A 57,671-nucleotide genomic window follows, 5' to 3' on the forward strand; every position below is an offset into this window, starting at 1 on the left:
AGTCTCATTCGCTAATGAAAACGGAGACATAAGCACAATAGATAAACACAACAGCAGTCTATGTAATTTAGATTTGTGCATTATGAGTCCCCTATCGAAAAACGGTAAATAACTAGTCACCTATAATATTACTGGCGTACTTAGTATGTAAAAGCGTACTTAACTTAGTAACAACATCAGCATAATCGGCTTCATCAACAACATTAATATTTTCATCAACATCGGTTCGATGATCATAAAGCATGCGTGCGAAGGTCTTATTTTTATCGTTAATAAATTCAGTGTAACTATATTGATGGGTTTGAATGGTATAGCCTTTACCATTTTTTAAGAACACATGGTCTTTACCTTTTAAGGTAGGATCATTAAGTACCGGTACTAAGCTTTTGCCAGCTAATTCATGCTTTGGTAGTTCAAGATCTAATAATTCAACAAGGGTTGGATAAACATCAACTAAATCAACTAAAGCATCTGTTGTGCTACCTTTTCCCATTGTTGGTACATGAAGCATCAAAGGTACTCTAGTTGATGTTCTATAAGTTGTATATTTAGCCCATTGAGTGTGCTCTTGCAGGTTATAACCGTGGTCAGATACAAAAATAACGATAGTATTTTTATCTAATTCTAAGTCAGTTAATGTAGTCATTATTTGACCAATTAAAGCATCAACATAACTTACCGTTGCGTAATATCCATGTATTAATGAAATTGCCGTTTCATCACTAACAGGGCCTTGCTTAGGAATGTCGGTATAAGCACGAAGCTCTCCCCAATTGCTTATTGATACTTTAGGGGCATTTTTAGGCACGTAATTATTATTTGGTAGTTTTATATCTTTACGATCATACATGTCCCAATATTTGCTTGGTGCATTAAATGGTAAATGTGGCGCAATAAATCCAGCAGTAAGCAAGAAAGGTTTATCACTATTTTTTAAACGCTTTAAATCACTAACCACTTTATCGGTAAGTATGCCGTCAATGTATGTATTATCACTAACATCGGCTCTTTCGAACGATGGACCGAGATCGGTAGCTTTATATAATTCGATATTTTCAGGTAATTGATAATCTTTCCATAAAGATTGCCAGTAATCTAATGGTGACAACCCTTGCTCATTTTTATCAAACGCGTATGGGCGCCACACTTCATCCCAGTCAGAGGTTCTATCGTCTAAGTGATGATAAACCTTACCATTAGAGATCGTGGTATAGCCGTTATCTTTTAATAATCTTGGTAGGGTAACTTGCGCAGGCGTTTCTAAATCTACTCGAGTATTGTAGTCAATAAAGCGAGTCTTAGTAGGTAGTAAGCCAGTTAGCATACTCGCTCGCGATGCACCGCAAACAGAAACATTACTATAAGCTTGAGTAAACTGCACCGAACGGTTAGCTAGTTTATCAATATTAGGAGAGATAATTTGCTCAGAACCATAAGAGTTTAATTCTGGCCTTAAATCGTCCATGTACAGCAATAAAACATTTGGTTTTTTACTGCTATTTTCATCGGTAGATGCAACACTATCGGTTGATACTGAAGATTCGGAGCAGGCAAATAATACTAAGATTAGAGTAGATAATATTAATTTTTTCATTAGCTTAGGTTCGAATTATTATTGTTTTATAATTCAAGTTTATAACAGCAATACTTAGTTTACTACTGTTATTGACAACCTTATCAATAGTGAATTAAAAAGCTCATGGTGAGCCGTTTATTAGTTAATATTTTTAATAAAATTGATTGAGTGGAAGTTAAATTCGTCTGACTTTTCAATATTACAAACATGACCGCAGTCAACAATCTCAGTCAATTGGCTCATCTCTTGTTTTGCGACAATTTCTTTAACCGGACGAAGAAATAAATAATCATTACCTCCCATTAAGTACAAGGTTGGCGTATGAGTTTTAATACTCTTGTAGTATTTCATTAAAGGATTCACATCAGCAGCTAACTTATACCAACGCTTAAACTCTTTTTGACAAAGTTTTTTGGCGTCATTTATAAATAAACTTCTCGACTCACCTTGACCTTTTTGTGGCATCAATACATAAGCAAATAAACGATATAACCACATATAAGGCATAATATGTTTGAACATATCGCCGAGTTTCACCAAGAAATTAGAGCGAAAATCAAAACGAGTTACAGCTCCACCAAGTACCATAGACTGAACTCTTTTAGGGGATAGTTCAGCTAGCTTTTGAATAATAATAGTACCTAAAGAAATACCAACAAAATGAGCTGATTTAATTTTTAAGTGATCAAGCACTTGCACTATATCTAAAGTGACATCGTTAAAAGTATAACCTTTTTTCAGCTTTTCTTTGAATGAAACAGCTTTCGATTTGCCATGGCCGCGTAAATCAATAAATAACAAGTTGAAATGTTTTTTGTATTCTTTTATTTGTTTAAACCAAACATTAGAACTGCCGCCGGCACCATGAATAAAAACCACCCATTGTGAGCTTTGAGGATGCAAAATTGATTTGTGATACAACATAGGAATGATTAAGAATACTAACTTTAAACAATGTCCCTACAATAACATGAAATTTTGATAACGAATACAAAACCGCCATTAATTAATTCATCCAATTAATTATTTAACGCTTAAGTTTTATCTTTTTACCTAGACTTGTTTTATCATAAGCACACGAGTAATAAACTATATAAGGCTGGCTTTAAGTGCAAACATTAGCACAACTTACCTCAGGTAAATTAAAACATAGTAAGCGATTACAGTTAGTTGAGAATTTAACTGTGTTTCCGCAGGAAATATTTAGCTTAGCCGATTCTTTAGAAATACTGGATTTATCAAACAATCAACTGTCAGCATTACCTGATGAATTTTCTTGCTTAAAAAACTTAAAAATATTGTTTTTATCGCAAAATAACTTCACTGAACTCCCCTCTATTTTAAAGCAATGCGAAAGTTTAGAAATGATCGGCTTTAAAAGTAACCAAATATCTAAGATTGATGAAGATTCATTGCCTGAGAAAACTCGTTGGTTAATTTTAACCGATAATGAAATTACTTCATTGCCGGATTCAATGGGCTCTTTAGCAAATTTACAAAAGCTTATGTTAGCGGGTAACAAACTATCAAAATTACCTAGCAGTATGAATAACTGTAAAAAATTAGAGTTAATCCGTTTGTCCGAAAACCGATTAACCGAATTGCCAAATTGGTTATTACAACTTCCTAAGCTGGCTTGGTTAGCGTTTTCAGGTAACCCGGTTAGTACATATGCTAAAAGTGATATTGTGCAGATACCACAGGTTACTAGTGACGATTTAGCAATAGGCGAATGTATCGGTGAAGGTGCATCGGGCATTATTTACCATGCAAATTGGCTAAATAAACCAGAGTCTTTGAGTAATAATTTAGCACCGATAGCTGTAAAGATATTTAAAGGTAACATTACCAGTGACGGCTCACCAGATGATGAGTTAAATGCTTGCTTAAAAGTTGGTTTTCACTCTAACTTAGTTTCTGTAAGTGCATTACTCAAAACTCAAGATAAGTTAGGTTTGGTCATGAACCTTATACCTAGAAATTACTTTAATTTAGGCCTCCCTCCCTCTTTTAGCAGCTGTACTCGTGATACATTCGATTTAGATAAACAATACTATTATCAGGAAATACAAAAAATGTGCTTGGCTATGCTTAATGCAATTGAACATATGCATAGTAAAGATATTTGCCATGGCGACATTTACGCCCACAATATTTTAATTAATCAAGATTGTCAGCTGTTGTTTGGTGATTTTGGTGCAGCATCAAACTATGGCTTACTGCCTACAGAGCAGCAGCGTTATATTGAAATCATTGAACTAAGAGCTTTTGCTTGTTTAATAGATGACTTAATTGGCTTAGCTAAAGATATCGATGTAAGACCTAAATATTATCTACAACTAAAAGAGTTACGCGATAATCTTATCAACAATTCAATAGATAATTTCACTTCAGTTAACGATGCCATCGAATTGCTCAAATAATAAAAAGCCGCTTTAATCTTGAGAAGATTAAAGCGGCTTAAGATTTAAATTTAAAAGCTAATTACTGCTAAAAGGTGAAGCCGGTAAACCTTCTTTGTTGTACAAATTAATAGTACTTGGGTTATCAGCCCATCCATATTTTACTGCAACAGGCTTGCTAATTTCAGGATGACTTACTTCAACAAACTGCTGTTTACCTTTAATGCCAGGTAAAATTTTAGCCTCAGCCCATACGTAATTACCATCACTACCCGCAATTGCAAAGCCAGTTAAAGGTTTACCATCATCGGTTGTTAATCCAGAGCCAACATCACTAAATTTAAGCTTTATTTTACTATCCATAACCTCTGCTGATTGATAACTTGGACCGGATGAAACAACATCTTGATTATATTCATTTTTGAGCGCAAGCAGTGATAAACGACGACCTAATTCCATTTTATTTTTTGGATGAATATCATTAGCATCACCAATATCAATTGCCACAGCAATATCTGCATTATTTAATGCTTTGGTGGCACGGCGCATCGATTCTCTAGTGTTTGGCCAGTATTGCTCGGTTTCCACCGGGTTAACCTGTGGCTTTTTAAAGTTAGCTAACTGCACCGCATAAAATGGCAAATCGCTCTTGTTCCAGTCAAAGCGATAGCCATTAATTAAACTCGTTAATTGCGTCTGATAAAAGTTACCTTTTGCAACTGATTTAGAGTTAGCTTCACCTTGATACCAAAGTACACCTTTTATTGCGTAAGGCTTTAATGGGTTGATCATACCGTTATATAGATTACTTGGATAACGTTGAGTTGTATGTGGGTGCTGTGGTTGCTTGGGTCTTCTTTGTTTAAATTTTTGACCTGCGGTTTTAGCTGCATTGCGGTCATTTTTCCACTTTGCTAGTTTTTGCTGGTATTTGTCTTGTTGTTTTTTCTCATTATAATTCGCTGCCCACTTATCTTGCTGTGCTATAAGCTTTTGAGTTGCTTCATGTTCAGATTGCGCACTAGCAGACAACCAAGATTCAATTGGCGTTCCGCCCCAGCTTGAATTAACAATCCCAACTGGAACACCTAATTTATGGTGTATTTCTCTAGCAAAAAAATAAGCCGTCGCGGAAAAGTTTGCTACGCTTGTTTCATTTGCCACTGTCCAATTACCTGTAACATCTTGAGCAAGTGACTTAGAAGCATTTTTCTGAACAGTAAACTCTCTTATATGAGGAAAATTAGTTTCACCAATTTGCTGTTTCGACAGTTTAAGTGCTTTTATCGTAAAAGCCATGTTTGATTGGCCTGAAGCTAACCATACCTCTCCTACTAATACATTATTAATCGTTACCGTATTACTTGCTTTGAATTCAATAGAGTATGGCGTTGCTTTATTGTTGTTTGCTACAGGGGTTGTTAATGTTGTTTGCCACTTACCGGTTTTATCGGCAGATACCGTTACACTATCTCCCCAACTAGCTGAAATGGTCACTTTCTCACTTGGCTCTGCCCAACCCCATATTGCCGCATCGGTTTGCTGCTGAATAACCATATTATCAGTGAATAAGTTAGCCGGTTTAACTTTGGCAAATGCACTAAAACTTGTTAATGCTGCACAGGTTAATGTTGTTATTATTGTTTTATTCATTACTTACCTATTTTTCAAGCTTATATTTCAGGGTATATTTTTAATGTACATATAAAAAAGAAGTAAATAATTTACTTCTCTTTCTTTATAACAGCAATTTTATTAATTAACTTGGTATAAATACTAGCTAATTGATATTTTTTAAAGTTTTAAGATATTACGTCTTAAAATCAATAAACCACTAGCAAGTAGCCAAACTAACGAGCCTCCACCTGAGCTAGAATCTGATTCAGGCTCTTCAACTTCTGGTGTTGGATTTGTCGTAGGATCAGGTGTCGTTGGTGTCGGAACTATCTCACCTGTCATATCAACCACATCTGAGTCTTGTGATATATTGAACGATCTATCTGTGGCAGTAACATAATATTCGTAACTATTACCCTCAGATATATCTAAATCAATATATTCTTTTGTGTATACTTTCATATCAACAGGCTCAAATGCAGAGCCATTGACCGAACGATAAACAATATAATGTTCGATAGGATCATCAATAGAATCATATTGCCACGTCAAAACTAATTTATCCGATGTAATATCTAAAGCTAAATCAGTTGGCGCTTCAGGCGGGGTCATATCTATTTCAGTACGAAAGTATTCGTTACCTAAAGTAGACTCTCCTGTATAAACCTCATAACCAGCACGTACCGATTTAATCCACAACTCATCATCCATTTTTTCATTTGCTAAAGATAACTCTTCTGCAGGTAAATCAGTAAACTGCAAATAATCTTTAGCCGAGTCGACGAACGTTTTTAAAGGATGATCTAAATATGGAGCAACATTAGCATTATCTATAGGGATGTATTTAACATGAACTTTATTATTTTTATGAACATTATTATGTCCTTCAGGATAGTTAAAAAATTTATACCTAACTCCCCAATGATATTCTTTGCCGTCGATAGTCAATACAAACGGTTTTATACTATTATCTGAATTTCTTGCGAACCACCAATATGAATTATTACCTTTTGATTTATCTGTTAATTTGTCTTGCTCATAACGCTCTAACTGAATGACAACATCAAAATCTCTATCGTCTTCGTTAGGTTGTAGATGTGCACCTAATGAATCTAAGATTACATTAATAGTAGCCCACCACTGATCATCTTCATCATAAGCATTTTGCTGGAAAGTTTTCCATTGTAATCTAAAGCTATTATCTAACTCTTTGATTTGAATTGGCATGCCTGTCAAAGTAATATCGCCAGGATGCCATTTTCCACCATATTTGACACCACCAACAGCTCCTTGAACATAGCCGTCAAAGCCGGTAGTTCCTGGAATATTTTTATACTCCATAGAAAATGCAGCCCCTAACTCATCAACTTTTGAGGAGTCATAAGTCATGGTACTTATTATCTGGCCTTCAGAATTTTTATCATTGTGTAAAGGATTTGATAAGGAATAGCGATCATCTTCAATACTAATAGTAGCTGACAACACTTCTCTTTCTTCAGCATTTAGTAATGTTGAAAAACTCGCACTCATAGTCAACAAAGTTGATGTTGCTAACAACTTAAAATTGTTATTCATTTAAATAATCTCTTTATATTTATATCAAAGTCACAATAGTGCATCTAAAAATACTCGTTTTAGACCAATACAATGTTTTATTTGAATTGAACTTGGCTACAGATTATTACAAAACCAACACACAAGTCAACAACCTAGAAAACGTTTTCTTTAAACGAAAAACCTATAGAAAAACACAATCAACAATATCAATCCAACAATTACACTACACATAAAAACAAAACTCAAATATAACGTTTACTTAACAGCAATATAACCAACGAAAAGTATTTGAGTTAGATTTCTGCTGCAATCACTGATATTTCAACGAGTAATTCATCTCTAGCCATATTAGCTGTAACGCAGGCTCGAGCAGGAGCAAAACCATCTGGGACCCATTTATCCCAAACAGCATTCATCTGTGCAAAGTCATCCATGCTTTTTATATAAATAGTCGCAGATAGCATATGTTCTCGAGAGCTACCAGCTTGTATCAATAACTGATCAACCTTAGCCAACATTGTCTCAGTTTGTTCAACAATACCTTTAGTAGCATCGGCACAAACTTGCCCACATAAGTACACTGTACCGTTATGTTTTACTATGCGACTCATTCTTGCCTTTGTTTCTAATCTTTCAATTGTCATTGTTTTTCTCCATTTTATTCAAGACATAAAAAAACCCCGCTATTGCTAGCGAGGTTTATTTAAGTTGGTAGCGCTGGTCGGAGTCGAACCGACACTCCCGAAGGAACCAGATTTTGAATCTAGCGTGTATACCAATTTCACCACAACGCCAAAGTACTTTTTTGTTTCGCTTATTTAACTAAGCAAAACAAATGTATTTGATGCTAGGCATTATACGAAACTACAATGGGCAAGCAAGCCTTTTCTAATGCTTTGCTTGCGGATGAACAAGATTTGGGCAGTTGTAAAGAAGTTAAACTCTACTAATCGCACAACAATGTCAAAAAATTATAATTTTTGTCTTTTATTTGAGTAATGATAGACTAGCGAAAATTTTAATTGTGAGTGTATTATTTTGTCTACTATTGAACCTAATTTCCCCAGAGCTGGATTTCGACGACGCTTGGGCTCTTATATCTATGATGCATTAATTGCTTTGGCTGTTTTCATGATAGTTGGCTATATAGGTATAGGTATCATGATTTATTTAGATCACTTAGGCTTAATCAGCATAGTACGAAATAGCTTTGAGATTGATTGGCAAAAAACGCCAACTTTTTACAATGCTTTATTCCATACTTGGAATATCTTTTGGGTTAGTTATTTCTTTATCTATTTTTGGTCTAAAAAAGGTCAAACAATTGGTATGCGTGCATGGCGCTTAAAAGTACAAAACCTTGATGGTAGCCTAATTTCAGCGAAAACGGCTGTTATACGTTTACTTTTTACTTTACTCGGCTTAGGGAATTTATTGGTCATCGTTGACCGTAAAAATAAATTAGCATTACAAGATAGGATATCAAATAGTGAAGTTGTTGTGTTTTCTTTAGAGGCTAATAAAGCAAACCTCGAGTAATACCAATTCCATTAAGTTTCAACTCATTAAGCAGCATTTATAAAAGCAAAAGGTCCGATTAAACCACCCTTTTGCTTTCTAATACTTTTAAGCTGTAATGCTTATATTTTTATTAAACTTTGCGCTGTAATAAATAAACCGCAACGACAACAAATAACACACTCGGTAAAGTTGCTCCAAAAAATGGAGGTAGATCGAAAGTTAAGGTGATCGAACCAAACATTCGATTAGCAAAATCATAAACGATACCTGTGCCTATGCCCATCATAATTCTTGCCCCCATAGAGGTAGAACGCAATGGACCAAATATATAAGATAAAGCCACAAGCAGCATAACAGCAACAGTAATGGGCTGCATAACTTTTCGCCAAAAAGCCAACATGTAGCGGCTATTGTCTTGCTGATTTTTATCAAGATAATCGAGGTAGCTAACCAAACCTCGAATAGATAATGATTCAGGCTTTACTGTAACCACGCCTAATTTATCTGGGGTAAGCGAAGACTTCCACTGACGACTATCTTCATTAATAGTATTAATTCTATCATCACTAAAATGCGCAGTGCTAATACCATGTAAAAGCCAATGGTCACCAACAAAATTAGCTTTTTCTGCAGTCAGCCAAGTTTGCATTTTTAAGTTATCATTAAATTTATAGATAGCAATACCTTTTAAGGTGCCAGTATCGAGTACCTCAGCAATATTAACAATAAACTCCCCATCTTTTGCCCATACTCCACTACTTGAGGAGATCAAACTGCCACTAGAAATAGCTTTCGCCTTTACCTCCCTAGCAGTTGCTTCGCCTTTAGGAGCAAGAAACTCACCAACCAACATACTCATCACAATTAAGATTGCCGCGGTTTTCATCACTGACTTAATGATTTGAACTTTAGACAAACCTGCTGCTTGCATAACGACAAGTTCACTATTACTTGCCATCATACCTAAGCCTATTAAGCCGCCAACAAGAGCTGCCATAGGGAAAAATATTTCTATATCCCTTGGTACTGAGTATAACGAAAATAGACCCGCATGAATTAACTCATAATTACCTCTGCCGATATAACGCATTTGCTCGACAAATTTGATGATGGTGCTAACGCTTACCAAAACGGCAAGGGTTAAAAATGTGGTGGTTGCAATAATACGACCGATATAAAAGTCTAGAATACGCATTAGCTTTTACTCCGGCTAAATTTAGCTTTCATTTTCTTACCACTTTTTCTACTTTTAAGTAGTAAGCTCCAGCCTAAAAATAATGCTACAAGGTGAACTGGCCACAAACCGACTGCAGGAGAAATAACACCATCTTCAAGAGCTGACTTTGCGCTAGTTAAAAAGATGAAATAGCCCAAAAACAGCATTAATGCCGGAAACATTTTGGCAAACTTACCTTGTCTTGGATTGACCACACTGAGTGGCACGGCAATTAACGTTAAAATGATTACCGCCAACGGGAAAGATAAACGCCATTGTACTTCAGCTAGAGCTTCTATTGAATCGTCTTGCCATAAATCAACGGTTGGTATCGCTTCTAATTTACGGCGTTTCTCTTTGGCTTTTTTATCCTGGATTTCCATTTCATAATTAGCAAACGTTATGGTTTGATACTCATTTTTTGCTGCATTTTTTTCATAACGATTACCCATTTCAAGCTGAAGACGTTGCGTGCCGTTATCGGCTTCATAAACTTTACCTTTAGCCGCATAAATCAAATTAACTCGACTCGCATCTTGCTCTTTGTCATCAGGTACTTGCGCAACAAACACCTGATCTAATTCATTGTTTTCATCTATATTTTGAATAAATACCACGGCTTCGTTATTACTTGTTTTTTGAAAACGCCCTGCAACTAAAGCTGACAAACCAACGTCTTTCGATAACTCTTCTTTAACCACATATTCCTGCTCAGCCGAAAGTGGTGAGAGATAAATTGTAAAAGCGCCGGTGATTAATGCATTTAATAGTGCCGCAACTAAGGTAACCCGCACAACATACCACTCACTCACACCACAAGCATGCAGTACGCTCATTTCGTTTTCGGCATAAATTCGCCCATAAGCAAGCAAAATACCAAGAAACAAACTTAGCGGCAGCATAACGCCAATGAGATGTGGAATAGTTAAACCAATAAAGGTTAAGACCATTTGCGCGGGGATCCCACCTTCTGAGGCATCTCCAAGAATACGAACAAATTTTTGACTGATAAAGATTGTCATCAGCACGAGGAAAACTCCTAGCTGAGTACGAATAACTTCACCGAACAAATATCGAAAAATAATCACTGATTTAATCCAAAAAACTTAGTTTTTTTCTGACAACGGATGCTTTTTTAAGTAAACTTACCGTTTTTATATATAATTTAATTTTGGCGCCTAAAGCGAATCAATCGTAAAGTAAATAGAACTGGCTATAATAATAGCCTAAAGCACGATTAAAAGTATAAGTAAGTCTATCTTCTTAAACTGGATTTTAGCAAGCTAATCTAACTATACCAAGCCAAAAACAACTATTTAAACATATTATTAGGAGTGTTCATGGAGTTCAGTGTAAAAAGTGGCAGCCCAGAAAAACAACGCAGTGCCTGCATCGTAGTAGGTGTATACGAGCCACGTCGTTTATCTGCTGTAGCTGAGCAACTTGATGAAATTAGCGGTGGCTATATTTCAAACCTTCTTCGCCGCGGCGATTTAGAAGGAAAATCTGGACAAATGTTGTTACTACATCAAGTACCAAACATTTTAAGTGAGCGCGTTTTGCTTGTTGGTTGTGGTAAAGAACGTGAACTAGACGAACGTCAATATCGTCAAATAATTAGTAAAACCATTAATACTCTTAACGAAACCGGTTCTATGGAAGCTGTATGTTTCTTATCAGAGTTACACGTTAAAGGCAGAGATACTTACTGGAAAGTCCGTCAAGCAGTTGAAGCGACCCAAGACTGTTTATACACATTTAATAGCTTAAAGACTCGCAAAGAAGAAGCTCGTAGACCGCTTCGTAAAATCGTTTTTAACGTACCTACTCGCCGAGAGCTACCTTTAGGTGAGCGCGCTGTTGCTCATGGTTTAGGAATCGCTGCGGGGGTAAAAGCTTGTAAAGATGTGGCCAATTTACCACCAAACATTTGTAACCCGGCTTATTTAGCCGAGCAAGCTCATCAACTTGCAGCCCAAAATGACAAAATCAGTACTCATGTTGTTAATGAAGCTGAAATGGAAAGCTTAGGAATGGGCTCCTACCTTGCCGTTGGCCGTGGTAGTGTCAATGAGTCATTAATGAGTGTTATTTCTTATAACGGCGCTGAAAGTGACGTTAAACCGATTGTCTTAGTTGGCAAAGGCTTAACTTTTGATTCAGGTGGGATTTCATTAAAACCAGGCGAAGCTATGGATGAAATGAAATATGATATGGGTGGTGCTGCAGGTGTTTTAGGTACGATGAATGCTTTAGCAGAACTTGATTTACCTATTAACGTAGTTGCCATTTTAGCAGGCTGTGAAAACATGCCTGATGCTAATGCTTACCGCCCAGGTGATATTTTAACTACTATGTCAGGACAAACCGTTGAAGTATTAAACACTGACGCTGAAGGTCGCTTAGTATTATGTGATGCCCTTACCTACGTAGAACGCTTCGACCCAGACGTAGTTATCGATGTAGCAACGCTAACGGGTGCTTGTGTTATCGCTTTAGGCGCGCACGCAACAGGCTTATTAAGTAGCCATAATCCTCTTGCCCATGAGTTATTAAATGCTTCAGAGCAAAGTGGTGACAGAGCATGGCGCTTACCTTTATGGGATGACTACGCAGACCAACTAGAAAGTCCATTTGCTGACTTTACTAACTTAGGTGGCCGAGCAGCAGGTACTATAACGGCAGCAGTATTCTTATCTAAGTTCACCAAAAAATATAACTGGGCACATTTAGATATTGCGGGTACGGCATGGCGCGGCGGAGCAAATAAAGGCTCAACGGGTCGTCCAGTAAGTATGTTAACGCAATACTTAATTAACCGCAGTGGCCAAGAACAAGGCGAGTAATAATGGCGCAGGTAACCTTTCATTTAATGGCTGAAAAAACGTCACAAGAATCTGTGAGTGTTGAGGAATACCTGCAAATTGCTTGTCAGCAAGCAGCCCACAATTACCGTTTAAATAAACGAGTGTTTATTTATGTGTCTGATCAAAAATCAGCACATCAAGTGGATGAGTTACTTTGGGCATTTGATGCCGATAGTTTTGTTCCACATAACCTTCCCGGTGAAGGGTTAAAAAGCGGTTCGCCAGTAGAGATAAGCTGGCAAGCACCGACAAACAATAGAAACATTTTAATTAATTTGACCAGTGAAGTTCCAGACTTCGCCCGTCAGTTTTCTCAAATCATAGACTTTGTGCCTGGTGATGAAGAGTTAAAACAACTTGCTCGTTTACGATATCGACAATATCAACAACAAGGCTTTAAAGTTGACACTCAAAAAACCACACAAGCAGCGTAAGACAAAAGTAAGAAATCATGGAAAAAACATTTAATCCGTCACAAATAGAGCAAACTTTATATTCTTCATGGGAAGAAAAAGGTTACTTCAGTCCAACCGGCGAAGGCGATGGCTACTGTATCGCTATTCCACCACCGAATGTGACCGGTAGTTTGCACATGGGTCATGCTTTTCAGCAAACCATTATGGATACTTTGATCCGCTACCAACGCATGCAAGGTAAAAATACCTTGTGGCAAACAGGTACGGACCATGCGGGTATCGCTACGCAAATGGTGGTTGAGCGTAAGATTGCCGCTGAAGAAGATAAAACTCGCCATGATTACGGCCGTGATGCTTTTATCGATAAAATTTGGGAATGGAAAGAAGAGTCTGGTGGAAATATCGGCGAGCAAATGCGTCGCTTAGGTAATTCTATCGACTGGTCACGTGAACGCTTTACCATGGATGATGGCATGAGTAATGCTGTACAAGAAGTTTTTGTACGCCTATTCGAAGATGATTTAATTTACCGTGGCAAACGTCTTGTTAACTGGGATCCTAAATTGCACACAGCGATTTCAGACTTAGAAGTTGAGAACAAAGATAAAAAAGGCCATATGTGGCACTTCCGCTACCCGCTTGCCGATGGTGTAAAAACTCAAGATGGCAAAGATTATATTGTTGTAGCGACTACTCGTCCAGAAACCATGCTTGGTGACACTGGCGTAGCGGTAAACCCGGAAGATCCTCGTTATAAAGACTTAATTGGTAAAAATATTTTATTGCCATTAGTTAATCGTTTGATCCCTATCGTTGGCGACGAGCATGCTGATATAGAGAAAGGCACTGGTTGTGTAAAAATAACTCCAGCTCACGATTTCAATGATAACGAAGTAGGTAAACGTCACTCTTTACCTATGATTAATATTCTTGATAAAAATGGCGCTATCTTAGCAAATTCAGAAGTTCATAATAGCAATGGCGAAATTTGTGATGCTTACAGCACAGATTTACCAACTGCCTACGCAGGTCTTGACCGTTTTGCTGCGCGTAAAGCAATAGTCAACGATTTTGAATCTCTTGGTTTACTTGATGAAATTAAAGATCATGATTTAACCGTACCTTATGGCGATCGCTCAGGTGTTGTTATTGAGCCATTACTTACAGACCAATGGTATGTAAGAGTTGAAAAACTAGCTCAACCTGCAATTGCAGCCGTTGAAGATGGTGAAATTGAGTTTGTACCAAAACAATACGAAAACATGTATTTTGCTTGGATGCGTGACATTCAAGACTGGTGTATCTCTCGCCAACTTTGGTGGGGCCACAGAATCCCTGCTTGGTATGACGAGTCTGGCAAAGTATTTGTTGGTCGAACTGAAGAAGAAGTTCGTACTAACAATAACTTAGATTCATCAGTTGTTTTATCACAAGATAACGATGTATTAGATACTTGGTTCTCTTCTGCACTGTGGACTTTCTCAACGTTAGGCTGGCCTGAAGAAACCGAAGATCTGAAAAACTTCCACCCTACCGATGTACTTGTTACTGGCTTTGATATTATTTTCTTCTGGGTTGCACGTATGATCATGATGACCATGCACTTTAACAAAGACGAAAATGGCAAAGCGCAAGTACCATTTAAGAAAGTTTATGTTACCGGCCTTATCCGTGATGAGAACGGCGATAAAATGTCTAAATCAAAAGGTAACGTGGTTGATCCTTTAGATATGATTGACGGTATTTCTTTAGAAGACTTACTAGAAAAGCGTACTGGCAATATGATGCAACCTAAGCTTGCAGAAAAAATTGCTAAATTAACCCGTAAAGAGTACCCAAATGGCATTGAAGCTCATGGTACTGATGCCCTGCGCTTTACCTTAAGTGCTGTAGCGTCAACTGGTCGTGATATCAGCTGGGATATGAAACGCTTAGAAGGTTACCGTAATTTTACCAATAAATTATGGAATGCCAGCCGCTACGTATTAATGAATACCGAAGAACATGACTGCGGTAAGGATGGCGGCGAGATGCAGCTATCTCTTGCAGATAGATGGATCATAGGCCAGTTCCAACAAACAGTTAAAACTGTACATACCGCATTTGAAACATTCCGCTTCGACTTAGCCGCACAAGCACTTTACGAGTTTACCTGGAATCAGTTCTGTGATTGGTACTTAGAGTTAACAAAACCAGTATTGTTTAAAGGTAATGAAGCCGAGCAACGAGCTACTCGTCATACACTAGTTAATATACTAGAAGCATTACTGCGTTTGATGCACCCGATCATGCCTTATATCACTGAAACTATCTGGCAACGTGTTGTGCCACTTACCTCACAGCAAGTAAGTATTGATAGCATTATGATGCAAACTTACCCACAATTTGATGAGAGCCAATTAGATGAATTAGCAATTAGCGATTTAGAATGGGTTAAGAGCTTTATTGTTGCTATCCGTAATATTCGTGGTGAAATGGATATTGCGCCAAGTAAGCCTCTACCAGTATTTTTAAAAGGTGCATCTGTTGATGACATTCGCCGTCTTGAAAATAACAAAACCTTCTTAAGTTCGCTTGCAAAACTAGAGAGTATTGAAGTATTACATGCCGATGAAGAAGGACCTGCGTCAGCTACAGCGGTTATAGGTGAAATGAGCGTACTTATCCCTATGGCAGGTCTTATTGATGTTGATGCAGAGCTTGCTCGTTTAACTAAAGCAATGGATAAGCTTGAAAAAGACGTGCAACGTACTCGCGGTAAACTTAGCAATGAAAACTTTGTTAGCAAAGCGCCTGATGCAGTTATCGCTAAGGAAAAAGAAAAATTAGCCGATGCTGAATCTATGCTAGCAACATTAGCCCAGCAAAAGCTCACTATTGCTAATTTATAGAAGTTTATTTAAAGTAATTTAAAATTTTGCCAGCTATTAAAGGTTTAGTAGTTGGCATTTTTCAAGGAACTTAGAACCCTCTAATAATAATTAGGTTATCTAAAGCAGTATAGAATATATGTTTAAATTGATAAAAAACTTAACACTATTGTGCTTATTTACAATGAGTGCATTTATGGTAAATGCTCAAACTGATGAAATAGATGCTAACAATTTTAGCGAAAACCCAAATAAAGTTTCAAAAGAAGTCAGCGCCCAAGTAAAAACTACGGCAAAGCCAACAATGCAAAAATGGCAAGTAGATGTCTTAAACTTACCTGAAGGCTATGATTGGGTACTCCTTAAAAATGGTGAATTATTTAAGGGTGAAGTGGTTTCAATGTATCAAAACAGTATTGAGTTTGACTCAGATGAAGTTGGACTGATCAATCTAGATTTTGATGATATCGATCAGCTTCGCGGCACTCAAATTATGAGTATTCGCTTTGATAATGATGAAGTTGTTGAAGGCAAAATTTATATCCATGAAGGTATTATCACTTTCTTAGATAAGCCAGAACTGCAATTTCCACAAGATACTGTACTAGCCGTTGCGCGCTCAAAAGAAAGTGGGGAAAGTTTATGGGACGGTAGCGCGAGTTTTGGTGTTAATTACCGCAGTGGTAATACTGAAAAATTTGACTACAGTGGTCAAATTAAATTAAGACGTTTAACTTCAACCTCCCGCGTTCTTATTAACACCGCCTCGAATTACTCTGAAGTAAAAGATGCAGAAACAGATGAAAACGTTAGAACCGTTAAAAATACTCGAGTAACAGCATCCTATGATTGGTTTTATTCTAGAAAGGTGTTTTTCAGAGTTCCTGGTTTTAGCTATTACACTGATGAGTTTAAAAATATAAAACATCAAGTCGGCTTAGGGGTTGCCGCAGGTTATGTTATTTATGATGAAGCTCACCTTAATTGGGACTTCCATGTTGGTCCTAGTGTTTTATACACCGAATATGAACAAGTTGAAGTAGATCAAGACGACACCCAATCATCTCCAGTAATTGAAGTTGGTACCCGCTATAATTACGATTTAACTAAAGACATTGAGTTTTTCTTAGAATACACAGTTAAATTCGTAAATGAAGAGTCAGGATCGCAATTACATCACCTTGAGGGCGGATTTGATATCGAGCTTATCAGTGACTTTGATTTAAACTTAAAAAGTATTATTGACCGAGTTGAAAAACCAATTCCTGATACTGAAGGTATTTATCCAGAAAAAGATGATGTGTTATTTATCGTTAGTATAAAGTACTCGTTCTAATTAATATAAGTCTATTTTAGACGAAATACAGACATTAAAAAGGCTTACATGGTAAGCCTTTTTAATGTCTAATAATAAGCGCTATTAGTACCTCTATTACTCTTCGAAGTAAGTTCCCCAACCATCGTATTCAACATTATGTTTTTTAGCGAATTCAAACATTTCTTTAGTTTCTGCTTTAATATCTTCTTCATCTAAATATTGCTCTGTGGCGATATCAAATGCAAATATACGAGCACCGTTTTCTAATTGCGCCTCTTCTGGCTCTTCAACTTCTAAACCTAGTTTAAAAGCAGCTATGGCAGCAGTTTCTAATAGATCAAAATTACTACTAGCAAAGTGATGCTCTATCGTGTGAAGCGCATCATCATTAGAACCATCTTCGAGTAATTCGTTAACTAATTCATCGGTATGGTCAAACCATTGTTGTAATTCAGGATCATCGGTAGTGATCGGCTCTTGGTTCTCTGTTGTAGGTTGCTCGCTCATTTTATCATCCTGCTTTCTTGCTATCTGAAACAGTAAATGGGTTGCCTGCTTCATCACTAATTTCATTAATTTTTGCTAACATCAACTCGTGAGTACTATTAGCAATGTGTCTGATTGAGGTATTTGAGTCATCCTCTATTTCAATTGGATCTAAAAACTCAACAATCATTTTACCATTATTCCAGCGGTTTAATTTAACCATATCATGTGAATTACTTACACAAATTGGAACAATCGGTACACCAGCTTGTTTAGCCGTATGAAATGCACCAGTTTTAAAAGGTAATAAGCCTCGGCCATAACTGCGCGTACCTTCTGGAAATAACCATACCGATAAATTTTTATCGCGCATTTTTTGTGCCGCAGTTGAAATTGTATTATGTGCCTTAGAGCGGTTGGCGCGATCAATTAGTATGTTACCGGTAAACCAATACATCTGGCCAAAAAATGGGATCCAACGTAAGCTTTTTTTACCTATGGTTACCGTTCTTTTAGGTAAACAGGCACTAATAGTGAAGATATCGTAGCTATTTTGATGGTTGGCTACATAAACCACGGGACACTCTTCTTTGTACCCTTTAGGTTTTCTGATCTCAACCTCAATACCAAAAATTTTACCAAGCTTGCCCATAAAAATAGCCGTTACATGAGCATTATTTTTATTTTTAGGTCTAACCATGCAAAGTGTAATCGAGAATAGACTAATCACAAAAATTAAAATCGTCACCAAAATGATACGAACAACAGCTAACACTACAATCTCCAAAAATTAAGCAGAGTAACCAATATTAAGTTATCAATCTGCCTTGGCAATATGAATAAAGGCGCAATTATACACAAACTTAGTTGATTTAGCATATAGAAAAAAGCCAGTAATAAAATTACTGGCTTTGGGTATCAACGATATAGATTAGCAATAGTAAAGAAGATACTAATCGTCTGTACCTACTTTTATTGACTCAACCCGCTGTAATCCACGTGGTAGCTTATTACCTCTTCTACCACGTTCGCCTCGATAATGTTCAAGATCCGATGGTTTCAAGGTTAACTTGCGTTTACCTGCAAATAAGGTAACCGCTTGCTCTTCACCAATAATAGATAAGATAGTGACATATTCCTCGCGAGTCTTGGCCCGAGCTGAAGGTATATTAATTATCTTATTACCTTTACCTTTACTCAGCTGTGGCAGATCTTTTAATGGGAATATCAGCATGCGACCTTCTGTGGTAATAGATAAACATAGTTGCTCATCTACGCTGTCCACCTGTGATGGTGGTAATACTTTTGCCGCAGGAGGCAGACTAAGCAATGCTTTACCGTTTTTATTTTTACTGACCATATCAGCAAACTTACCGATAAAACCATAACCAGAATCACTAGCAAGTAAGAATTTTTGCTCATCGTCAGCCATAACAACATTGGTGAACGTTTCACCTGGTGCTAAATTAAAGCGCCCAGTAAGTGGCTCACCTTGGCTTCTTGCCGATGGTAATGTATGTGCATCTGTAGCAAAGGCTCGACCTGATGAGTCAATAAATACAGCAGGGCTATTACTGCGCCCTTTTGCTGAACATAAGTATTCATCACCAGACTTATAACTTAATGCATTAGCATCAATGTCATGGCCTTTGGCGGCTCTTGCCCAACCTTTATCAGATACAACAACTGTAACCGGCTCTGATGGCATAAGATCTTTTTCATTTAACGCTTTTGACTCAGCTCGTTCAACAATTTTAGAGCGACGCTCATCACCGAAATCTTTCGCTGCTGCTAGGATTTCTTTTTTCATTAGCGTATTCATACGAGCTTTCGAGCCAAGAATTAATTCGATTTGATCTCTTTCTTTCGCTAGTTCATCTTGCTCTGCACGTATTTTAATTTCTTCTAGCTTAGCTAACTGACGAAGTTTAATCTCTAAAATGGCTTCCGCTTGCGTTTTACTCAAGTCAAAACGCGACATTAACTCGGCTTTTGGATCGTCGTATTCACGAATTATCGCGATCACTTCATCAATGTTTAAATAAGCAATTAATAAACCATCAAGAATATGTAATCGAGCAAGCACTTTATCTAAACGATATTGCAAGCGGCGACGAATAGTTTCACGGCGATACTCTAACCACTCAGATAAAATAGTTTTAAGATTTTTAACCGCTGGACGGTTATCCAAGCCTATCATGTTGATATTTACACGATAACTTTTTTCTAGATCAGTGGTTGCAAATAGATGCTGCATTAATTGCTCAATATCAACACGGTTTGAACGTGGAACAATGACTAATCGAGTTGGATTTTCATGGTCTGATTCATCACGTAAATCAACAACCATAGGCAGTTTTTTGGCAACCATTTGAGCAGCGATTTGTTCTAAAATTTTGCCGCCAGCGGCTTGATGTGGCAGTGAAGTAATAACAATATCACCTTGTACTACATCGTAAACCGCACGCATTTTAATGCTGCCACGTCCGGTTTCATAAATTTTATTAATTTCAGCTTTTGGGGTAATTATTTCTGCATCAGTTGGGTAATCTGGACCTTGGACATGTTCAAGCAGGTCGGTAACTTCAGCTTTAGGTTGCTCAATCAGGTGCACACAGGCATCAGCAATTTCACGAACGTTGTGTGGCGGAATATCTGTTGCCATACCAACAGCAATACCAGTGATACCGTTTAATAAGATATGAGGAAGACGAGCAGGTAAGGTCTTAGGCTCTTTCATCGTACCATCAAAGTTTGGTGCCCAATCAACCGTGCCTTGTCCTAGCTCTGATAATAAAACTTCACTAAATTTTGATAATTTTGCTTCGGTATATCGCATCGCAGCAAATGATTTAGGATCATCTGGAGCACCCCAGTTACCTTGACCGTCAACGAGTGGATAACGATAAGAAAATGGTTGCGCCATTAACACCATAGCTTCATAACAAGCTGAGTCGCCATGCGGATGAAACTTACCAAGTACATCACCAACGGTACGAGCGGATTTCTTATACTTAGCGGCTGCATTTAAACCAAGTTCAGACATTGCGTAAATAATACGACGTTGTACAGGCTTTAAACCATCACCAATGTGCGGCAATGCCCTATCCATGATTACATACATGGAGTAGTTTAAATAAGCATCTTCAGTAAAACGTCGAAGCGGTAGCTGTTCAACGCCATCAAGATTAAGATCGATTGCATCAGACATAAATGGTGATTTCCCTAATGTGAAGCATATTGTTCAATATTATTATAATTTTATTACTTCTACTTTAGCCCAAAACAGCCTTGCACTGAATAGACTTTTAACGATTTATTTAACTTTTAGCGATTTAACTATGAAAATATGTTAATTCTTAGCGTAAATCTTCTCTGCCAGCTCCATATCCCAGAAGCTTGCTTCTATTTTATGACCTTCCGGATCAATAACAAAACAACCGTAATATGGCTCACCGTACTCAGCTCGAGGACCCGGCTTACCGTTACAGCTTGCCCCAGCAGCTATAGCTACTCGATAAAAGTCGTTTACCTGTTCTTTATTTGTCGCCATAAAACCTATATGAGAACCATTAGCAATGGTGGCAGGTTGTTGATCAAAAGGAATTTGTAGCCAAAATGTTGGATAGCCTTTGCCATAGGCTACTGCTTGCTCGTGGTTTGTTACTCGCTCAATGTTCAAGGTTGCCAGTACTTTGTCATAAAACTTAATCGCTTGCGGTAAATTATTAGTGCCAATAGAAAGGTGGCAAATAGTTTTATCTTCTTGTTTTAACATCCATCGAGGCCTTAATTTGTGTAACGCTGTAATACTAAGTTGATTAAATTAGCATTTATTATGGATTTATTTTAGGTTTTTAACGAGGGGGACGCAATGATGATACTGCAGAAACAAAAAAGGCAATGAAGTCCTTGCCTTAAAGATATTGAGATAAGCTTACTTACTCGTTTAACTCATCATTCATACTAAACTTCATACCTTTGAGCATGGCTTGCATACTTAAACCCGTTTTATTAAATTGATAAACGGTAATATCACCAATAACTAGGCCATCAATCATAGAGTTTACTGCAGTTGCTTCAACCCGTTCATCAAAGCTCCAGCCTTCGTTAATAAAGGATTGCATTCTTTCTTCAGTTTTAAAGACAAATACGATTCTAAAATCACGACCACCGACACCAACACCAACGCCGCCGCCAACAACTTCCATATAAGTTTTTTCACCAGTGAGATTGTTATACACAGCGCCATGGCCATTACCCGCAGAAATCAAACCTAAATTAACTTCTGCAGCACTGAAAATAGCAAAACCAGGTGAGTCATTAATTTCGTGAAGTGTGCCGGGGCTAATTTGTTCAATATCACCTAAAATCTTAGAATGCTGACTCGCAATTTGCATGCGGTTATCTGCTGTAGTTGAACAAGCTGATAAAAATATTGTTAGCAGCATTATGCTAATTCTTTTCATGGGAAGATCCTAAAATTGAATATGGTAATCAAATAATGTATTTGTTTTGTTAAATCTTAGTATAGAGAATAAGTAACCTTTGTTTGAGGTTAAACTGTTAGTAAATTGTAGTAATTATGTAACCGAAGACATAAAAAACTCTCTTAATATAATTAAGAGAGTTTTATTCTATTAAACGCTGATATCTAACAAGTTTTAATCAAAATCAACCAAGTTACCTTTTTCTTGTAGCCATTCTTTACGATCACCTGCACGCTTTTTCGAGAGTAACATATCCATTACTTCCATCGTCGTATCGAATTCATCAACCGTGAGTTGTACCAAGCGACGGGTATTTGGATCCATAGTTGTTTCACGCAGTTGTAATGGGTTCATTTCGCCCAAACCTTTAAAGCGTTGTACATTAACTTTACCGCGTTTCTTCTCAGCTTCAATTCTATCTAATATGCCATCTTTTTCTTGCTCATCTAAAGCGTAGAAAACTTCTTTACCAATATCGATGCGGTACAGAGGAGGCATTGCAACAAACACATGTCCTGCTTGTACAAGAGGCAAAAAGTGTTGAGTAAATAAAGCACAAAGTAAGGTTGCGATGTGCAATCCATCCGAATCGGCATCCGCTAAAATGCAAATTTTGCCATAGCGCAGTGTTGATAAGTCTTCACTATCAGGGTCGATTCCTAGCGCAACAGATATATCATGAATTTCTTGAGAAGCTAGAATTTGTCCCGATTCAACCTCCCAAGAGTTAAGAATTTTGCCTCGAAGTGGCATTATCGCTTGAATGTCTCTATCTCTTGCTTGTTTTGCACTACCGCCGGCTGAGTCACCCTCTACTAAAAATAGCTCAGTACGCTCTGGCTCTTGCGAGCCACAATCTGTTAACTTTCCTGGTAGTGCCGGACCTTGCGTAACTTTTTTACGAACAACCTTTTTACTTGCTCGCATACGGCGTTGAGCATTTGAAATACAAAACTCAGCTAGCGCTTCTGCAATTTCAGTGTGCTCGTTTAGCCACAAACTAAATGAATCTTTAACTACCCCAGAAACAAAAGCAGAACATTGTCGAGAAGATAATCGCTCTTTAGTTTGTCCTGCAAATTGTGGGTCTTGAATTTTAACCGACAAAATATAAGAACATTTATCCCAAATATCATCAGGGGTTAATTTAACACCTCTTGGGATCAAATTGCGAAACTCACAAAACTCACGCATAGAATCCAGTAAGCCTTGGCGTAAGCCATTTACATGAGTACCACCTTGAATGGTTGGAATAAGGTTAACATAACTCTCGCCAATACTTTCACCACCTTCGGGTAACCAACTTACGGCCCAGTCAACGGCTTCATTTTTAGCCGAAAATGCGCCAACAAATGGTTGTTCTGGTAGGTTAACGTAACCTTTAATCGCTTCTTTAAGATAATCTTCTAAGCCGTTTTGATAACACCATACTTCTTTATTGCCTGTGTTTTTATCATGGAACTTAATCGTTAAGCCAGGACATAAAACTGCTTTAGCTTTTAAAATATGCATCATCTTAGAAACTGAGAACTTAGCCGTATCAAAATAACTCGCATCAGGCCAAAATCGCACTTGCGTACCGGAGTTGCGTTTACCAACGGTACCTACTTCGGTTAATTCAGTTACTTTTTCACCATTCTCAAACGCCATTTCAAATATTTTTTGATTACGTTTAACTGTTACTTCTACTCGCGTAGATAAAGCATTTACGACGGAAATACCAACACCGTGTAAACCGCCAGAGAATTGATAGTTCTTGTTAGAAAACTTACCACCGGCGTGTAATCGACAAAATATTAATTCAACGCCAGGAACACCTTCTTCAGGGTGAATGTCTGTTGGCATACCGCGGCCATCATCGGTAACTTCTAATGATTGGTCTTCATGGAGTACAACTGAAATATTTTGCGCGTGCCCTGCCAATGCCTCATCGACGGAGTTATCGATTACCTCTTGCCCTAAATGATTAGGTCGCATGGTATCGGTATACATACCTGGACGTCGGCGCACAGGATCAAGGCCACTAAGGACCTCAATGGATTCGGAGTTATATTGATCAGTCATGAATTATTCTGGCCATTAAATTTGTGATTTACTTTATTGTTATAAATTTTTGTTATGCAATGATGTCGTTAAAACTGAAAGAATTCCGCAATTTTAGGAAGCATTTGCTCAAAATGAATAAAGCTATGATCGCCGCCTTTTTGCACTTCCAGTTTACAATTACCATACTTTGCAACTGCCTGTTGATAATCTAACACTTCATCCCCTGTTTGTACCATAACAAAAAACATTTTTTGTTGGCAAATTTCACTTTCTATTAACTTTAATTGTTGCATATGCTCAGGGGTAACTTGATAAACCTCTCCTGTATGAGGATTTACTTGTTCACCAATATAGTCCGCCAATAATAAGTAAGGTGTTACCGCAGGATTTATCAGTACCGCAGGTCTTTTATATTTATCCACTAAATAAGTGGCAAAATAGCCACCTAAAGATGAACCGGTAAAATACCAATCAGTATTAGGTTGCGCTTCTATAATATCGCAAAGCTGCTTAATTGCGGCCTCTGGTGTTGATAATATTTGCGGAACAACAACCTCTATTTCAGGGTAGTGTTGTTGCATATATTGTACTGTTAATTGTGCTTTTAATGACTGTGGCGAGCTATTAAAACCGTGAATAACTAATATTTTTTTGTTTTTCATATTGGGTATTAACTAATGGTAAAAAGACGATTGTTTATTGCTCAAGGTAAACCAACTCAGTACTGAAAGTATTATTCGCATTTAAATTAATTAAACGAAAGCCTGGCCCCTGTGCTAAAGCTGAAACAGTTTCGCAGTTAGGATCAAACTGAATAGACGTCGCCGGACAAGCATAAACAGGCACTTTAAACTCGATGCTTTTATCAATTGTTATACCTCTATGGACATGGCCATGAAAAATGGCTCTAACATTTTTACAGCGATTAACTTTTTGCCAAAACTCCATTTTGTTTATTAATCCATGTTTATCGATAAAGTAATTTACATCGATAGGATGGTGATGCATAAAAACTAAACTGGTTTTACTAGCACTTAACTGTTCCATGCGGATAAGTTCTTGTGCTGAGACAACGCCAGCAGGTGTCTCACTTTTCGAATTAACTAATATCAGTTGCCAAGACTCAAGTTCAATTTGTTTCGCGATTTTTATCTGCGGATGAGTAAGTTCAGATGCAAGTAAATCAATCTCGTCATGGTTACCAGCTAACCAGTACAGCTCGCAGCCTAGGTCAAACTCTAAAACAGCATAATTAAATGCTTGCAGGAATAATTGATACGAAGCAGTTGAATGATCTTGGGTTAGATCACCTGTAAAAACAATACAGTCTAAATAATCTACTGTAGATAAAGCTTTAAATACCCTCAATAGATTTTCATAAACGACTTGCCCATGATGCTTAGCGTCAATTTGCGCGAATAAATGACAATCGCTTATTTGAGCAATAACAACTGGCTTGGATTTAGAGTTAATAATAAAGTACCGAATTAAGATGCTAAGTTAATTAAGCTTAACAGGTGTTTGCCCCTGACTTAAGCACAGCTGCAACCATTGCGTTAAAAAGTAATGATTTTGCTGCTTTTCATCAGGTTGGTGCATTTTAGGGTTAGGGTAATCATAACGAGGTTTAATCTGCCGAATATGCTGACTTTCTATAACTTCAGCTAAACGAGCATCATGGTATATGCGAATTAACATGCATGGGAATGTTAATAGTTTCGCTTTTGATGCTTGGCTAGTATTTATTTCTACCTGACGAAATTCAATCACGTGGGTATATTTAGATTTTTCTTTAACGGTGAGCTGATAAGATAAATGTTCATTGATAAAAAATTCACGGCGTTGGTTTACTTCATCCAGATCAGCTAATAATCGGGTAAGCAACATATAGTTAATTTCAAAACTGTTAATCAAGCCTTTTAGGCTAGGTTTGTAATTTGCCATAAAATTTTAATCTAGTTAATTTGCCCTTTTGCGATTTTTTTATAGTTCATCGCCAGCCATTGTAAACCTATAATGGTTGAGGCATTTTCAATTTTACTTTGCTCAAGCCAAGTAAGAGCTTGCTTCCTTGAAACTACATGACTCAAAATATCTTCATTCTCACATTCTAATCCTGCAACCTCACCTGATGAAAGTTCACTGGCATCAATAATAGCTAAATACATATACAATTTTTCACTACAACCACCAGGTGTAGATAAAAAATTCATCACATGATGGACTTTGTCTTTATCTATAAATAAATTGGCTTCTTCTTCTGCCTCTCTAATTGCAACATCCACCGGGCTTTCATTGTCACCAAACATACCGGCAATAAATTCTAACATCCATGGCGATTCACTACTGCGCAGTGCGCCGGCTCTAAACTGTTCAATTAGCACCACTTTGTCTGTTATAGGGTCGTACGGTATTAAGACAACCGCATCACCTCGTTCAAATATTTCTCTGGAAAACGTATTACTGCTACCACCATTAAACAATTTGTGTTGTATTTGATACTGATCAATACGAAAAAATCCTTGATATTTAATATCTCGCGACTTGACCAATACATCATTCGCGGTAAACTGTTGTATATTGTGTGATTTAGTCATAATTTGTAATTCTTTTAAGCTATTACAATGTGTTAGAAAAAAATTCTGTTACACTTTATTTAAGCTAATACTAAAATATAGTTTCAGCATAGCATTAATTATCGTTACACTTTAAGAGCTTTCATAAGTTAAGTGTGATTAAGGGAACCAATACTCATGGCAAAAAGATTAAACTCACTATTTGTGGGGATTGTTTTAGCAACCACTAGCCAAGTGGCTACAGCTCAAGATTTACAGCAAATTTATCAGTTGGCATTGCAAAATGATCCAACAGCATTAAAAGCTGAAGCTCAGTTCAAAGCAACCCAAGAAAAAATCGAACAGGCACGCTCAGTATTGCTTCCACAAATTGCAGCTAATGCTTCTTATACAGACCAATCATCTGAAACTGATGATTTAACTACCGATACAACAACAACTCGCGTAAGTATCGATTTAAACATGCAGTTGTACCATCACAACAGTTGGTTAGCTTTAGAAACATCTAAGAAAACAGCTCACCAAAGTGACATCAATTATCAGTTTGTTAAACAACAACTGGTTACGCGTGTAACAGAAGCTTACTTTAATGTGTTAGCCGCTTACGATGGCCTTGAATTTGCACAAGCAGAGAAAAAGTCGATCGAGCGTCAGTTAGAGCAAACCAAACAACGTTTTTCTGTTGGTCTAACCGCAATTACCGATGTACATGAAGCACAAGCACAATATGACAACTCGGTAGCAGAAGAAATTCGTGCTCAAAATACGGTTTTCCAAGCAGAAGAAGCACTTCGCGAAATTACCGGCTCTTACCCGCGTGATTTAAATGTGTTAAACACAGAGCGCTTTACTCCAGTAATGCCTTCTCCATCAAGTCCTGGTGAATGGCAAAAATTGGCTGAAGCGAAAAACTTACGTTTAATATCGCAAAAAATTAGCATGGATATTGCCAAAGAGAATATTGATATTGCTAGCTCAGGTCATCTACCAACATTAAGTTTAACTGGTAGTATTGGTACAAGTGAACAAGATCAAGAACGAGACCCAGCAACCGCTTTGGACTTTGAAGGTAGAGAAACTGATACAACTTCAATCGGAATTCAATTGAGCGTACCAATCTACTCTGGTGGTAATACAAGCTCACAAGTACGTGCAGCACAGCAAAACTATGTAGCAGCAAGTCAAGATATGCAACTTAGCTACCGAGGCATTATTCGTGAGTCTCGTAACTCATACAACTCAGTGGTAGCCACAATTTCAGGTGTTAAAGCATTTGAGCAATCAGTTATCTCTGCTGAAAGTGCACTAAAAGCAACTGAAGCAGGTTTTGAAGTTGGTACTCGTACTATTGTCGATGTACTAGAAAGCACTCGTAACTTATATAATGCTAAACGTAACTTATCATCAACTCGTTACCAGTACGTTATTAACATGCTGCGCTTAAAAGAAGCGGCAGGTACTATTACTGATGAAGATATTTTATCAATAAACCAAGGCTTAATACCTAAGTAAGCTAAATACTAATAGTTAATTTAACAAGGCCCTGATTATCTTTATAATCAGGGCCTTTTATTTTATCAATGATGGGCGCAATGATAGCGTTTATGCATTAATCTCCTAACCTAACCGTATTAATAATCTCACTGGTAGGCTCTTCCTCAAAGTCGATAACCTGTACTTCGCCACCATTGGCAATTACACTTTCTGCGCCGACAACATCTTCAAGATTAATATCTTGGTGCTCAACAAGTAAATCAGGTAGTACATTAGCAATGAGATCTTGTAAGTTATCTTCGTTATAACTAATCACCCAATCAACACAGTCAAGTTTAGCTATTAAAGCCATTCTTCTATATAAATGGTTTATCGGACGGCCAGCTCCTCGTATGCGTTTAACACTCTCATCATCACTTACAGCTACAACTAAACGCTGTCCTAATTTAGCAATTTTCGCTAAATAAGACGCATCAGCTGATTCTAAAATATCGAAACTTCCCTTGGTAAATATAACTTTTTGATCAAGCTGCTTTGCTTGCCTAATAAGTGTTTTTAATTGCTCTGTAGTTACAATTCCACTACCACAGTCTTTCCCAGATTGTAATGCTTGCGCTATCTCCACTTCACTTAGTGTTGCAGCCCCCTTCTTAGCAAGTACGATATCCATAGCAATATTGGCTAACGCACTTGCTTGGACTAAGGATGCACCGGCAGCAATTGAGCAAGCAAGAGTCGCGAGTAAAGCATCATCGACACCATTATCATCAAAGATTTCTGGCGTTATTGTAGGTATGTGTAGCTCTTCTTCATTGGTACGTATTAAAGTAACTCCCTGCCCTGTACGATATATTAGTAAAGCGTTAAGCTCATACTGAGTTAATAATTCTTTTGCCCGTATAACTAACTCATTTTCATTACAGGTTTCAGTAAATATATTTCTAAGCTGGTCTATAGTAAGAACGATGACCGATGCACCACGAAAGTTACTCAGTTTATTAGATTTGGTATGCACAATAACCGGTATATCATTATCATGTGCTAATGCTATAACCGGCTGAGCATCAGATAAGGTTCCCAAGTCGTAATCACTTAATAAAACTAAGTGATGCTGACCAATGTTAGCCTCAATCATAGCCAGCATTTTAGCTTTATCGATTTCAGTAAATGGCCTATGCTTTTCCTCTGTTCCCCCTAAAGGGTTAGAGTTAAGATTAAATGAGTTGCTGAGAGTAGAAACTAATTTATTATGGATAAAGTGGCAAATAACATCAGTTGAAGAAAGCTTATCATCGAGGCCTTGAGCGAATTCATCATCTCCTGTAATGCCGAAAAGACTTACTTGCCCACCAAGGCAAGCAAGATTAAGAGCAACATTAGCAGCCGCCTCAAGAACTGGTTCAGCATCATAACTATTAACCATAATATCCCCTGCAACTAATATGCGGGTCTCATTAAAGTTGGGAATATTCACTTGCATAGCAATTCCAAAGTAATTAAAAAGCTAGATTAACGTTTATTTTTGTATCTTTAGCTTACAATAAGAACAGATGTTTATTAAAATAAGCGTTCGTTCGCTTGTTAACTATCATCATACGCTAGCAAGTATAGTATAAACTTTTCATGAGTTGATTAATCTTTGAGCAAAAACAAATCAATACAAACTGATTTTAAAATAAGCTTTTTTCTTCCAAAATATTGGCTTACTTGGTTAGGAGTTATTGTTCTATGGACAATTTCGTGGCTGCCATTTAAATTACAATTAGCCATGGGAAGAGTTGTAGGTCGCATAATGATGAAGATTGGCGGCACACGTTTAACTGTAGCTCAAAAAAATATAGACGTTTGTTTCCCTGAGCTTAGCGAGAAACAACGACATACTATGCTAGTTAAAAACTTTGAAAACACTGGTATTGCCTTGTTTGAAACCGGTATGGGTTGGTGGTGGCCTGATTGGCGCATAAAACGTATTACTAAAGTATCGGGACTTGAAAAGTTAAATGCAGCTAAAGCCGATGGCAATGGTATATTACTATTAGCTATGCACAATTTATCGCTCGAATTTTGTGGACGAGCAACTGGTTGTGCCAATCCTGTTGTGGCATTTTACCGACCAAACCATAACCCATTAATGGAGTACTTTCAGCATAGAGGTCGTGCCCGCTCGAATAAATACATGATTGAAAAGACCAATGTTAAAGGCATGATTAAAGCTTTACGTGATGGTGAAACAAGCGTGTATCTTCCCGATCAAGACTATGGTCGCAGTCGCTCTATTTTTGTGCCATTTTTTAATGTTCCAGAGACTGCTTCAACCATAGGGACAATGATTTTTGCAAAAGTAAAAAACGTAAAAACTATGATGCTTACCCCAAGTCGATTACCTGATGATAGTGGCTATCACATTGAGATTAGTGAAGTATTTGATAATTTTCCAAGTGGTGATGACGAAGCTGATATCACCCGTATTAATCAAGAGCTTGAAGCTGCAATTCGTAAACAACCAGAGCAATATATGTGGTTACATCGCCGCTTTAAAACTAGACCAAATAAAACTGACCCTAAGTTTTATCGATAAACTCGATAAATATCAAGGGAGAACAAAATCTCCCTTGGCCAACAAGTTATTTACTCTATCTAATTGCCTAAATATTCATTCCAGATAGTAGATACATTTTCTCGCTCCTTTAGCATATTTTCATTATCTACAGTGGCCGCTTTATTCTGCAGTACCAATGAATGGCCTAAATCTCTTAATGAGCAATAACTGCTAATAAGTTCATCTCCCTGTTCTTGGCTAAGTAGATTATCAGTAATTAAGCCTTCAAAAATACGAACATTGTCAGTGAATTCTGTCAAATTCGGTACCGCATGAGAATTCGCTAAGACTAAGTATTGCGCTAAGAATTCAATATCGGCTAAGCCACCTTTACATTGCTTTATATCAAAGGTTTGCTCTGTTGATTTATCAAGGTGTTCACGCATACGTTCGCGCATTTTCACCACTTCATCGGCTAATACATTTTGCTCACGTTGTTGCTGCAAAATACTTTTACGAATACGATTAAACTCGTGATGTAATTGCTCATCACCACAAATAAACCTAGCCCGCACTAAGGCTTGATGCTCCCAAGTCCATGCTTCTTGTTGTAGGTATTTTTGGTAACTATCAATATGAACCACCATAGGACCTGAATCTCCTGATGGTCTTAAACGCATGTCAGCTTCGTAAAGAATTCCGCTGGCAGTACGGGTATTAAATAAATGCTGTATTCGCTGTGCTAGCTTTAAATAAAACTGCATGCTCGAAATGCACTTTTGTCCATCGGTTTCGTCATTAGGGCAGTTATGCACAAAAACTAAATCTAAATCTGAGCCATAACCAAGTTCAATACCGCCAAGCTTGCCGTAACCTAACACAGCAAATTTTTTATCCGTGCTACCGATAGTCGATTTAGGTTGACCATAACGATGAACCATTTGCTGCCAAGCCATATTAACCACTTCATCTGTAGTAGCTTGTGCAAGGGCCGTCAAATGATCGCTTACCTGCATCACCGGCAATATGCCGGTAATATCTGCTGCCGCTATTTTTAACTGCTTAACTTGCTTAAACTGCCTTAAGCCCTCCATTTGCGCTTCTAAATCATCTTCAGGGATGCGCATTAATGCTTCTTTTATTTGCCAAGAGTAGTTATTTAACTCAGGCAATGCGTAAAGCAACTTAGGATCGATTAGTTCATCTAATAAAATAGGGAATTTTGCTAAATATTCGGCTATCCACTCACTGGCCCGGCACAGTTTAAGTAAGTGCTTAAATGCTGGGGCATTTTCATAAAGTAACTCTAAATAAGCCGTTCGTGTAGTTATTCTAGATAATACTAATAAAGTTCGCTCTAACGTTATTTCAGGATCGTTTTCATCAACCAATAAGCCGAGTAACACAGGCACAAGTTTATCTAAAATAATTCGGCCTCGTTGACCGATACTGCGCTTTTTGGCATCAAGCTTGAAATGCTTAATCAGATGATGAATTCGTTCACAAGGCCAATTAGCTTGAGATTGCTCGATCCAGTTTATTGCTTCTTCATCTTGCCAATCTGCATGCCAATAAGTCACCCAGTGTTCATCGGCATCATTACTTTGTTCACTTTCTTCGCCGATCAACAAGTTAAATTCACTGTTAACTAATTCCATATGGCCATGGCACTTACTAAGGTAGTCTTGCCAGTTATCACATGCCATATAGTGAGATAATCTTGCCTGATTTAATTCTTCATCCGGTAATTGCTGAGTTTGTTGATCGTTAAATGCTTGAATTGCATTTTCACTGTGACGAAGAAAATCATAAGCTTGACGCAATACCTGTTCACTTTCGCTAGATATACAGTCGTACTTAGTAAGTAATGGTAGAGCTTTTAAAAGGCTACGCTGTTGCAGCTGTGCTTCACGGCCACCTCGGATCAATTGAAAAACCTGTACAATAAATTCTATTTCACGAATCCCGCCAGCACCTAATTTTATATTGTTTTGCAACTGTCTGCGTCGTGCTTCTTGTGAAATCATCAACTTCATTCGCCTGAAGCTCTCAATCACACTAAAATCAATGTAACGACGATAAACAAAAGGCCGAAGCATGGTACTCAACTGGTTGTGATAAATACTATTGCCAATTAAGCGAGCCTTAAGCATGGCATAACGCTCCCAATCACGGCCTTGATCTTGATAATAATTTTCGATGGCTGAAAAACTCATCACTAAAGGGCCACTATCGCCAAAAGGACGCAAGCGCATATCAACACGAAAAACAAAGCCATCGGCGGTTACTTGGTTGAGTGCATTAATCAATTTTTGCCCTAAGCGAGTAAAATACTGCTGATTATCAAGTGCGCGACGATGCCCCACGGTTTCACCTGTATCAGGATAAGCAAAAATCAAATCAATATCTGATGAAAAGTTTAATTCTTTACCGCCAAGTTTACCCATTGCATAAACAAGTAAAGATTGCTCCTCACCTAAACTATTTTGCGGGGTTCCCCATAAAGACTTACAATAAATTGATAACCAATTTAGTGCCCCTTCAATTAAACAATCAGCTAAAGATGACAAATTACTTAATGATGTTTCTAGTGGCGTTTTATGACATAAATCGGCAATAGCAATTGCGGTTAAATACTTCCTACGAAACAAACGTAAACACCGCATTAACTCATCTTCTGTTTTACACTCTTCAATGCTTGCCGACAAGAGTCCTTTAAAATCAACAGGTTCAGTTAAATCAGTCGATAACAAATCCAACGCCCACTCAGGGTAAGTAGATATTTGCGTGAAAACAAAATCACTTAAGGTAAACGCATATTTATAAAGGTTAATTTGCTCGTTTGATAGTTGCTCAACAGTTTCAGGGGAGGATTCACTAAAACGTTGCCAATAGCTCTGTTGACAGTTTTGTAAAACAGGCGCTAGCTCTGATGTTAATGCAATGGAGTCAAAATTTTTCACAATAGTTAAATTTCCATTTATTGATATAATTTTTATCTATTAATAAACTAGTTATTAGACATATTATGTCAAAGGTGTTATTAATATCGCCTTCACTTTAGCATTTTTGAAGGAAATTAAGCAGGAATGCAAATAATAAAACTAGTATTACTTTTTAGCCTACTGTGTTTAAGTGCCTGTGGCGATCCTTATCTACAAAAGATAGAAGATCAAACCCCAGTTACTGAGCAACGTATCCAGCAATTAAGCCAAGCTTTAGATAATGGTCAAATACGCAACGCTAATTTAATTAACCAGTATGCCAAGCAAGTTTTAACTTTAAAACCTGAATTATCAAGCCTAATTGACGAATTTAAAAAAGATGCGACCTCACAAGGTCCTATGTATCTTTCCTTGCTGGATCGCATCAACACAGTTAAATCCCAACCACAGATATTTGAAAGTAGCCAAGCAATTTATCAAGAGTTATTAAATATTTATCAGGCTGCAGATCCCGTACTGTACTCGGATGCATTAAGTGACCCACTTAATGTACTAGCTGATATGTCTGATGGCGCGCTACCAAGAGTAAACTCTTTAAGTAAAGAGCAGAGTCTAGCAGCTAATAATGCTCAAGACTTTGGTGTAGGATCGCAACTTGTCGGTAACCCGTCATACGGAAGTTGGCAAACTAATAGCTCAGGTACTTCGTTTTGGGCTTGGTATGGTATGTATTCAATGATGGGCAACATCTTTGGTAACAACCGTATATCTTATGATAATTGGGGGCGTAATAGAGGCTACAGTTATTATAATGATTATGGTCGTAGCCGTTATACATCCCCAACTGATTTTCGTAAGCAAAGCCAAGTTGAAAACCGTACTAAAAAATCTTTTGCCAGCAGAGGGCAAAAATTTACCAGTGCCTATAGTAAAAATAGAACAGGCTCTGCAGGTTTATCGAAGCAAAGTCAGTATGCACAAAAATCGGCAAGCAAATTTCGCAGTAATTCCCCAAGTAAGTCGAAGTTTAGTAGCAAATCTAAATATGCTCAAAAACAAACTAAGCCACGCTTTCGCCAAAAAAGAAAATCATTTATATCACGCAGTTTTAGACGTCGTAGATAACAGGAAAAATTCATGGAAAACTTATTACAATTTGCTGCAATCGATCAGCACATACTCACCATTTTAGTTATTGATATAGCTATTGCTATATTGCTTTTATCAGCAATGCGTTTTATTGCTGGGCTAACAGCTAAGGTCAACACTACCGATGAATTGGCAGTTAAAGATAATTTTGCTTTTGGCATCAGTGTCGCGGGAAGCGTTGCTGCGCTAGGTATTGTCTTAACAGGTGCTATAACCGGTGAACACTCTGTAAGTTACGAAGTAGAAGCTATTGGTATGTTTGCTTACGGTTTATTTGGATTAATGTTAATTAAGCTAGGTCGATTAATACATGACAAATTTGCCCTACAGCACTTAGATAAAATCGCTGAAATTAAAAATCGTAACATCTCTGTTGGTATTATTGATGCGGCGAGTGTAATTGCAACAGCAATAGTGATCCGCGCAGTATTGATCTGGGTTGACGGTCTTGATGTCTACACATTTGTTGCTATCGCAAGTGGCTTTATTGTGTCACAAGTTATCTTAGTTTTAGTTACTCGTATTCGAGAATCTCATTTTGCAAAAAACAATCAAAAAGATTGTATGCAAGAAGCATTGACCGATGGCCAAGTCGCAATTGCTATCCGCTATAGTGGTCATATCATATCAACTTCATTAGCAGTAACTGCCGCTAGCTTTTTCCTAGTTTATACCCCAGAAACCATAGTAGAAAATTTATTAGGCTGGTTAATATTTGGCTTGATAATGACGGTTGTTGTTTCAGTGTTAACAGGTATAGCTAAACGTATCGTACTTTGGGGCATTAATATGGCTGAAGAAGTAGATCAACAACATAATGTTGGAGTTGCATGTGTAGAGATGGCTGTAAGCATTTCTATTGCACTAATTTTAACGGCATTAATGCTTTAAACAAAAGCGTTAATAAATAACTTAACTAATATTTATCAAATTAATTATTTGACATATTATGTCAGCATGCTAAATTAAACATCAATTGACATAATATGTCTTAGATAAAGAATACATATTATTTTGATAAACATAAGGAAGACAATGAATATCCATAAAATCGCCGACCATTTAAATGAGTTAGCAGATTCATCTGCAACCGGTTTAATTTTTGATTGCCAACCAATTTCAGGTGAAATTGATGTATTACAAATAACAATCGCAAATAGAGAAGAGTTGCCTATTTTTGTTTCTGTTACTGACGATCAAGTATTATGTATTACTTACCTTTGGGGCGAACAAGAAGTCAAAGCTGAAAAACGAGTATCTATGCTTGAAGCTATGCTTGAAATGAGCATTCCAATGCCACTTTCGTCTTTTTCAAAAATTGGCGATAAGTATGTAATTTTCGGTGCACTATCTGTCAATTCCTCTTTTGCCGATATTGAACATGAATTAGCGGTTTTAAGTAACAACGCCATTGAAGTCATTGCTGACATGGATGAGTTTTTAATTTAAATCTAGATTGTTATAAAACAATTTAATGGAGTAAATATGAGTATTTTTAAAAAAATCATGACCGCAATTAGAGGCGGAGCAACTGAAATAGGTGAAGGCATTGTTGATGCAAATTCAACCCGTATTTTTGAGCAAGAAATTCGTGATGCCGAGCATCATTTAACTAAAGCTAAACGTGATTTAACTGCCGTTATGGCACAGCAAATGTCAGCTAATAGAGAAGTAGACAGATTAAAGCGTGATATTGCCGAGCACGAAGGTTATGTTGCCCAAGCTTTAGAAAAAAATAATGAAGCACTTGCTCTACAAGTCGCTGAAAAAGTTGCAAGTTTAGAAAGTGAATTGTCTACACAACAACAAGCCCTTGATAGTTTCAGTGCCAATGCTGATAGACTAAAAGAGTTAGTTAAAAAAGGTGAACGCCAAGTAGCAGAATTCAAACGCCAGCTATCTATGGTTAAGACTACCGATAGTGTACAAAAAGCTACATCAGCGATTACCGATAATTTTTCATCAAGTAGCTCAAAGCTATTAAGTGCAAAAGACTCTCTTGAGCGCATTAAAGCTAAACAACAAAAATTTGATGACCAACTAAAAGCTGCGGAAGTACTCGAATCAGAAAGCTCTGACAGCTCACTCGAAGCGCAACTTAAAGCCGCTGGTATTGGTCAACAAGACAACAGCGCAAATTCAGTTTTAGAGCGTATAAAAGCTAAGCAAAACTAAATTGATAAAGGCATCTCTATGATGCCTTTTTGTTTAGAGAGATAGTAAAGATCAAGGTTATTAATGAGTTTCTTTAAAAAATTATTTAATAAAAATCAAAACCAAACAAGACAGTTAAGCCAAGTATCAGAGCTTATCGCTAAAGATATTATTGTTTTTAGTGACAGTTTTGCCCTGCCACACAACTTACGAGAGCAGCAATTTCAAGTAGCTAATATAAATACTCATGAGTTTGAGAAGAAATCATTAACTGAGTGGCAGCTAAATGGCGCAACAAATGAGCCTATCTACTTAACTTTAGAGCAAGGCCAACAAACTTATCTAAAGCTGTCGATGAAACTCAGCGACGAAGATGTTGAACAATTATTTAGCCTTGATGATTTTGCTGAAATTTTTACCGAACCAGGTAATGCATTACTTAACCGTATAGCAGACACAAAAGCTAGCGAAGGTTGGAGTTGTGAACAATATCAACAATATATTTATGCACAAGTTGGCTACTTTCATCGTCAAGACCATCGCCTAAATAGTACAATTGAAGATGAGGGTGAAGCGTTCGAATTATATAGTTTACGCGGCTTTGATGATCAATACTCAATTGACATTCAAGTATGGGAAGATGGTGAAACCGATGTATTTTTAAATTTATATCGACCAACTAGCGATATTAAAGACTTTTACCCGGGGAGCTAAAATGACAAATCGAAAAGTACCGGAAAAATGGCAATCAAATGTCAAAGCAATTAAAGCTGTGCAGGTAGCATTTGATATGGATGAAAAAGTCCAAATGGAAATAAGGAAATCTGCAGTTGAAGCAAACTTAAGTCCTTCCGACAAAATAAGATTAATTTTAGGCTTGCCTGTTAATAAAAAACCTAAGCGTCCAAGACTGACGGTGTCTTTAAGTGCTGATGATTACCAATTACTTGCAAAAAAGTATCAACTTGAAGCTAGCCAACAACTTGAAATAAAAAGAAAACTCATGGATGAATTAGTTCGCTTTGCCAGTGATAAATAATACCATTTTCATTAATTTGCTATAAAACCTGTTTACAACTCGTTACCTTGTAATAAACATTAATCTGCTATCATCTTGACGTTAATAAATGCCATTAACAGGTATATGTAAAAGGTCGAGTAATGATATTAATTATACGCAAATTAAGAATTTATAATGTTGATGAGTTTGGTGTTAAAAATTATCACAATACGTTTTTAATCTTTCTTGCCCTACTCCTGCTAATCTCTAGTATGACTCTTTTCTCAGGCGCCCTATTACACTTTGAATCAGCAAGTAGCCATGCCAATATCAACAACTTTTCAGATGCGCTATGGACCATGTTTATGACCTCAAGCACGATTGGATTTGGCGATCATTATCCTGTGACTGATGGTGGCAGATTAGTAACTGGCATAATGTTTTTTGTTGGTTTTGGCTTAGTCGGTTTTATTGTCACAAAAATACTCGGCTCAGTTATAGGCTTTACCAATACCGATGTACGTAATCGAGAATTAAGAAAACAAAATGCAGAAATACTCGAGCGCAATAAATTACTAGAAAGGAAAGTAGATAGCTTGCTTTCTATCCTAGACAAAGTGAAACAATCTAACTAACCCAAGTTTATCTATCGCACCTTCTATAACCAATAAGGAGGTAAAACAAGAGCAGCTTGTTTACAGTGCTCTAACGTGTCAACTAAGTGCTCTATTTTATTATCTAGCCAGGCAATGAGCTTTTGCGGGACATCTTGATGAATGTTCTGTAGGTGTTCTTTTAATAGCAACAATATTTTCAGCTCTTCAATACCATGATGAAGATCCAGCCAAGGGCCCCTATACTCGTTACGACCGGTATGATCATATAATTTTGCAAACCAACAACCGGTAAGTAAGCTTCGAGTTAATAAAGCATGTTTGTCGATATAATCTTGCGCACCTAAGGCTTGTTGGCAAGTAAAAGATTGACGTAATTCATCCAAATTGATGGTTAACCAGCTCGGGGCTAAATCAGTTAGCAGAGTTCTATTTTCGCTTTCATTTAAATCGGATATCACCAGTTGTAATAAAGACAGCTGCAATAAATTAAAGTCAGCTCGATAAAATAACTGCACGGCATTTTCTAAATCTTGCTGATCATGCTTTGCTTCTTTTAATTCAAGTAACAGACTTTCGCTATTTTCAATTCTTTTGCGGTATTTACCTGAGCGAGCCACTAACTCTTTTACTTGAATTGCAGCATCAACCCAAGATAAATTTTTAAGTATGGTTTTAATGTGCTCCCTTAATGAAATATTTATTTTTTCATCTAAGTAGTCTTCATATAACCATAAACCATGACGGGTCATAGCAAGCACATCACTAATGTCTTTTAAGGTATATAAATTAGGCTCAACAATAAATTGTTCAGTCAACTTTTGTATATACGCTAAACATTCTTCAAAGCCTTTTTGCAGTGACGTCATTAGCGACATATTTGCAGATAATTTAAGGACAATATTATTTGCATCAACCTTTTCGGGCTCATGCGCAAAAGCTAAACCATAACCACGTGCGGCTTTACTAGCTAATCCTGGCCTTAACGAGAGCTGGCTAAATAAGAGTTTAGCTAAATCAAATAAAGACACCTTATTGCCGCTAACAAGCTCTAACTCAATCTCACTAATATCTTCACTCTTGCTCGAAGTGCATACAACTCCAGAGTCATAAGCCAATTCAATAATGCTGTCATCTGCACAGGTGATTAACCAAGTACTGCGTTTAAAGTTTGTGGCAAACAAGCTAGTAAGATTGGCTGAAATTTTTTCGATATTGAAATCTGCAGGCCAGATATTAGCATCAAATAAACTGAGTTTAGGTACTTCACCATCGATAGTTGTGTTGTACTCCGGTCTTTGGTGTAAACCGCCGATAACTTGCCCTGCAGTTTTAACTGTTTGCTCGCTCGCCTTTACTGAACTATGGCGAATTCGTAAACCTATATCAGCTTTTCTCAGTTGTAAATCGGGGGTGTCAAAATAGTTATTTCCAAGTTCTTGCTCTTGGTATTGAAAAGGCAACTTATGCAGGGTTAATAGGTTGGTTATTACTTGGGCGACATCATTACCTAAAACTAAATATTTAAGTTCTATCTCAGTTTCCATGCGACTTTGTTTGCTTACTTTTAATAGCGATTTAATTTACCCACTTTACAAAAGCTCACAATAGCTTTCAATCGATAAATACCTTAAAACATAAAAACTTAACTTTACCCTACAAATGCAAGATAAAAATAACAATATAAAACAGTCATTAACCTTGATATCAAGGCAACAAACACCTAATATCTTTGCTATGTATTAATAAAAAATCAATTCAGTCAAATTCATGAAAAACTTACTTAAAATTTTCTGCATCGCCATGGTTTCTTTCACTTTTTCTGCTAATGCGCAGCAAACACCAGAAACTAAAATAGGTTTTATAAGCGACGATCTATTCATTTATTTTCATGCAGGTCCTGGTACACAATACCGTATCTTAGGTAGCATTAACGCAGGTGAAGAAGTTCAAGTTTTATCTGCAGTAGAGGATGATTACATTCAAATTCAAGACGCAAAAAACCGAAAAGGCTGGATCGATGCATCATATTTATCAGATAAACAAGGCCTACGTGTGGTTCTTGCAGAATTGAATGAAGAATTAGCTGACAAAAGTAAGAAAATATCGGATTTAACCAATAAATTAAGTGACACATCTTCAGAATTGGTCAGTACTAAACAACAATTAAACGCAGTACAAAAAGAGAAAGAGCAAATAGCAGACAAATTTGCCGAAGCATCTTCTGTGTTAGATGAGCAAGATTTTGAAATCAAAAAAACATGGTTTATCTACGGTGCATCAGTGTTAGTAATAGGTTTATTACTAGGTTTAATTATGCCTAAACTAATTCCTAAAAAAAGCTACTCTTCTTCATCTTGGGGATAAATAATCCTATTATTTTTTGCCAAGCGCCTTTCTTGGTTGCTTGGCAAAAATGTAATGTATTGTTTTGCTACCAGACTTAACTGCATATATCTATTGCCCTGTAGTAATTCATTACAAAACCATCCTTAGTTAATTACCTTGTTGAATACTATATAGTTTATATCCTATCGATATAATTCCTTTTGCCAAAAAAAGCATTTTAAGTAACTATACTTAAGTAATTTAGGTGTAAACTAAAAGTAAAATAATGACGATATCGCTTATGCAAAAACTATCCGATGATCTACAATAAGCTTAAACTTAATAGAATTCTCTAATATGAAAAAAATAAAAATAAAACCTTTTTTTATCACCTGCATACTGTTCATAAGTTTTTTCTCAAAAGCTGAACCTTACATTGCCCCTGACAGCCTGGCCCTGAGGGCAAATATTCAGATATTAACTGAACAAGGTATTTTAAAAACTATGACCACTACTTATCCGATGATGTGGCCAGAGGTCAAAAGAGCGCTGGATGAGGTAGATGAAACATCACTAGCTGGCATTAATTTAAGTGCCTACTTGTTTATTAAGAATGAGTATAAAAATGCCACTAAAAAGCGAGCAACATTAAGCGTTAATGGAGCGACAAAAGATAATAGATTCCACTCTTTTGGTGATAACTCTCGTAATAAAAACACTATTCAGTACTCTGTCAGTGGCGTCTGGGACTATGTCGCAGTAAAGTTTGCACCTTCGGTAACCACTTCAAATTTTGATGATGACCAATACACTTTTGATGAGAGCTATTTAGCATTTAGAGCAGGTAACTGGAATTTAAGTATTGGTATGCAAGATAAATGGTGGGGTGGTGGCTGGGATAGTAACTTAGGTTTAACCAATAATGCTCGCCCAATGCCAGCTATTACTTTAAGTAGAACACAAGCTCTACCATTTAACGTACCATTTACTGACTACCAATTGCCATGGACAGTAACTACCTACATGGCGCAAATGGAAGAAGAAAGGCACGTTCCCAACACGCTTTTATGGGGCTTTAGAGCAACTGTAATGCCATTTGATAATTTTGAATTTTCAGTGTCTCGATTAGCACAATGGGCTGGTGATGGACGTCCAAGTGATTTTGATACCTTTGTCGATCTATTTTTAGGTAGAGATAACTGTGGCAAGAGTGGTTTTGAATGTGGCGATGAAGCTCAAGCCGTAGAGCCAGGAAATCAGCAAGCTGGTTTTGATGTGCGATATTCATTCAATGCTTTTAGCAAACCTATTACCTTATACGCTAACCATTTTGGTGAAGATGGCGGCGGTGATAAATTTATATCGAGAGCTGTTAACCAAGTTGGTATGGATATGAGTTTTAATTGGTTTAATCAATATCAAAAAGTATATATTGAATACGCTGACACTTTTAAAGTTTGTGCTAATACCAACGGCTGGCAAGGTCCAGATAGGCCCGGTGATTGTTTTTATGAACACCATATTTATCAAACCGGTATGCGTTATAAGGCTAGAAACATAGGTCATTTATATGATAATGACACGACTTCGATTGTAGCTGGCATAGTCAACCAAGACTTTAACGAAACTGTTTGGACTGCAAAAGTCCGCTATTTAGAGATAAATAATGATAATAGTGCAAGATACCCTGATGACCCAAACAAAGGTCATACTCTAAGCAAAATATCTGAAGACGTTATTATGCTATCAGGAGATTATCAAAAGCGTTTAGCCGAATTTACTTATAAAATTGGTGCTAGCGTAAGTCAATCAAGCTTCATAGATTTACCATCTGAAACTGACTATAATTTGTTTTTCCAAATTAAACGAGACCTTTAAATAATCAGGCTTTAACTAATATTAGCAAGTGCTTCACTTTTTTTAATTTTAGGTTGACACCAAAGGGTAAAACAAATTAATGTAGAGCAATAGCTTTAAAAAAATAAATATTAAATTAAAATGAATAACTATTTTAAACAACGCATTTTACTAAACCTCCTGCTAGATTCATTTAGCGGGCGTTTTTCAATTGTTTAAAATAACTTAACGATTTACACAAACCCGCAACGATATTGCGGGTTTTTTTATTCTTGTAGTCGTTGCAAACCAGAAAGGCAAAGTCATGGATAATACAGTTAAAATTTTTGATACCACATTACGTGATGGTGAACAGGCATTAATGTCGAGTTTATCGGTTCATGAAAAATTACAAATAGCTTTAGCTCTTGAACGCCTTGGCGTTGATATTATGGAAGTTGGTTTTCCGGTTTCTTCCCCTGGTGATTTCGAGTCAGTTCAAACCATAGCTAAAACGGTTAAAAACTCAATTGTGTGTGGTTTATCAAGAGCGGTTGAAGGAGATATTCAAGCTTGTGCTGATGCATTAGGTGTTGCAGAGCAATTTCGTATTCACACGTTTATTTCAACTTCAGACGTTCATGTTCAACAAAAGCTAAAACGTGAGTTTAGTGACGTTGAAGCTATGGCGGTAAGCGCGGTTAAATTTGCACGAAAATTTACTGATGATGTTGAGTTCTCTTGTGAAGATGCTGGACGTACGCCAATCGATAACTTATGTCGCATGGTTGAGTCAGCGATTAAAGCTGGGGCCAATACAATCAATATTCCAGATACTGTTGGCTACACCCTTCCTCATGAATTTGGCGGCATCATCACCAACTTATTTGAGCGCGTACCAAATATAGATCAAGCCACTATCTCTGTACATTGTCATAATGATTTAGGCTTAAGCGTTGCTAACTCAATTGCTGCAGTAAATGCAGGAGCAAGACAAATTGAATGTACTATCAATGGTATTGGTGAGCGTGCGGGTAATTGCTCTCTTGAAGAAGTTGCCATGATCATGAAACTGCGTAATGATATTTTAGGTTTAAATACCAATATAAACCATACCGAAATAGCTCGTACTTCTCGCCTTGTCAGCCAAATTTGTAATATGCCAGTGCAATCTAATAAAGCTATTGTTGGTGCAAATGCGTTTAGTCATTCATCAGGTATACACCAAGATGGTATGCTTAAAAGTGCAAATACTTATGAGATTATGACTCCAGAAAGTGTCGGTATCAGTAAGACCAAATTAAACCTAACGTCACGCAGTGGCCGCCATGTAATTAAACACCGTATGGCAGAATTAGGCTACAAAGAAACTGATTTCGATTTAGAAGATTTATATCAAGACTTCTTGGCATTAGCAGATAAAAAGGGCCAAGTATTTGATGATGATTTAGAAGCTTTATTGTTTAAAAATCAACAACAAGATGATGCTGATAGTTATAAAATTGAGTATATGAATGTTATTGCAGGTAGTGGTGACTTTGCGACAGCAAGTATTAAACTTGCTTGTGGTGATGAAGTTAAGATTGAATCAGCCACCGGTAATGGCCCTGTTGATGCATTATATTGTGCAATTAAAAAAGCCGTAGATATTGATTTTGAAGTAGCTGATTACAAAATATCAAATAAAGGTTCAGGTGAAGATGGTTTAGGTCAAGCGGCACTTGTTGTTAGTTGGCAAGGACGAAATTTCCATGGCTACGGATTGGAGACCGATGTAATTGATGCATCTGGCCAAGCTCTAATTCACGCAATAAACAGTATTATGCGCGCTCAACAAGTTGCTCGTCTTAAAGAGCAAGCGGGCATTGAAACACAAAAAGAAAAAGTTCAAGGGATTTAAAAGATAATGGCAAACATAGCAGTATTAGCCGGTGACGGCATCGGCCCAGAAGTAATGGTAGAAGCAGTTAAAGTTTTAGATGCCGTTGCAGACAAGTTTAATTTTACAATTAACACTAAATCATACGATGTTGGTGGCTTAGCAATTGATAATCATGGTGAAGCTCTACCAAAAGCAACTTTACAAGGTTGTGAACAAGCAGACGCGATATTATTTGGCTCTGTTGGCGGTCCTAAGTGGACAAAATTACCACCAAGCGAGCAACCTGAGCGTGCATCATTGTTAGGTTTACGTGGTCATTTCGGCCTATTTTGTAATATGCGCCCTGCTTCATTAATGCCATCGCTTTCACACCTATCAACTCTGCGTAGCGATATTTCAGGAAAAGGTTTTGACGTATTAGTAATACGTGAATTAACCGGTGATATTTATTTTGCCGAGCCAAAGGGCCGACGCGGAGAAGGAGAGGAAGAAACCGGATTTGATTCTATGTTTTATTCTCGCCGTGAAGTAAAACGCATTGCCCATTTAGCATTTAAAGCGGCGCAAAAGCGCAATAACAAGGTTACCTCTGTAGATAAAGCCAACGTATTAGCAACCAGTATTTTATGGCGTGAAGTAGTTGAAGAGGTAGCGGTACAATACCCTGAAGTTGAGCTTGAGCATTTATATGTTGATAACGCGGCAATGCAGTTAGTTAAAGACCCTGCACAATTTGACGTAATGCTTTGCCCAAATCTATTTGGTGATATTTTATCTGATATATGTGCAATGGTTACCGGTTCAATGGGCTTATTACCATCAGCAAGTTTAAATGAAACAGGTTTTGGTTTATACGAGCCAGCTGGTGGCTCGGCACCTGATATAGCAGGTCAAGGCATAGCAAATCCTATAGCGCAAATATTATCAGCTGCACTAATGTTAAGATTCAGTCTTAATCAAACCCAAGCAGCAACAGCAATTGAAGAAGCTGTAGCAAAAGCTCTCGATGATGGCATGCTAACAGGTGATTTATTGCCAAGTGATCAAAGAAGTAACGCAAAAACCACCAAAGAAATGGGTGATTATATTTGCGATTTAATTAAAAAAAGTGACATCAAGGGATAACATCATGGCGACTACTTTATACGAAAAATTATGGCAACGACATTTAATACAGGACAAGGCTGGCGAAACGCCACTTATCTTTGTTGATCGCCATTTAGTGCATGAAGTTACTTCACCGCAAGCTTTTGCAAATTTGAAGTTTCATAACCGCCCGGTGCATAGTCCAAAGCGTACTATTGCTACTATGGATCATAATATTTCTACCAAAGCATGTGATATTGATGCCGCTGGTGAAAACGCGGCTAACCAATTAAAAACTCTACAAGTTAACTGTGATGAGTTTGGCGTAGAGCTATATGGCATGGGTCATAAAAACCAAGGTATCGTTCATGTAATGGGACCAGAGCTTGGCTTTACTTTACCAGGACAAGTAATTGTTTGTGGTGATTCGCATACTGCAACTCACGGAGCGTTTGGCGCATTAGCCTTTGGTATTGGTACTTCTGAAGTTGAGCATGTTTTAGCAACACAAACTTTACGTCAAAATAAAGCTAAAACCATGCAAGTAAAAGTAGATGGTAAATTAAATATTGGCGTTAGCGCTAAAGATTTAATTTTGGCTATCATTGGTAAGATTGGTCATTCAGGTGCAACCGGTTATGTGGTTGAGTACACAGGTCAAGCATTCATAGATTTAACTATGGAAGAGCGTATGACCGTATGTAACATGAGTATTGAGCTAGGCGCTAAAGCTGGTTTAATTGCTCCTGATCACACGACATTTGAGTACCTTAAAGATAAAGAAAACGCACCTAAAGGCGGCGTATGGTTAGATGCTGTTGCAGACTGGCAAACATTAAAAACTGATGAAGGTGCAGTATTTGATACAGTAGTTACTCTTCAAGCCGAAGATATTAAGCCACAAGTTACTTGGGGAACAAATCCAGGTCAAGTTGCTAATATCGATGGCGTAGTACCTTCTCCAGATGACTTTAGCGACCCAATCGTACGTGAGTCTTGTGTTAACGCATTAAAGTATATGGACTTAACTCCTGGTACTAAGATTTCAGATATCAGTATTAATAATGTCTTTATTGGTTCTTGTACTAACTCTCGTATTGAAGATTTAAGAGCTGCAGCTAGCGTTGTGAAGGGAAAAAATGTTGCTGATGGCGTAACCGCAATTATTGTTCCTGGTTCTTATCGAGTAAAAGAGCAAGCTGAAAAAGAAGGCTTATCGCAAGTATTTATTGATGCAGGTTTTGAATGGCGCTTACCAGGTTGTTCAATGTGCTTAGGTATGAATGACGATAAATTAAAAGAAGGTGATCGCTGTGCATCAACGAGTAACCGTAACTTTGAAGGTCGCCAAGGCCGTGGTAGTCGTACTCACTTAGTGAGCCCGGCAGTAGCAGCTGCAGCAGCAATTGCTGGTCACTTTACTCAAGTTAATGCATAGGAATAATCATGGAAAAATTTAGTCAACACACAGGTACCGTTGTCGCATTAGATAGAGCCAACATTGATACCGATCAGATCATCCCTAAACAGTTTTTACAAAAAACTACTCGTACAGGTTTTGCTCAGCATTTATTTCATGACTGGCGCTTTTTAGATGATGATGGCTTACAACCTGATCCAAGTTTCATCCTTAATGACGCTAAATATAAAGATGTAAGCATTTTACTTGCTCGTGAAAACTTTGGCTGTGGCTCTTCTCGTGAACACGCTCCTTGGGCTATTCAAGAGTACGGTTTTAAAGTAGTTATTGCAGCAAGCTTTGCCGATATCTTCTTTGGTAACTGTATCAACATTGGCGTTGTACCTGTTGTATTAGATGCAGCTGTAGTTGATGATTTATTTAATCAATTTGGCCAAGGTGAGTTAACCTTGACGGTTGATTTGCATTCAATGAAAGTTATTAATGGTGATAAAGAATATTCATTCTCATTAACCGAATTTCAAAAGTATTGTTTAGAAAATGGTGTTGATGCAGTTGGTTGGACTTTAGAGATCGCCGATAAAATCAAAGCATTTGAAAATAACCTTCCTGCTTGGCAATAAATATTTAATACCCTAAGTATTAGACAAAAAGAAAGGGCTTACGCCCTTTCTTTTTGTCTTAAACTTAACTAGGTTTATTTTTGATAAAATTCTTTATACCAATTAACAAAATTATTAACGCCTTCATCAATAGCTACTTGTGCTTTATAGCCTGTCACTTTAAATAAATCTTCAACTTCGGCATAGGTTTGATATACATCACCAGGCTGCATTGGCATTAATGTTTTCTCAGCTTTTAAGCCTAATGAGATTTCCATCTGCTCAATAAAATCTAACAATTTAACCGGATGGCCATTACCAATATTATAAATGCTATAAGGTGCTGAGCTGTTTGCTGCCGATGCGGTTTCTACCTGCCAGTTTGCATCTCTTTTTGGAATAACATCTTGAATACGAACAATGCCTTCGACAATATCATCAATATAAGTAAAGTCACGGCGCATATCACCATGATTAAATACATTTATTGCTCGTCCGGCAGTAATGGCATCAGCAAATAACATTGGTGCCATATCTGGACGGCCCCATGGTCCATAAACAGTAAAAAACCTAAGACCTGTAGTTGGCACATCATACAAATGCGAGTATGTATGCGCCATTAATTCATTTGATTTTTTAGTCGCCGCATATAGAGAAACAGGATGGTCGACGCTATCTGATGTCGAAAAAGGTACTTTACTATTTAAACCATATACTGATGAACTAGAAGCATAAACCAAATGTTGTACATTATTATGGCGACAACCTTCTAAAATGGTTAAGTGGCCAATTAAATTTGCATCAGCATATGCTAATGGATTTTCAATCGAATAACGCACGCCAGCTTGAGCAGCTAAATGAATTACTCGATCAAATTGTTGATTAGCAAATAGCTGAGCAATGCCTTCTCTATCTGCTAAGTCCATTTTTACAAATTCAAAAGAACCGGTTGGCGCGTCTTTAGCTGCCTGCTCGTTACTGTATTTCTTTAATACTTCTAAACGAGCTAGTTTAAGATTGACATCATAATAATCATTTAAATTATCAAGGCCAATAACATCATGGCCCATATCACATAGTTTTTGAGCGACATAAAAACCAATAAAGCCAGCTGCGCCGGTTACTAAATATTTCATAATGAAATCCTTTTCGCCAAGTTAATCCTCAACGAAAAATTAATTTATCCTAATCAGAGCCAAATAAGTCGCGAGTATAAACTTTACTTGCAACATCGCTCAATTCACTATCCATGCGATTAGAGACAATAACATCTGATATCTTTTTAAACTCTTCTAATTCACGGTAAACCTTAGAATGGAAAAATTCATCATCTTCAAGTACTGGTTCATAGATCACAACTTCAATACCTTTCGCCTTAATGCGCTTCATGATTCCTTGAATAGAAGACGCTCTAAAGTTGTCTGAACCAGATTTCATAATTAAGCGATAAACACCAACAACCTTAGGCTGCTTAGCTATGATAGAGTCGGCAATAAAGTCTTTACGCGTAGTATTAGCATCAACAATGGCACTAATTATATTATTAGGCACATTTTTATAGTTAGCTCTGAGCTGTTTGGTGTCTTTTGGTAAACAGTAGCCACCATAGCCAAACGAAGGGTTATTATAATGATTACCAATACGAGGGTCTAAACCTACCCCTTCGATTATCTGTTTCGAGTCTAAACCATGCGCTTCAGCGTATGAATCTAGTTCGTTAAAATAAGCAACGCGCATAGCCAAATACGTATTAGAAAATAGCTTAACCGCTTCTGCTTCTGTCGATTCAGTAAAGAGCACATCGATATTTTCTTTAATAGCCCCTTGCACTAGTAACTGAGCAAAAATCTTTGCTCTTTGCGACTCTTCCCCAACAATAATTCTAGAAGGGTGTAAATTATCATAAAGAGCCTTGCCTTCACGTAAAAACTCTGGAGAAAAGATAATGTTTTTACTATTAAATTGCTTACAAATACTCTCAGTATAACCAACAGGAACAGTCGACTTAATGACCATAGTTGCATCAGGGTTTATTTCTAATACATCTTTAATAACAGCTTCTACTGAAGAGGTATTAAAATAGTTGGTTTCAGGGTCGTAATCAGTAGGAGTTGCGATAATGACATAAGCGGCATCGCTATAAGCCATGTTTTTATCTAATGTTGCAGTAAAGTTTAAATCATCGCGAGTTAAAAATTCTGATATTTCTGCATCAACAATTGGCGCTTGTTTATTATTAAGCATTGCGACTTTTTCAGGGATAATATCAACAGCAACAACTTCATTGTATTGAGCTAATAACATAGCGTTGGATAAACCAACATAACCGGTACCGGCGATTGCAATTTTCATAACTATTAAAATCTTATAATTGAATGGCTTAAGTATAACACCAATACTTGTTCTTGAAAGTATTGAAATTGGTAACTAATTAATTTATTTGTTACCAATTACTTAACGCTTTCATAGTGAAACGTTCACCTTGATATTGCAAAATTAGCTTTTGAGGGAGTATTTGTTCGATAATCAAACCTTCGTCAGTTTGCTCGCCGCTATAATAATCCTTGCCATTTAGCCTTACCCAACTATCTTCAGCTGATACCGCATACATATGTAAAGTAAAGCGCAGCGTTGGCAGAGAATCTTGATACCAACTAGGCATTTGCCCTATAGATTTTAGCTGTTCATCAACATTTTCATGGTTTGAACCACCCTCAAGTGATTGCTGTGGTTTATCAAGTTCACTTTCGTTATTGCTATCATCTAAAGCAGATTGAAAAGCAAGTAATAATTCAGGGGATACACCTTCAAGTTCATCCTGATTAAGAGTTAATTTAACCGGCTCTTTTTTTACACTCTTCCCTGGTGCAAGCGGACTTTTACGTTTATTAGAGCCTTGAGCTATCATCACATTAGAATCTTTTAACGCTAGCTGAACCTGCTGTGCTAATAATTCTTGTTGTTGTTTTTGTTTAAGCTGTTCTTGCTCTAATAGCTGCTGCTGACGCTGCATCTCGGCAAACTTTTTATTGGCAATGAGTTGCTTATTAAAATCATCAACCGCTGTAAAATAGCCATGTACATTTGTATCTACAGCTTGAAAATTATTTTCTAGAGGTTGTTCTTCATCTACACGAGCAGTAGCAATTTCAGTTACCTCATGGTCAATCGCAGTGTAATGTGCAACTAATTTTTGTCCGCCAGCAAAATAAAAACCAATCAGGATAGATAAAATAATTAAAAATAGTATTTTAACGATTAATACAAAGTAGTTTTTATTAGACTCATCACTAGCTTCAACATTGCCTGTAACTTCATTAAAATCTAGTGCCGATAACGACTTTTGATCTTTTTTTAAGGCATCTAAAATATATGACATTATGAATTGCCTCTTGCTGCATTGCTATTTGCTAACAACATCACGGTTTCAATATCGGCATATTCTGATACGGTCAAACCTGCTTGTTGCTGAAACTGCTTTAACTGATTAAGTAATAATGGATCAAAACTATCAATAACTCTTGGCCCTCTATTTTGTTCAGCACTTAGCTTTAACTCTAACCAACGCACTAACTCAATAGGGCTATCACTATCAATTTTATCAATAAACAATGCAGGAGGGCGCCAAAGAACAGCAGCACTGCCTTGCCAATTTTGTTGTAGCCATTGTTCACTCACCTCATAACTTTGCTGGCCAAGTTGTAATTGGACCTTGTTATCATTGCTACTTACAAGTGTTGCAAAATAGGCTTGGCCTTTTTCATCAAAAAATTGTAAGACTGCCGGATAATTTAATGTAAGCAAAGTATCAACATTACCTTGATACCAATAACACTCTAATTGGAAATCACTGGCAACATCGCAAGGTGTTTGCTCACCTTGAAAAAGGTCTACTTGCCATAAGCTATAAATAGATTTAAACGCTTTTGATAAACTGCGGCTTTGATTAATTAGCCCATTAGGAACTGTATTTAAACGTTGCAGCTGTTGTTGCTTGGCTTGTTCATTTAATGTTGCCAGTTGCTGTAATTTATCTTGCTCTATTATTTTTAGTTCACGCTCTGTAATATAGTAAGCGCTAGTCATGAAACTTATACTTAGCAAAGACGCGCAGCTTACTTTAAGCCATTTATTTTTCCAAATAGTCGCAGAGCTGAGATCATTACCTAATGCTTCTGTACTTGCTTGTAGTACATGTTGCTTGCCTACTAGCTTACTTTCTTGGCTATACGCCCCCAATAAAGCCCGATCACACAATAAATTCACTAACCTCGGCACACCTTGCGAGAGCTTATGAATTAAATTGATTGCGCCCTTTTTAAATAATGCCTTACTGCAGCCGGCAACCGCTAAGCGGTGCTTAATATAAAGTTCTACTTCTTGCCTGTTTAGTGGTAATAAATGATAGCGAGCGGTAATACGTTGAGCTAATTGTCTTAAATCACGACGTTTGAGTAATTCTTGTAATTCGGGCTGACCAATAAGGATGACTTGTAATAACTTTTTAGTATGGGTTTCTAAATTAGTTAATAGCCTAAGTTGTTCTAACACTTCTACTTGCAAATGCTGAGCTTCATCAATAATTAATAAGGTATTGATACCTTGCTGATGGTTGTCTAATAAATGCTGTAATATTTTATCAGTAAAGGTTTTTAAGGTTGCGCTGCTATCATATTTAATAGCAAGCTCATCACAAATGGTTGCCAACAACTCTTTAGCAGATAATGTTGGGTTAAAAATGAAAGCCGCTTGCGTGTTTTCAGGAAGTCGCTCTAATAAACATTTAGACACTGTGGTCTTACCCGTGCCAACTTCACCAGTTAGCAAAGCAAAACCACCTACTTCGCCAAGTCCATAAGTCAAATGCGCAAGCGCCTCTTTATGACGTTCACTCATAAAAAGAAAATGCGGATTCGGTGCAATTGAAAATGGAATATCAGTTAAGCCAAAATAGCTTGTGTAGCCGTTATACATAAGAGTCTAGTTTTAAAGTATATCTATCAAGGAAACTACCTTGTAAGCCTGCATAAGTCAAAAAATCTATCTATATAAAGAGTATTTTTTGCTATACACTAACCATAAGTTAAAAGTTAATTAATAAAGTGCAAATGGATAAAAAGATCACTGCAGATCTAGATGTTTATTTAGTCGGTGGAGCCGTTAGAGATAAACTATTAGGTAGAGAAATCATTGAGCGAGACTGGTTAGTTATAGGTGCCAGCGTAGAGCAAATGTTGCAACTTGGTTTTAGCCAAGTAGGTAAAGATTTTCCTGTTTTCTTGCACCCTGAAACTAAAGAAGAATATGCACTTGCTCGCACAGAGCGCAAGCAAGGTAAAGGCTACACAGGTTTTGTTTGCTATGCCGAGCCAGATGTTACTATTGAGCAAGACTTATTACGTCGAGACTTAACTGTAAATGCTATCGCACAGGCCGAGGATGGCTCTATTGTTGATCCATTCAATGGTCAAACTGACATAAAAAACAAAGTGTTACGCCATGTTTCATCGGCTTTTGCAGAAGACCCGCTAAGGGTGCTTAGAGTCGCAAGGTTTGCCGCTAGGTATTATTACTTAGGTTTTAGTATTGCCCCTGAAACCTTGCAGTTAATGACTGATATGGCATTAAGTGGCGAATTAAATAATTTAACCCCAGATCGTGTTTGGAAAGAATTCTCTAGATCATTAACCGAAAATAATCCTGAAGTATTTATTGAAGTATTACGTGCAACTGGTGCATTAAAAGTATTGTGGCCATCACTTGACGCGCTTTGGGGCGTACCAAATCCAGAGCAACATCACGGTGAAATAGACTCAGGTGTTCATACTTTGATGGTACTTAAACAAGCGGTTAAGTTTAGTAAAGAAGTGTCGGTTAGATTTGCCTCTTTATGCCATGACTTAGGGAAAGGTTTAACGCCAAAAGATCAATGGCCAAGTCATCATGGCCATGAAAAATCGGGTTTAGCTTTAGTACAGACTATATGCGAAAGCTTTAAAGTGCCTAACCAAGTAAAACGTTTAAGCTTATTGGTATGCGAGTTTCACCTACATTGCCATCGAGCGTTCGAGTTAAAACCAGTCACTGTTCTAAACTTATTCGATAAATTAGATGCTTGGCGCAAGCAAGATGACTTTGAATTATTTTTGTTTTGTTGCCATGCAGATATCTCTGGGCGATTAGGTAAAGAGCAATCTGCATACCCACAAGCTGATTATTTACGTTCAGCACTTAATGCTTGTAAAGAAATCACGGCAAAGCCATTTGTTGAACAAGGCTTAAAAGGGCCTGCGATTAAGCAAGCAATGAATGCAGAAAAAGTGGAGGTTATTGCTTTAGTTGCTCAAAACTTTAAAAACAACAAAGGCGAGTAAACTCGCCTTTAATTTAGTTAAATGCAAGCTAAACCACAAACCAAACTAAAAATGCTCCAAGTAATAAGCGGTAAATCACAAATGGCATCATGCCAAGTTTATCCAATAAAATTAAGAAGGCATGAATACAAGCATAAGCACTGATAAATGATATTGCTGAGCCCATGAAAATCGCCTGCCAATCAACATATTCACTACCTGTAATAAGTTTCATAGTTAAATAACTGCCTGCCATACCGATTGCAGGAATTGATAACAAAAATGAGAATCGAGCAGCTGCATCACGAGTTAGACCTAACATCAAGCCCATAGTCATAGTGATACCAGAGCGGGAAGTACCAGGGATAAGTGCAACAGCTTGCGCAAGACCAATATACATAGAGCCTTTTAATCCTAAGCTTTTTATATCACGATTTTGCTTGCCTTTAATGTCAACATAACCAAGCAGTAAACCAAATACTATCGTTGTTATCGCAATAACGGCGGCCGATCTTAAATGCTCTTCAATAAAGTCTTTACCAAATAAGCCAAATAAACCGGCAGGTATTGTGGCAAAAATAATCCACCAAGCTAAAGCACTTTCGCCTGTATGTTGTTTTTTAACGATCGAATCAGTCAACGCAAAAAACATCTCTCCAACATCTTTACGAAAATAAATCATAACAGCTAGTAAAGTACCAACATGCACCGCGACATCAAATGCTAAACCTTGGTCGGCCCAGCCTAAAATTTGCGAAGGTAAAATCAAGTGAGCTGAACTTGAAATAGGTAAAAACTCAGTAAGTCCCTGAATAAGCGCAAGGATGATTATTTCTAAAGTTGACATTTTAAGCTTCCGGCCAATTAAAAGGGATTTTATTTATAAATTGTTTAGTTTTATTATAATTTAACCAAAGCTCATTATAAGAAAGTTGTATCGTTGGATGAACTAACTGCCCTGCAAGCTCTGCTAATGGTTGCAGCACATAAGCATTTTCAGTGATCTCATCTCTTGGTATTTGCACCGGTGTAGTTAATACCAAATCATCATAAAGTAAAATATCTAAGTCCATTTTACGAGCACTGAACTTTTTAGAAAAATCAATGCGGCCATGGGCTTTTTCCAGTGATTTAAGGAAATCACCTACTTCAGCAGGGGTTTTATCTGTAGTAACACCCGCGACTAAGTTATAGAAATTATCACCTTTAAAACCTACCGGTTCACATTCATAAACTGAAGATAACTCAACATTATCAAACTCAGTCTGTAAGGCTTTCACACTAGCAATTATTTGCTGTTCTTTATCAATGTTACTACCAATTGAAATATATACTTTAGCCATTTAAGTGCGCACGCCACGTTCAATAATAACCCCAACAGCATTCGCTTCTTTGACCGCTTCTGGTTTCGAGATTTTTAAGCTAAGCCATTTAATATCAAAGCGCTCCATTAAGTGAGAAGCTAAGTTTTCAGCAAGGGTTTCTAATAAATCTACCACTTTTGCATTGGCAAACTCGGCGATTGCTACAGATATTTGTGCATAATCTAGAGTTTTGGCAAGCTCATCACCAGCTGCGGCAGCACGTATATCAGTACCCATTTGCAGGTCAAAAATAAGCGGTTGCTTTATCTGCTTTTCCCAGTCGAAATAGCCAATGGTGGTTGGCACGGTTAAACCTTCTATAAAGATAATATCCATAAGCTAAAGGTACTTTTTCAAAAAAAATGGCAATTAATTATAAATATTACCTTATTAAGAGGTAGAAAAACCACCAATTACACTGTTAGAATGGCAAAAAACAAACTATCGTACATAAATCACTCACTTGTCGTTAGGTTTAAAGAGGTAACTGGCACTAGCATGCTATATTTTTTAACATTCCTTATTATTATCGCAGCCTACCTTTTAGGCTCCATATCAAGTGCGATTCTAATTTGTAAATTGGCCCGCTTACCAGACCCTCGAACTCAAGGCTCAAAAAACCCTGGCGCAACCAATGTATTGCGCATGAGTAATAAATTCATCGCATCGCTGGTATTAATATTTGATTTGCTCAAAGGTACCCTGCCGGTTTATGGCGCATTCCTATTAGGTGTTGAACCTCTACATTTAGGTTTTATTGCCTTAGCCGCTTGTCTTGGCCATATGTATCCGGTGTTTTTTCAATTTAAAGGTGGCAAAGCCGTAGCAACCGCCTTTGGCGCATTAGCTCCTATCAGCTGGGGTTTTGCTCTTATGCTTATTAGTACTTGGTTGTTTGTTGCTAAAACGACAAAGTATTCATCACTTGCAGCAATAGTAACGGTATCCCTCGCCCCACTATATAGTTGGTTAATTAAACCTATGTATACCCAGTCAGTAACAATGATCTCAATACTAATATTGATCCGTCACCGCAGTAATATTTGGCGCTTACTTACTGGAAAGGAAGATAAATTCAGCAAAGAAGAAATCTAAAGCTTCACTTTAGATTTCTTCGCTGAAATTTTAATAATGCTCAGACTGGAGGTAATGAGTCTAGTGACCAGCGTGGATTTGCTTTAAAAGTTAAATCGGTTGTAACACCTGACTTTAATCTTTGCATACCGGCATAAGCTATCATCGCGCCATTATCAGTACAAAATTCTGGGCGTGGGTAAAAGACTTCACCATTTAACTTTTTCATTACCAAAGCTAATTTTTCACGTAAAGCGGTATTGGCACTTACACCACCAGCAATCACTAATCGATTTAAACCGCACTGCTCTAACGCTCGGCGACACTTTATTGCTAAAGTATCAATCACCGCATCTTGGAAGGCATAAGCTATATCAGCTTTAGTTTGTGCACTCTCATCTTCAGCTCGGATAGTAACTGCAGCAGCAGTTTTTAATCCCGAAAAACTAAAATCAAGGCCTGGTTTATTAGTCATAGGACGTGGAAATTTAAAGCGACCGGGAGTGCCGGCTTCCGCCATTTTTGCTAATACAGGGCCTCCTGGATAATCTAGTCCTAACAACTTTGCGGTTTTATCAAATGCTTCACCAGCGGCATCATCAACTGATTCGCCAAGTAATTGATACTTACCAATACCATCAACTCGCACCAACATTGTATGCCCACCAGAAACAAGTAGAGCAACAAATGGAAATTCAGGGGCTTCATCTTCTAGCATAGGTGCAAGCAAATGCCCTTCCATATGATGTACCGGGACTGCAGGTAAATCCCAACCATAGGCAAGTGAGCGACCAATCGAGCAACCCACTAATAAAGCACCAACTAAACCTGGGCCTGCAGTGTAAGCCACACCATCAAGATCGTCAGGTGTAA

The 57,671-nt window shown here is 37.3% G+C and carries 52 protein-coding genes and 1 tRNA gene (2 of these 53 cut by a window edge); 23 read left to right on the plus strand and 30 right to left on the minus strand.

Translation table 11 applies throughout. From position 1 onward, the window contains the following. The 3 genes from FNN08_RS12955 to FNN08_RS12965 all read right to left on the minus strand — a co-directional run. Positions 1–81, minus strand: the 5' portion of a protein-coding gene (locus tag FNN08_RS12955; RefSeq protein WP_143586463.1) for an endo-1,4-beta-xylanase. 1,068 nt of this gene lie to the left of the window's left edge; only the first 81 of its 1,149 coding nucleotides appear in the window; it begins with the start codon at positions 79–81; its stop codon lies beyond the left edge, outside the window. Between the two features lie 31 nt (positions 82–112). Further along, entirely contained in the window at positions 113–1,594 is a 1,482-nt protein-coding gene (locus tag FNN08_RS12960) for a sulfatase (RefSeq protein WP_143586465.1), read from the minus strand. A gap of 120 nt (positions 1,595–1,714) precedes the next feature. After that, entirely contained in the window at positions 1,715–2,500 is a 786-nt protein-coding gene (locus tag FNN08_RS12965; RefSeq protein ID WP_143586467.1) for an alpha/beta fold hydrolase, read from the minus strand. Between the two features lie 185 nt (positions 2,501–2,685). Here FNN08_RS12965 and FNN08_RS12970 point away from each other — a divergent pair, with 185 nt between their 5' ends. Further along, the gene (locus tag FNN08_RS12970) at positions 2,686–3,999 is read left to right on the plus strand and encodes a leucine-rich repeat-containing protein kinase family protein (RefSeq protein ID WP_143586469.1); all 1,314 of its coding nucleotides are present in this window, start codon (positions 2,686–2,688) and stop codon (positions 3,997–3,999) included. A gap of 57 nt (positions 4,000–4,056) precedes the next feature. Here the strand turns inward: FNN08_RS12970 and FNN08_RS12975 are convergent, their stop codons facing one another. The 4 genes from FNN08_RS12975 to FNN08_RS12990 form a co-directional block, all read right to left on the minus strand. Further along, positions 4,057–5,631, minus strand: a complete 1,575-nt coding sequence (locus FNN08_RS12975) for a sialate O-acetylesterase (RefSeq protein ID WP_143586471.1) — start codon at positions 5,629–5,631, stop codon at positions 4,057–4,059. A gap of 141 nt (positions 5,632–5,772) precedes the next feature. Then, on the minus strand, positions 5,773–7,170 hold the full coding sequence (locus FNN08_RS12980) for a fibronectin type III domain-containing protein (protein WP_143586473.1): 1,398 nt from the start codon (positions 7,168–7,170) through the stop codon (positions 5,773–5,775). Positions 7,171–7,445: 275 nt separating this feature from the next. After that, positions 7,446–7,796 carry a RidA family protein gene (locus FNN08_RS12985; protein WP_143586474.1) on the minus strand — a complete coding sequence of 117 codons (351 nt, stop codon included), beginning with the start codon at positions 7,794–7,796 and terminating at the stop codon, positions 7,446–7,448. A 65-nt stretch (positions 7,797–7,861) separates the two neighbouring features. Beyond that, a tRNA-Leu gene (locus FNN08_RS12990) sits at positions 7,862–7,946 on the minus strand. Positions 7,947–8,190: 244 nt separating this feature from the next. Between FNN08_RS12990 and FNN08_RS12995 the strand changes: the two genes are divergently transcribed. After that, positions 8,191–8,691 (plus strand): RDD family protein, encoded by a 501-nt coding sequence (locus FNN08_RS12995; RefSeq protein WP_143586476.1) that lies wholly within the window; start codon positions 8,191–8,193, stop codon positions 8,689–8,691. A 112-nt stretch (positions 8,692–8,803) separates the two neighbouring features. On the opposite strand, the gene lptG is transcribed toward FNN08_RS12995, so the two are convergent. Beyond that, on the minus strand, positions 8,804–9,868 hold the full coding sequence (lptG, locus tag FNN08_RS13000) for an LPS export ABC transporter permease LptG (RefSeq protein WP_143586478.1): 1,065 nt from the start codon (positions 9,866–9,868) through the stop codon (positions 8,804–8,806). Continuing rightward, a complete protein-coding gene (lptF, locus tag FNN08_RS13005; protein ID WP_143586480.1) occupies positions 9,868–10,977 on the minus strand; it encodes an LPS export ABC transporter permease LptF in 1,110 nt (369 codons plus the stop codon). The genes lptG and lptF overlap by 1 nt, the downstream gene beginning before the upstream one ends. A 252-nt stretch (positions 10,978–11,229) precedes the next feature. Here lptF and pepA point away from each other — a divergent pair, with 252 nt between their 5' ends. From pepA to FNN08_RS13025, 4 genes are all read left to right on the plus strand, one after another. Further along, positions 11,230–12,735: a leucyl aminopeptidase gene (pepA, locus tag FNN08_RS13010; RefSeq protein ID WP_143586481.1), complete on the plus strand. Its 1,506-nt coding sequence runs from the start codon at positions 11,230–11,232 to the stop codon at positions 12,733–12,735. A gap of 2 nt (positions 12,736–12,737) precedes the next feature. Further along, positions 12,738–13,190, plus strand: coding sequence for a DNA polymerase III subunit chi (locus FNN08_RS13015; RefSeq protein WP_143586483.1), 453 nt, complete (start codon positions 12,738–12,740; stop codon positions 13,188–13,190). A 17-nt stretch (positions 13,191–13,207) separates the two neighbouring features. Further along, on the plus strand, positions 13,208–16,063 hold the full coding sequence (locus tag FNN08_RS13020) for a valine--tRNA ligase (RefSeq protein WP_143586485.1): 2,856 nt from the start codon (positions 13,208–13,210) through the stop codon (positions 16,061–16,063). 175 nt (positions 16,064–16,238) lie between these two features. After that, positions 16,239–17,378, plus strand: a complete 1,140-nt coding sequence (locus FNN08_RS13025; protein ID WP_185962668.1) for a YdiY family protein — start codon at positions 16,239–16,241, stop codon at positions 17,376–17,378. Positions 17,379–17,474: 96 nt separating this feature from the next. Here the strand turns inward: FNN08_RS13025 and rraB are convergent, their stop codons facing one another. From rraB to FNN08_RS13075, 10 genes are all read right to left on the minus strand, one after another. Further along, on the minus strand, positions 17,475–17,867 hold the full coding sequence (gene rraB / locus FNN08_RS13030; RefSeq protein ID WP_143586489.1) for a ribonuclease E inhibitor RraB: 393 nt from the start codon (positions 17,865–17,867) through the stop codon (positions 17,475–17,477). Positions 17,868–17,871: 4 nt separating this feature from the next. Next, on the minus strand, positions 17,872–18,621 hold the full coding sequence (locus FNN08_RS13035; protein ID WP_143586491.1) for a 1-acylglycerol-3-phosphate O-acyltransferase: 750 nt from the start codon (positions 18,619–18,621) through the stop codon (positions 17,872–17,874). Between the two features lie 177 nt (positions 18,622–18,798). Beyond that, the gene (gene parC / locus FNN08_RS13040) at positions 18,799–21,057 is read right to left on the minus strand and encodes a DNA topoisomerase IV subunit A (protein ID WP_143586493.1); all 2,259 of its coding nucleotides are present in this window, start codon (positions 21,055–21,057) and stop codon (positions 18,799–18,801) included. Positions 21,058–21,198: 141 nt separating this feature from the next. Beyond that, positions 21,199–21,624, minus strand: a complete 426-nt coding sequence (locus tag FNN08_RS13045) for a VOC family protein (RefSeq protein WP_143586495.1) — start codon at positions 21,622–21,624, stop codon at positions 21,199–21,201. Between the two features lie 163 nt (positions 21,625–21,787). Further along, positions 21,788–22,315: a hypothetical protein gene (locus FNN08_RS13050; RefSeq protein WP_143586496.1), complete on the minus strand. Its 528-nt coding sequence runs from the start codon at positions 22,313–22,315 to the stop codon at positions 21,788–21,790. A gap of 195 nt (positions 22,316–22,510) precedes the next feature. After that, positions 22,511–24,400, minus strand: coding sequence for a DNA topoisomerase IV subunit B (gene parE, locus FNN08_RS13055; RefSeq protein ID WP_143586498.1), 1,890 nt, complete (start codon positions 24,398–24,400; stop codon positions 22,511–22,513). Positions 24,401–24,468: 68 nt separating this feature from the next. Continuing rightward, positions 24,469–25,044, minus strand: coding sequence for a YqiA/YcfP family alpha/beta fold hydrolase (locus FNN08_RS13060; RefSeq protein WP_143586500.1), 576 nt, complete (start codon positions 25,042–25,044; stop codon positions 24,469–24,471). Between the two features lie 34 nt (positions 25,045–25,078). Next, the gene (locus tag FNN08_RS13065) at positions 25,079–25,876 is read right to left on the minus strand and encodes a metallophosphoesterase (protein WP_143586502.1); all 798 of its coding nucleotides are present in this window, start codon (positions 25,874–25,876) and stop codon (positions 25,079–25,081) included. Between the two features lie 6 nt (positions 25,877–25,882). Further along, positions 25,883–26,326, minus strand: coding sequence for a DUF1249 domain-containing protein (locus FNN08_RS13070; RefSeq protein ID WP_143586504.1), 444 nt, complete (start codon positions 26,324–26,326; stop codon positions 25,883–25,885). A gap of 11 nt (positions 26,327–26,337) precedes the next feature. Beyond that, complete coding sequence (locus tag FNN08_RS13075; RefSeq protein WP_143586506.1) at positions 26,338–26,979, minus strand: NUDIX domain-containing protein; 642 nt, start codon at positions 26,977–26,979, stop codon at positions 26,338–26,340. Positions 26,980–27,135: 156 nt separating this feature from the next. Here FNN08_RS13075 and tolC point away from each other — a divergent pair, with 156 nt between their 5' ends. After that, positions 27,136–28,470, plus strand: a complete 1,335-nt coding sequence (gene tolC, locus FNN08_RS13080) for an outer membrane channel protein TolC (protein ID WP_143586508.1) — start codon at positions 27,136–27,138, stop codon at positions 28,468–28,470. A gap of 97 nt (positions 28,471–28,567) precedes the next feature. On the opposite strand, the gene FNN08_RS13085 is transcribed toward tolC, so the two are convergent. Beyond that, positions 28,568–29,932 carry a PfkB family carbohydrate kinase gene (locus tag FNN08_RS13085; RefSeq protein WP_143586510.1) on the minus strand — a complete coding sequence of 455 codons (1,365 nt, stop codon included), beginning with the start codon at positions 29,930–29,932 and terminating at the stop codon, positions 28,568–28,570. 159 nt (positions 29,933–30,091) lie between these two features. On the opposite strand from FNN08_RS13085, the gene lpxL reads away from it, so the two are divergent. Further along, the gene (gene lpxL, locus FNN08_RS13090) at positions 30,092–31,030 is read left to right on the plus strand and encodes an LpxL/LpxP family Kdo(2)-lipid IV(A) lauroyl/palmitoleoyl acyltransferase (RefSeq protein WP_143586512.1); all 939 of its coding nucleotides are present in this window, start codon (positions 30,092–30,094) and stop codon (positions 31,028–31,030) included. Positions 31,031–31,089: 59 nt separating this feature from the next. On the opposite strand, the gene glnE is transcribed toward lpxL, so the two are convergent. Then, a complete protein-coding gene (gene glnE, locus FNN08_RS13095; protein WP_260679350.1) occupies positions 31,090–33,954 on the minus strand; it encodes a bifunctional [glutamate--ammonia ligase]-adenylyl-L-tyrosine phosphorylase/[glutamate--ammonia-ligase] adenylyltransferase in 2,865 nt (954 codons plus the stop codon). 126 nt (positions 33,955–34,080) lie between these two features. Between glnE and FNN08_RS13100 the strand changes: the two genes are divergently transcribed. The 7 genes from FNN08_RS13100 to FNN08_RS13130 all read left to right on the plus strand — a co-directional run bounded on the left by FNN08_RS13100 (position 34,081) and on the right by FNN08_RS13130 (position 38,874). After that, the gene (locus tag FNN08_RS13100) at positions 34,081–35,061 is read left to right on the plus strand and encodes a hypothetical protein (protein WP_143586514.1); all 981 of its coding nucleotides are present in this window, start codon (positions 34,081–34,083) and stop codon (positions 35,059–35,061) included. Positions 35,062–35,073: 12 nt separating this feature from the next. Beyond that, positions 35,074–35,976 (plus strand): DUF350 domain-containing protein, encoded by a 903-nt coding sequence (locus FNN08_RS13105; RefSeq protein ID WP_143586515.1) that lies wholly within the window; start codon positions 35,074–35,076, stop codon positions 35,974–35,976. A 144-nt stretch (positions 35,977–36,120) separates the two neighbouring features. Further along, entirely contained in the window at positions 36,121–36,534 is a 414-nt protein-coding gene (locus tag FNN08_RS13110) for a YjfI family protein (RefSeq protein WP_143586517.1), read from the plus strand. Between the two features lie 36 nt (positions 36,535–36,570). Beyond that, the gene (locus FNN08_RS13115) at positions 36,571–37,260 is read left to right on the plus strand and encodes a PspA/IM30 family protein (protein ID WP_143586519.1); all 690 of its coding nucleotides are present in this window, start codon (positions 36,571–36,573) and stop codon (positions 37,258–37,260) included. Between the two features lie 63 nt (positions 37,261–37,323). Beyond that, positions 37,324–37,953 carry a hypothetical protein gene (locus tag FNN08_RS13120; RefSeq protein WP_143586521.1) on the plus strand — a complete coding sequence of 210 codons (630 nt, stop codon included), beginning with the start codon at positions 37,324–37,326 and terminating at the stop codon, positions 37,951–37,953. A 1-nt stretch (position 37,954) separates the two neighbouring features. Beyond that, positions 37,955–38,278, plus strand: a complete 324-nt coding sequence (locus FNN08_RS13125; RefSeq protein WP_143586523.1) for a hypothetical protein — start codon at positions 37,955–37,957, stop codon at positions 38,276–38,278. Between the two features lie 122 nt (positions 38,279–38,400). Continuing rightward, positions 38,401–38,874: a potassium channel family protein gene (locus tag FNN08_RS13130; protein ID WP_143586525.1), complete on the plus strand. Its 474-nt coding sequence runs from the start codon at positions 38,401–38,403 to the stop codon at positions 38,872–38,874. Positions 38,875–38,897: 23 nt separating this feature from the next. Here the strand turns inward: FNN08_RS13130 and FNN08_RS13135 are convergent, their stop codons facing one another. Then, complete coding sequence (locus FNN08_RS13135) at positions 38,898–40,400, minus strand: inorganic triphosphatase (RefSeq protein ID WP_143586527.1); 1,503 nt, start codon at positions 40,398–40,400, stop codon at positions 38,898–38,900. A 223-nt stretch (positions 40,401–40,623) separates the two neighbouring features. Between FNN08_RS13135 and FNN08_RS13140 the strand changes: the two genes are divergently transcribed. The 6 genes from FNN08_RS13140 to leuD all read left to right on the plus strand — a co-directional run bounded on the left by FNN08_RS13140 (position 40,624) and on the right by leuD (position 48,028). Then, a complete protein-coding gene (locus FNN08_RS13140) occupies positions 40,624–41,220 on the plus strand; it encodes a TIGR04211 family SH3 domain-containing protein (protein WP_143586529.1) in 597 nt (198 codons plus the stop codon). Between the two features lie 465 nt (positions 41,221–41,685). Then, positions 41,686–43,059: a capsule assembly Wzi family protein gene (locus FNN08_RS13145; protein WP_185962669.1), complete on the plus strand. Its 1,374-nt coding sequence runs from the start codon at positions 41,686–41,688 to the stop codon at positions 43,057–43,059. A 283-nt stretch (positions 43,060–43,342) separates the two neighbouring features. Further along, a complete protein-coding gene (leuA, locus tag FNN08_RS13150; RefSeq protein WP_143586533.1) occupies positions 43,343–44,917 on the plus strand; it encodes a 2-isopropylmalate synthase in 1,575 nt (524 codons plus the stop codon). 6 nt (positions 44,918–44,923) lie between these two features. Continuing rightward, positions 44,924–46,024, plus strand: a complete 1,101-nt coding sequence (gene leuB / locus FNN08_RS13155; protein WP_143586534.1) for a 3-isopropylmalate dehydrogenase — start codon at positions 44,924–44,926, stop codon at positions 46,022–46,024. A gap of 4 nt (positions 46,025–46,028) precedes the next feature. Continuing rightward, positions 46,029–47,423 (plus strand): 3-isopropylmalate dehydratase large subunit, encoded by a 1,395-nt coding sequence (leuC, locus tag FNN08_RS13160; protein WP_143586536.1) that lies wholly within the window; start codon positions 46,029–46,031, stop codon positions 47,421–47,423. A gap of 8 nt (positions 47,424–47,431) precedes the next feature. Further along, positions 47,432–48,028, plus strand: a complete 597-nt coding sequence (gene leuD / locus FNN08_RS13165; RefSeq protein WP_143586538.1) for a 3-isopropylmalate dehydratase small subunit — start codon at positions 47,432–47,434, stop codon at positions 48,026–48,028. 74 nt (positions 48,029–48,102) lie between these two features. Here leuD and FNN08_RS13170 read toward each other — a convergent pair whose 3' ends face one another. The 4 genes from FNN08_RS13170 to FNN08_RS13185 form a co-directional block, all read right to left on the minus strand. After that, positions 48,103–49,143 carry an NAD-dependent epimerase gene (locus FNN08_RS13170; protein WP_143586540.1) on the minus strand — a complete coding sequence of 347 codons (1,041 nt, stop codon included), beginning with the start codon at positions 49,141–49,143 and terminating at the stop codon, positions 48,103–48,105. Between the two features lie 49 nt (positions 49,144–49,192). Then, entirely contained in the window at positions 49,193–50,359 is a 1,167-nt protein-coding gene (locus FNN08_RS13175; protein ID WP_143586542.1) for a nucleotide sugar dehydrogenase, read from the minus strand. A 91-nt stretch (positions 50,360–50,450) separates the two neighbouring features. Next, the gene (locus FNN08_RS13180; RefSeq protein ID WP_143586544.1) at positions 50,451–51,386 is read right to left on the minus strand and encodes a general secretion pathway protein GspB; all 936 of its coding nucleotides are present in this window, start codon (positions 51,384–51,386) and stop codon (positions 50,451–50,453) included. Then, the gene (locus tag FNN08_RS13185; protein WP_143586545.1) at positions 51,386–52,981 is read right to left on the minus strand and encodes an ExeA family protein; all 1,596 of its coding nucleotides are present in this window, start codon (positions 52,979–52,981) and stop codon (positions 51,386–51,388) included. Before FNN08_RS13185 ends, FNN08_RS13180 begins: the two co-directional genes overlap by 1 nt. 134 nt (positions 52,982–53,115) lie before the next feature. On the opposite strand from FNN08_RS13185, the gene FNN08_RS13190 reads away from it, so the two are divergent. After that, positions 53,116–54,381 carry a multifunctional CCA addition/repair protein gene (locus FNN08_RS13190; protein ID WP_143586547.1) on the plus strand — a complete coding sequence of 422 codons (1,266 nt, stop codon included), beginning with the start codon at positions 53,116–53,118 and terminating at the stop codon, positions 54,379–54,381. 28 nt (positions 54,382–54,409) lie between these two features. On the opposite strand, the gene FNN08_RS13195 is transcribed toward FNN08_RS13190, so the two are convergent. Genes FNN08_RS13195 through folB form a run of 3 tightly spaced genes read right to left on the minus strand, consistent with a single transcriptional unit; the run spans position 54,410 to position 56,060 of the window. Further along, on the minus strand, positions 54,410–55,207 hold the full coding sequence (locus FNN08_RS13195; protein WP_143586549.1) for an undecaprenyl-diphosphate phosphatase: 798 nt from the start codon (positions 55,205–55,207) through the stop codon (positions 54,410–54,412). Between the two features lies 1 nt (position 55,208). Further along, on the minus strand, positions 55,209–55,703 hold the full coding sequence (gene folK, locus FNN08_RS13200; protein WP_143586550.1) for a 2-amino-4-hydroxy-6-hydroxymethyldihydropteridine diphosphokinase: 495 nt from the start codon (positions 55,701–55,703) through the stop codon (positions 55,209–55,211). Further along, a complete protein-coding gene (gene folB / locus FNN08_RS13205) occupies positions 55,704–56,060 on the minus strand; it encodes a dihydroneopterin aldolase (protein ID WP_143586552.1) in 357 nt (118 codons plus the stop codon). It lies immediately after the preceding gene. 162 nt (positions 56,061–56,222) lie between these two features. Between folB and plsY the strand changes: the two genes are divergently transcribed. Further along, a complete protein-coding gene (gene plsY / locus FNN08_RS13210; protein WP_143586554.1) occupies positions 56,223–56,819 on the plus strand; it encodes a glycerol-3-phosphate 1-O-acyltransferase PlsY in 597 nt (198 codons plus the stop codon). Between the two features lie 40 nt (positions 56,820–56,859). Here plsY and tsaD read toward each other — a convergent pair whose 3' ends face one another. Next, positions 56,860–57,671 carry the 3' portion of a tRNA (adenosine(37)-N6)-threonylcarbamoyltransferase complex transferase subunit TsaD gene (gene tsaD / locus FNN08_RS13215; protein WP_143586556.1) on the minus strand. Its footprint extends 202 nt past the window's final position, so only the last 812 of its 1,014 coding nucleotides appear in the window; its start codon lies beyond the right edge, outside the window; the stop codon is at positions 56,860–56,862.

It is taken from the genome of Thalassomonas sp. M1454, from assembly GCF_007097525.1.
In the GTDB taxonomy this organism is placed as follows: Bacteria; Pseudomonadota; Gammaproteobacteria; order Enterobacterales; family Alteromonadaceae; genus Thalassotalea_A.

Bases quoted from the DNA above. Each gene is read 5' to 3' on its own strand.
- leuA (WP_143586533.1), top strand. From the start codon at position 43,343: ATGGATAATACAGTTAAAATTTTTGATACCACATTACGTGATGGTGAA.
- FNN08_RS13130 (WP_143586525.1), top strand. From the start codon at position 38,401: ATGATATTAATTATACGCAAATTAAGAATTTATAATGTTGATGAGTTT.
- parC (WP_143586493.1), bottom strand. From the start codon at position 21,057: ATGTCTGATGCAATCGATCTTAATCTTGATGGCGTTGAACAGCTACCG.
- FNN08_RS13100 (WP_143586514.1), top strand. From the start codon at position 34,081: ATGCAAATAATAAAACTAGTATTACTTTTTAGCCTACTGTGTTTAAGT.
- tolC (WP_143586508.1), top strand. From the start codon at position 27,136: ATGGCAAAAAGATTAAACTCACTATTTGTGGGGATTGTTTTAGCAACC.
- FNN08_RS13070 (WP_143586504.1), bottom strand. From the start codon at position 26,326: ATGGCAAATTACAAACCTAGCCTAAAAGGCTTGATTAACAGTTTTGAA.
- leuD (WP_143586538.1), top strand. From the start codon at position 47,432: ATGGAAAAATTTAGTCAACACACAGGTACCGTTGTCGCATTAGATAGA.
- FNN08_RS13115 (WP_143586519.1), top strand. From the start codon at position 36,571: ATGAGTATTTTTAAAAAAATCATGACCGCAATTAGAGGCGGAGCAACT.
- FNN08_RS13185 (WP_143586545.1), bottom strand. From the start codon at position 52,981: ATGTATAACGGCTACACAAGCTATTTTGGCTTAACTGATATTCCATTT.
- FNN08_RS13170 (WP_143586540.1), bottom strand. From the start codon at position 49,143: ATGAAATATTTAGTAACCGGCGCAGCTGGCTTTATTGGTTTTTATGTC.
- plsY (WP_143586554.1), top strand. From the start codon at position 56,223: ATGCTATATTTTTTAACATTCCTTATTATTATCGCAGCCTACCTTTTA.
- lptG (WP_143586478.1), bottom strand. From the start codon at position 9,868: ATGCGTATTCTAGACTTTTATATCGGTCGTATTATTGCAACCACCACA.
- rraB (WP_143586489.1), bottom strand. From the start codon at position 17,867: ATGAGCGAGCAACCTACAACAGAGAACCAAGAGCCGATCACTACCGAT.
- folK (WP_143586550.1), bottom strand. From the start codon at position 55,703: ATGGCTAAAGTATATATTTCAATTGGTAGTAACATTGATAAAGAACAG.
- FNN08_RS13135 (WP_143586527.1), bottom strand. From the start codon at position 40,400: ATGGAAACTGAGATAGAACTTAAATATTTAGTTTTAGGTAATGATGTC.
- FNN08_RS13060 (WP_143586500.1), bottom strand. From the start codon at position 25,044: ATGAAAAACAAAAAAATATTAGTTATTCACGGTTTTAATAGCTCGCCA.
- FNN08_RS13020 (WP_143586485.1), top strand. From the start codon at position 13,208: ATGGAAAAAACATTTAATCCGTCACAAATAGAGCAAACTTTATATTCT.
- FNN08_RS13190 (WP_143586547.1), top strand. From the start codon at position 53,116: ATGGATAAAAAGATCACTGCAGATCTAGATGTTTATTTAGTCGGTGGA.
- FNN08_RS12980 (WP_143586473.1), bottom strand. From the start codon at position 7,170: ATGAATAACAATTTTAAGTTGTTAGCAACATCAACTTTGTTGACTATG.
- pepA (WP_143586481.1), top strand. From the start codon at position 11,230: ATGGAGTTCAGTGTAAAAAGTGGCAGCCCAGAAAAACAACGCAGTGCC.
- leuC (WP_143586536.1), top strand. From the start codon at position 46,029: ATGGCGACTACTTTATACGAAAAATTATGGCAACGACATTTAATACAG.
- FNN08_RS13050 (WP_143586496.1), bottom strand. From the start codon at position 22,315: ATGAAAAGAATTAGCATAATGCTGCTAACAATATTTTTATCAGCTTGT.
- FNN08_RS13085 (WP_143586510.1), bottom strand. From the start codon at position 29,932: ATGCAAGTGAATATTCCCAACTTTAATGAGACCCGCATATTAGTTGCA.
- FNN08_RS13110 (WP_143586517.1), top strand. From the start codon at position 36,121: ATGAATATCCATAAAATCGCCGACCATTTAAATGAGTTAGCAGATTCA.
- FNN08_RS13175 (WP_143586542.1), bottom strand. From the start codon at position 50,359: ATGAAAATTGCAATCGCCGGTACCGGTTATGTTGGTTTATCCAACGCT.
- FNN08_RS13140 (WP_143586529.1), top strand. From the start codon at position 40,624: ATGAAAAACTTACTTAAAATTTTCTGCATCGCCATGGTTTCTTTCACT.
- FNN08_RS13180 (WP_143586544.1), bottom strand. From the start codon at position 51,386: ATGTCATATATTTTAGATGCCTTAAAAAAAGATCAAAAGTCGTTATCG.
- folB (WP_143586552.1), bottom strand. From the start codon at position 56,060: ATGGATATTATCTTTATAGAAGGTTTAACCGTGCCAACCACCATTGGC.
- FNN08_RS13145 (WP_185962669.1), top strand. From the start codon at position 41,686: ATGACCACTACTTATCCGATGATGTGGCCAGAGGTCAAAAGAGCGCTG.
- FNN08_RS13045 (WP_143586495.1), bottom strand. From the start codon at position 21,624: ATGTTAAAACAAGAAGATAAAACTATTTGCCACCTTTCTATTGGCACT.
- FNN08_RS12965 (WP_143586467.1), bottom strand. From the start codon at position 2,500: ATGTTGTATCACAAATCAATTTTGCATCCTCAAAGCTCACAATGGGTG.
- FNN08_RS12975 (WP_143586471.1), bottom strand. From the start codon at position 5,631: ATGAATAAAACAATAATAACAACATTAACCTGTGCAGCATTAACAAGT.
- FNN08_RS13075 (WP_143586506.1), bottom strand. From the start codon at position 26,979: ATGACTAAATCACACAATATACAACAGTTTACCGCGAATGATGTATTG.
- FNN08_RS13015 (WP_143586483.1), top strand. From the start codon at position 12,738: ATGGCGCAGGTAACCTTTCATTTAATGGCTGAAAAAACGTCACAAGAA.
- parE (WP_143586498.1), bottom strand. From the start codon at position 24,400: ATGACTGATCAATATAACTCCGAATCCATTGAGGTCCTTAGTGGCCTT.
- FNN08_RS12960 (WP_143586465.1), bottom strand. From the start codon at position 1,594: ATGAAAAAATTAATATTATCTACTCTAATCTTAGTATTATTTGCCTGC.
- FNN08_RS13120 (WP_143586521.1), top strand. From the start codon at position 37,324: ATGAGTTTCTTTAAAAAATTATTTAATAAAAATCAAAACCAAACAAGA.
- FNN08_RS13105 (WP_143586515.1), top strand. From the start codon at position 35,074: ATGGAAAACTTATTACAATTTGCTGCAATCGATCAGCACATACTCACC.
- leuB (WP_143586534.1), top strand. From the start codon at position 44,924: ATGGCAAACATAGCAGTATTAGCCGGTGACGGCATCGGCCCAGAAGTA.
- FNN08_RS13125 (WP_143586523.1), top strand. From the start codon at position 37,955: ATGACAAATCGAAAAGTACCGGAAAAATGGCAATCAAATGTCAAAGCA.
- FNN08_RS12985 (WP_143586474.1), bottom strand. From the start codon at position 7,796: ATGACAATTGAAAGATTAGAAACAAAGGCAAGAATGAGTCGCATAGTA.
- FNN08_RS13195 (WP_143586549.1), bottom strand. From the start codon at position 55,207: ATGTCAACTTTAGAAATAATCATCCTTGCGCTTATTCAGGGACTTACT.
- FNN08_RS13025 (WP_185962668.1), top strand. From the start codon at position 16,239: ATGGTAAATGCTCAAACTGATGAAATAGATGCTAACAATTTTAGCGAA.